Genomic DNA, 56,445 nt, shown 5'->3' on the forward strand with positions numbered 1-56,445 from the left:
ACGATCATGTCGTACGAGGCGGGCGTGAAGACGCAGCCGACCTCGAAGCTGCGCCTCAACGCCACCGCCTTCGCCTACCGGGTCAACGACATCCAGCTGAACGGCAACGACGCGAACGGCAACGGCACGTTGTTCAACGCCGATCACGCCAATGCCTACGGCGTCGAGGCGGAGATGGATTGGCGGCCGATCCGCAACATCACCTTCTCGCTGGGCGGTAGCGCGATCCATACCGAGATCAAGGACAAGAACGTCTTTGCGCAAGTGTGTCAGTTCGGCCCCAACGTGACGTGCACGGTGCTGAACCAGACGGTGGGCGCGACGATCTTCGGCCAGCCCGCGACGTTGGCGCAAATCGACGGCAATCCGCTGCCCAATGCGCCGCGCTGGCAGGTCGATGCAGCGGTTCGCTACGACATTCCGCTGTCGGATCGCGGCAACTTCTTCGTGGCCAGCGACGTCAACATGCAGGGCTACACGAACTTCGTCCTGTACAAGACCCGCGAGTTCTTCGCGAGCGACAATCTGGAACTGGGGCTCAAGGCTGGCTTCACTACTGCCGATGGCCGCTATGAGATCGCGGCGTTCGCGCGCAACATCACCAACGAGAAGAACCTGAAGGGCGTAATCGAAAACTACAACGCTGCAGTGTTCAACGAGCCGCGGATCGTCGGCGTCTCGCTGAGCGGCAAGTTCGACTGAGGTGATATTTGGGGAGGCTTCGGCCTCCCCTTCGCCCCCCGTCATTCCCGCGCAGGCGGGAATCCAGAACCTCGGACGCCGCGGCCCTTGCAAAGATCCGCTCGTCTGGATTCCCGCCTGCGCGGGAATGACGAAGCGTTCGCTTACCCGATCTCCTCGATCCACCCCGGCAACTCCGCCAGCCGCGCCAGTTGGCGGAAGCGCGGATGATCGGTGGGCGCGGTCGCCACTTCATGCGCCCACGCCAGCGGCTGCGGAATGTACGCGCCCCATGCCCCGGCCTCCAGCGCGGGGAGCACATCCGAGCGCATCGAATCGCCTGCCATCACCGCGCGTTCGGGCGCGCAGCCGTAGCGGTGGAAGACGCGCACGAACGTCTCCGCGCGCTTGTCGCTGACGATCTCCACGCCGGTGAAGAGCTGCCCCAGCCCGGATGCGGCCAGCTTCACCTCCTGATGGAGCAGATCGCCCTTGGTCACCAGCACCAGCCGCCCCAACGCGGCCAGCTGTTCGAGCGTCTCGCCGATGCCGTCAAGCAACTCGACCGGATGTGCGAGCAACTCGCGCCCGATCGCGAGGATGCGGCGGACACTCGCGGCGGGCAGATCGTCGCCCGCCAGTTCGAGCGCGGTCTCGACCATCGAGAGCGTGAAGCTCTTCGCGCCATAACCGTAATGGCGCAGGTTGCGGATCTCGATCGCCTGCATCCGTTCGCGCGCCGCGGCATCGTCCGCATAAGGCGCGACCAGATCGGCGAACGCCTGCTCGGCGGCGGCGAAGAAGCGCATGTTGTGCCACAAGGTGTCGTCGGCATCGAGGCAGATGAGATCGATCGGCATGGCGGCGCTTCTACCGGTCTCAGAGTTCGCGCACCAGCCGCACCCCGAGCGTCGGGCGCGCGCGGTGATGGCGATGTTTTTCGAGGCCCGCCGCGGCCTGCACGTTGACCCTGGCGGCCAGCCGCTGATGCAGTTGCGGCGCAACGCGCACCAGCCGCTCGCGCCCGCCCGCGACATTCAGCTCGACCCCCGCGATCGTGCCGGCAGTGACGTCGTAAAAGGTCGCATGGTTGAGCAGCAACGCGTTGCGGCCGTTGCGGCGCCTGAGCGCGATATCGTCGACGCCGACCATGTTCATCATGCTCCAGCGCGCCGTGAAGCGATGCCCGGCCATGTAGAGCAACGAGTTGCTGTAGCGCCCTGTCTCGCGGTCGTAGATGCCGAGATATTGCACGCCGTGCGCGCTGCGCCCGTCGGCCGACGCGCCGAATGCCGCCTGCAGCCCGAGCTTGAACGCCTCCAGCTTCGCGCCGTTGAACGGCAGCTCGAACTCGACCGCCATGCCGTCGGCAAACGCATATTCGACCTCCGGCGCCCATTCGGCGACACGCGGACGGAACGGCGAGGTAGTCATCGCCAGCGCATTGACCTCCATCTCGCCCTTGTGCGCGCCGAGCGGGCGCATCATGTCGAAGATCATCGGCTCGGGAATTACCGGATATGCGGTCTGCGCCGCCGCGCTCGTCGCGGTGAGGAGCGTGGTCGCGAACAGGGTCGTAGCGGTGGCGATACGCATCGGGGGCTCCGTCGGAAATGAGAGCCGGGGTCCTATCCGGGTGGCGCGGCGCGGGCGTGGATGGCCGGTGACGTTGTGTTGCCATCCCAATGACTTGGGCTCGTGAATGTTGCGAATGTTGAGACGCTGGCGGGGTCAACGGGCGGGTAGCGGTGGGGCGGTGAGAGGCGTGGAGATGGGGGGGTGCGAGCGGGCATCGGCGGAAGATATCATGCCGCTGCTTTCGTAGGACAGATGGGAGGCTGGCTGCCCCGTTGATGTCATACAATACGGTGGCAGCGGGTCGGTCCTATCGTTGTCTCGAAGCCGCCGCGTTGGCGTCACATCGCGCTGCGATGCCGGCGTGTTGGCGGCGACGGGGACAGGTGGGTGCGCAGGGCTTTGTGGATGACCGTCGGCGTCGGCGCGCTCCTGCTGAGCGGCTTCGTCTACCAACATATCGCCGAGCGGATCGACGCAATGCGTCATCCCGCGCCCGGCCAGATGATCGCGGTCGGCGATCATCGCCTGCACCTGTGGTGCGTCGGGCGCGGAACACCGACCGTTCTGCTGCTGTCGGGCGACGGCACGCCCTCGGTGACGATGTACGCCGCGCAGCGCCGGATCGCCGCCGACACGCGCGTGTGCAGCTATGACCGGGCCGGTCTGGGCTGGAGCGACCCGGCGACGCGCGCGATGGGGCTGCGCGAGCAGGTCGACGATCTGGAACGGTTGCTGGCGCGTGGCGGCGTCGCGGGGCCGCTGGTGCTGGTACCGGAGTCGGGCGGCAACGTCATCGCGCTCGCATTCTTCCGCCGCGCGCCGCACCGCGTGGCCGCGATGGCGATGGTCGACGGGTCGGAGCCGACGTTGTGGTTCCGCGGCATCACCGACGACTTCCCGATGCTGCGCCTGACCGATCCGCTGTGGCAGGCGGGATGGCGGCTGGGGATCGTCCGGCTGATCCTGCCCTTTGCGATACCGTCCTGGGTCGAGGACCTGCCGCCCGATCTGCGCGGGCAGTTCGACGCGGTCTGGTCACGCGCGATGCCGGCGCAGGCGCGTGATCCGATCGACCGCTGGGAGAAAACGCCGGTTGCGGAACGGCCGCAGCCTGTGCCCGGTTTGCTGGGCGACCGGCCGCTGATCGTGATCCGGCACGGCCTCGCCGGCGGGATGGGCGTGCCCGAGAAGTACGAAGCCGGGTGGCCGGCGGCGCAGGCGCGGCTCGCAGCGCTGTCGCGTGTCAGCGAGACCGGTGGTGGCGACGCGGAACCATCATCCGATCGCCGAGGAGAACCCGGCGTTGGTGAGCAAGCAGGTGCGCAGGGTGATCGCGCGGGTGCGGGCGGAAAAATGAGAACGGCCACCGCCGGATGGGCGGTGGCCGATTGATCTCTCATTGGCCCGCCACGGGCGAAGCCCGTGTCGTCGGACGGCGCTGTAGCGCCGCAGGCCGGCCCGGCTTTTGCTCGCGGGCAGCATAGCTGCCCGCGTCGCCGCCGGGCTTACGCTGCCTTCGAGCGGCTCGCGCGCTTGCGCTCGTTCGGGTCGAGGTGGCGCTTGCGCAGGCGGATCGACTTCGGGGTCACTTCGACCATCTCGTCGTCGTCGATGTACGCAATCGCCTGCTCCAGCGTCATCTTCTTCGGCGGGGTCAGGCGGATCGCATCGTCCTTGCCGCCGGACGCGCGGAAGTTGGTGAGCTGCTTCGCCTTCATCGGATTGACCTCAAGGTCATCCGTCTTGGCGTTCTCGCCGACGATCATGCCCTCGTACAGCGCCTCGCCGTGGCCGACGAACAGGATGCCGCGATCCTCGAGCGGGCCGAGGGCATAGCCCTGTGCTTCGCCCGCACCATTCGAGATCAGCACGCCGTTCTTGCGGCCTTCGATCGTGCCCTTGTGCGGACCGTACTTTTCGAACAGCCGGTTCATGATCCCGGTGCCGCGCGTGTCCGACAGGAACTCGCCGTGATAGCCGATCATGCCGCGCGACGGCGCCGAGAAGGTGATACGCGTCTTGCCGCCCGTCGACGGGCGCATGTCGGTCATCTCCGCCTTGCGCAGGTTCATCTTCTCGACGACCGTACCCGAATGCTCTTCATCGACGTCGATGATGACGGTTTCGTACGGCTCGGTCTTCTTGCCGTTCTCGTCCTCGCCGAACAGCACGCGCGGGCGGCTGATCCCCAGCTCGAAACCCTCGCGGCGCATCGTCTCGATCAGCACGCCGAGCTGAAGCTCGCCGCGCCCGGCAACCTCGAAGCTGTCACGGTCGGCGGCTTCGGTCACCTTGATCGCAACGTTGGTTTCCGCTTCGCGCATCAGGCGGTCGCGGATCATGCGGCTGGTGACCTTGCTGCCTTCACGCCCCGCCATCGGCGAATCGTTGACCGCAAAACGCATCGACAGCGTCGGCGGATCGATCGGCTGCGCCTGGATCGGCACGCTGACGGTGGTGTCGCAGATCGTGTTCGCGACGGTCGCGACCGCGAGCCCGGCGAGCGAGATGATGTCGCCCGCGCGCGCCTCTTCGACCGGCACACGCTCCAGCCCGCGAAAGCTCATCAGCTTCGACGCGCGGCCGGTCTCGATCACATTGCCCATGTTGTCGAGCGCGTGGATCGGCTGGTTCAGCTTCACCACGCCCGACTGGACGCGGCCCGTGAGGATACGGCCGAGGAAGTTGTCACGGTCGAGCAGCGTCACGAGGAAGCTGAACGGCGCGTCCTGATCCAGCGACGGCGGCGGAACGTGATCGACGATCGTCTGGAACATCGGGGTCAGCGTGCCCTCGCGACGGTCCATGTCGGTCGACGCATAGCCGTTACGGCCGGAGGCGTACAGAACGGGGAAGTCGAGCTGGTCGTCGTTCGCCTCGAGCGCGACGAAGAGGTCGAACACCTCGTCGAGCACTTCCTGAATACGCGCGTCCGAACGGTCGACCTTGTTGACGACCACGATCGGGCGCAGGCCCAGCGCCAGCGCCTTGCCGGTCACGAACTTCGTCTGCGGCATCGCGCCCTCGGCAGCGTCGACCAGCAGGATCACGCCGTCGACCATCGAGAGGATGCGCTCGACCTCGCCGCCGAAGTCGGCGTGGCCGGGCGTGTCGACGATGTTGATGCGCACGCCTTCCCACTCGATCGAGGTCGGCTTGGCGAGAATGGTGATCCCGCGCTCCTTTTCGAGATCGTTCGAGTCCATCGCGCGCTCTTCCACGCGCTGGTTGTCGCGGAACGTACCGGACTGACGGAACAACTGGTCGACGAGAGTGGTCTTGCCATGATCGACGTGCGCGATGATGGCGATATTGCGCAGGTTCATACGGGTTCCTGAGGGTGGCCCGCTTGTCCGCAGGCAGTTTCGCCGCGGCGCATAGCGGAAAGTTCCGTCGGATGCCAGTGCCTCGACAGCGACGCTGTGGCGTATTACATGAACAACACAGTTGAAAGCCGGCCGCGGACGAAGGACAATGCGCGCGCCGAGAGAGAAGGATGACGTGACGATGGCGACCGCTCCGAACGACGCGACCGAGCCGACGTTGGTGCTCACCCCGCCCGATCCGGTGCCCGAGGTGCGTGCCGAGAAGGCCGCCGGATTGGTACCGGTCGACGATACCAAGCGCAGCGAGCTGGAGCGGCGCGTCGATGCGTTCGTCGAGCAACTGATTGCCGAGGACGTCAACAGCCCCGAGTTCGGCAAGCGCGTCGATGCGATCACTGCGATGGGGCAGAAGGAGATACGCGACGCCGCCGGCCAGTCGAACCGCTTCCTCGATCGCCCGGTGCGCGCGATGGATCAGGAGGCCGGGGTCGGCAAGGATCTGGCCGAGTTGCGCCGCGTCGTCGAGGATCTCGATCCCGGCAAGCGCGGCAAGCTGACCGCGCCGCAGAAGCTGTTCGGGGTGATCCCGTTCGGCAACAAGGTGCGCAACTATTTCGACGGCTACAAATCCGCGCAGACGCATATCGCCTCGATCCTGAAGAGTCTGGGCAGCGGCAAGGACGAGCTGCTGATGGACAATGCCGCGATCGATACCGAGCGGGCCAATCTGTGGACCGCGATGGGGCGGCTGGAGCAGATGATCCACCTCTCGCGCACGATGGACGGGCGGCTGGAGGACAAGGCCAACGAGCTGGATCATAGCGACCCCGCCAAGGCCAAGGCGATCCGCGAGACCGCTTTGTTCTACGCGCGGCAGCGGACGCAGGACCTGCTGACGCAGATGGCGGTGACGGTGCAGGGCTATCTGGCGCTCGATCTGGTCAAGAAGAACAATGTCGAGCTGATCAAGGGCGTCGATCGCGCCAGCACGACGACGGTCGCCGCGCTGCGTACCGCGGTGACGGTGGCGCAGGCGCTGACCAACCAGAAACTGGTGCTGGAGCAGATCACGCAGCTCAACGCCACCACCGCGGGTCTGATCGATTCGACCGGTAACCTGCTGCGCCAGAACACCGCGCGCATCCATGAGCAGGCAGCGGCGTCGACGATCCCGCTGGAGACGCTGCAACGCGCGTTCCAGAACATCTATGACACGATGGACGCGATCGACACGTTCAAGCTGAAGGCGCTCGACACGATGAAGGTGACGGTCGACACGCTCGGCAACGAGGTCGAGAAGTCGCGCGGCTATATCGCGCGGGCCGAGGGCGCAACGCAGAACCGCGTCGCGGGTGGAGCGGAACAGTTCAAGCTGGAGTCGCTGTGACGGACGTCGATGACGCGATCGCAGTTGCGCAGGTCGCGCGTGAACGGCGGCGCGGCGGAACGGTGATCCCGCTCCAGCGCCGGCCGCGACGCGGGCGCGGCGGGCGGCGCAAGCGCGCGGCGGCGGTGGTGATCGGCGCGGCCGTGATCCTGATCGTCGCGACGTTGATGGGGCTTGGCGCGTTCGGGATGGTCGCGGTCGCGGCGCTGATCGCGGCAATGACGCTGCTGGTGCTGTTCGCCCCCGCGACCCCGGTGCCAACGCCCGAGCGGATCGTGAAGTCGGAAGTGAAGGCGGTGCCTGCGCAGGCGGCGCGCTGGCTGGACGCACGGCGCCCGGCGCTACCTGCGCCGGCAGCGGGGGTGCTGAACCAGCTCGACGCGCGGCTCGACACGTTGGGCGTGCAGGTGGCGGCGTTGGACGACGACAGTCCGCTGGCGGCGGAGTTGCGACGGCTGGTCGGCGAGCAATTGCCGGGCTTTGTCGCGGATTACACGCGTGTGCCCTCCGCGATGCGCAGCACGCCGCGCAACGGGATGACCCCCGACCAGCAACTGATCGAAGGGCTGGGCGTGATCGAGCGCGAGCTGGGCGACATCAGCGAGCGGCTCGCACAGGGCGATCTCGACGCGCTGGAAACGAAGCGGCGCTATTTGCAGGTCAAGTACGAGGAGGATGCGGCGTCGGAAGGGTGATCGTCCTTCGTCGTCACGGGCGCGACACGGCACCCCGCGCCTTCTGCTCGGTCCGACAAGAAGCGCGCCCCTGGACCACGTCCGGAGCGACGCCGTGAAGGATTGGCAGGCCCCTTGATCCGCGATCGCAGGGCTGTATGGATGGCGCTCCGGCGGGAACACCGTACCGGGCGCTTAGCTCAGCTGGTAGAGCGGCTCGTTTACACCGAGTAGGTCGGCGGTTCGAACCCGTCAGCGCCCACCATTCTCCTTACACGAATGGCAGCCGCGCCTCGGCCAGCGTCGCGACATAGCGGTGCATCGCGTCGCTCGCCTCCGGGGTCAGTGCGATGAAGGCGCGTCGTCCGTCTTCGGGATCGGGCGCACGCGCGAGCAGTCGCACGGCGGTAAGCTTGCCGATCCAGCGCAGCGCCGTGGTCGGGGCGACCGCAGCGGCAATGCACAGGCTCGACACCGACACGCGCGTCCCCTCAAGCTGCGCGGCGAAAAGATCGAGCAGCATGTCCCACGCCGGATCCTCGAACAGCCCCTCTCCGAAGAAGCGATCGCGCAAGCGGCGTGCACGCAGCACGTCGCGCACGGCGGTCGAGCTGATGTTGTCCGTCGACGCGGCCGGGGCGAAGGCGAGATGCCGGTCCTCGGCGCGTCCGCCCCCGTCACGATCCGTGATGCGCGTCAGCATTTCGGCGATCCGCGCCACCTCGGCGCTAAGCCGCGCCAGGTGGTCGCGCTCCTCGTCGGCGGCACGCACCGATCCGGGCGCGCGCGCGGCGGCGACCGCCAGCGTGCCGAGCCACTCGTGCTGATCGGGCGCGCAGAGTAACTGCACCGACTCGGCAGCGTCGCCGAGCGCCGCCATCACCAGATCGATCTGCGCGATGCTCATCGCGACGATGCAGCGCCACGCCTGCGCCTGCGCGAGCATACCGACGACCGCGACGACGTCATGCGCCAGTTCGTCTGAAGCACCCTCCAGATCGAGCACCGCGACCGGAACGGGGTCGGGCATCGCGACAAATGCCGCCGGAGCTTCCTGCAACGCGACATGTGCGCGCAGGTCACCGCCGATCAGCGCGATCGCCTCCTGCGCCGCGGCACCGCCGGACGCGTCCATCGACGCCAGCACGAACGAGGTCGTGCGGGCGCCAGCAAAACCGAACGGGGTCGCCATGACTCAGTCCAGCGCCTTGACGATATCCTCGACCATCTTCTTCGCGTCGGCCAGCAGCATCATGGTGTTGTCCCTGTAGAAAACGTCGTTGTCGACGCCAGCATAGCCGACCCCGCCCATCGAACGTTTCACGAACAGCACCGTTTTGGCCTTTTCGACGTCGAGCACCGGCATGCCGTAGATCGGCGAGGTCTTGTCGGTCTTCGCCGCCGGGTTGGTGACGTCGTTCGCACCGATCACGAACGCGACGTCGGTCTGTGCAAATTCGGAGTTGATGTCCTCCAGCTCGAACACCTCGTCGTAGGGGACGTTCGCTTCGGCCAGCAACACGTTCATATGCCCCGGCATACGCCCCGCGACCGGGTGGATGGCGTATTTGACGCGCACGCCCTCGGCCTTCAGCTTGTCGGCCATTTCGCGGAGCACATGCTGCGCCTGTGCGACGGCCATGCCATAGCCGGGAACGATGATGACCTGCTCGGCCTGCCCCATCAGGAAGGCGGCATCCTCGGCCGAGCCGCGCTTCCAGGGTCGATCCGTTTTGGTCGAATCTGCGCCGCCGCCGCCGGCGTCGGCGCCGAACCCGCCCGCGATCACGCTGACGAAGCTGCGGTTCATCGCGCGGCACATGATGTAGCTGAGGATCGCGCCCGACGAACCGACCAAAGCCCCGGTGATGATCATCGCGCTGTTGTGGAGGGTGAACCCCATCGCCGCGGCCGCCCAGCCCGAATAGCTGTTGAGCATCGACACCACGACCGGCATGTCCGCGCCGCCGATCGGGACGATCAGCAGGAAGCCGATGACGAAGCTGAGCCCGGTGATAGTCCAGAACACCCACGGGCTCTGGTCGAGCGTGAACCAGGCCACCAGCGCGATGATCGCGGCGAGCACGCCGAGGTTAATGACGTGGCGCGCGGGCAACAGGATCGGTTTGCCGCCCATGTTGCCGTTGAGTTTGAGAAAGGCGATCACCGAGCCCGAGAAGGTGATCGCGCCGATCGCTACCCCAAGCCCCATCTCGACACGGCTGACGGGGTTGATGAGCGCGACCGCGCCGTCGGGCGTGAGCACCGGCAACGCGATCCCGAACGCGACCGGGTTAAGGTACGCGGCGGCGGCGACCAGCACTGCGGCGAGCCCGACGAGGCTGTGGAAGGCGGCGACGAGCTGCGGCATCGCGGTCATCGCGATCCGCCGCGCGGTGGTCAGCCCGATCGCCGCGCCGAGGGCGATGGCGGCGACGATCTCGAACACCGCGAGGGTATCGATCGCCGGGAGCAGCGCTGCGTAATCTGCCCCCTCGACCAGCACGGTGATCGTCGGGACGTGCGTGACGAGCGTCGTCAGCACCGCGATGCCCATGCCGATCATGCCGAATCGATTGCCGCGCTGGCTGGTGGTCGGGCTCGACAGGCCACGCAACGCGAGGATGAAGCACACGCCCGCGACGAGGTACGCGAAGGCGACCCATGGATTGACGGCGTGTTGCACTAGGCTCTGCTCCCCCGGCCTTGTCGCCCCTGCGCAGGCGGGGGCCTATGTCTACTTGGGGGGCGATGCTCCCCCGGTACGTCGCCCCTGCAAAGGCAGGGGCCTATGTCTGTTTCTTCTCGCGAGCCGTTTGACACAGGGATCGCGCATCTGTGTCAGACCTTGGTCTTCCACTCCACAGCCATGGGCTCCTGCCTTCGCAGGGGCGACGGCCGCTAGTCGACGGTCAGTGTTTTACCACCGGCCGTTCCTTCTTCTTGTACATCGCCAGCATCCGCTGCGTGACCGCGAAGCCGCCGAAGATGTTGATGCTCGCCAGCACCACGGCGAGCAGCCCCAGCCATTTACCGCCAATGCTCCCGGCCGCCGCGCTGGCAATCAACGCGCCGACGATAATGACACTGGAGATTGCGTTGGTGACCGCCATCAACGGCGTGTGCAGCGCCGGCGTTACCGACCAGACGACATAATAGCCGACGAAACACGCCAGCACGAAGATCGACAGAATCGCGATAAAGTCCATGGATCGCTCCTTGCGGTCAGCGCTTCGTCAGCACGAGCTGCGCGAGCAGCCGCTGGATCGCGGCGGGATCGGCGCTGCGGCTTACCTTCAGCGTCAATGGCTGCGGAGTTCCCGACACCCAGATCGACAGGTCGGAGTCGAGATCGAACGTGCCCGCGCTCTCGACCGCGAAGCGCGTGATCGAGCGATAGGGCACGCTCTGGAACGCAACCTTCGATCCCGTCAGCCCCTGCACGTCGACCAGCACGAAGCGGTAGTTGGTCAGAAAGGCGGTGTCGCGCAGCGAGCGGAAGGCGGCGAGCACCTCCTCGCCCTCGATCAGCGCGTGGCCGAACCGCTCACGGATCTCGGCCGGCTCGACCTCGTGGCTTGAAAACAATCCCATCGCGCTCCCCTGCCTGCCAAGTCTAGTTACGCGCCGCGGCCGCAGTACGGTCGCGCAGCGCCACCATCTCGGCGAAGATCCGGTCACCCTCGGTGAAATGCTCGTTCCGGTCACGCTTCGCCTCGGCGGCCAGGAGCCGCGCCGCCTCGCGTTCGGCGCGCCGCCGCTGCGCGACCGTCCGCCCGCCTGGCGTGGGACGCGGCGAGGCGGTGGGCTGGCAGTCGTAGACGGTCTTGCGATCGTGCTTTTCGCGATCCGACACCGCGCGAGCATAGACGTCGGCCAGCTTCGTCCCCTTCAGCGACTGCGCGAAGGCAGCGTCGCGCGCGGCGTTCTGCATGCGATAGGCGTTGATGATATCCGGCTCGCAATGCGGCACGACGAACATCTGATACCGGTCAACGAGGTCGTAGAACGCCTGGCGATCGGCCTTGTCCGGCGCGGCAGTGGCCGCCGTCGCCAGCAGCAGTCCGACCAGCGCTGCCCAGCCGCGTCTCACGACAGCAGCCGCGCGTTCACGACCTTGCCGTCCCTGGTCAGCCGGACCGCGTCGCCGATCTCGGCATCGAGCACGGGGCGCGCCTGCTCCTTGTCCCAGAAGGTCGAGAGGAAATTGTAGAGGTTGCGCGAGAACAGCGCCGAAGCGTCGGCGGGCAGACGGCCCGCGACGTTGCGATGCCCGACGATCCTGACGCCGTGCCGCTCCACCACCTCGCCGGCGACCGCGCCCTCGACATTGCCACCCTGCTCGACGGCGAGGTCGACGACGACCGAGCCGGGACGCATCGACGCCAGTTGCGCATCGCTGACGAGCCGCGGCGCGGCGCGCCCGGGGATCAGCGCAGTGGTGATGACGATATCCTGCCTGGCGATGTGCGCCGACACCAGCTCGGCTTGTGCGGCCTGATATTCGGGCGACATCTCGCCGGCGTAGCCGCCGGACCCCTCGCCCTCGATCCCGGCGACGTTCTCGACGAAGATCGGCTTGGCGCCGAGCGACTGGATCTGCTCTTTCGTGGCGGAGCGGACGTCGGTGGCGGAGACCTGCGCACCGAGCCGCCGCGCGGTGGCGATCGCCTGCAACCCCGCGACGCCAACGCCCATCACGAACACGCGCGCGGCACTGACCGTGCCCGCCGCGGTCATCATCATCGGAAAGGCGCGGCCATATTCCGCGGCAGCGTCGAGCACCGCCTTGTAGCCCGCAAGGTTCGACTGCGACGACAGGATGTCCATCGACTGCGCGCGGGTGATGCGCGGCATGAACTCCATCGCCAACGCCTCCAGCCCGGCGGCGGCGTAGGCATCAACTCGCGCACGCTCCCCGAACGGATTGAGCCCCGCGACGACCCACGCGCCCGGCGCGACTCCGGTCAGTGCCGCCGGATCCGGCCCCTGCACACCCAGCACGATAGCGGCGCCGGACAGCGTCGCGGCGCGGTCGCTGATCGTGGCGCCGGCGGCGGCGTAATCGGCATCGGCAAACGACGCGGTCGCCCCTGCCCCCGCCTCGACCGCGAGCGTCGCTCCCAAAGCGATGAATTTTTTCACCGTTTCCGGCGTGGCGGCGACCCGGCGCTCGCCGGCTGCCTGCTCCCGAACGACCGCGATCTTCACCGCGCGGCTACGAGATGAGCCAGATGACGAGGAAGGCGAGCAGGAAACAGGCGACCGCGCCATATTTGAGCAGACCGATCATGCTCGTATACGTTGCCTCATGTGCCTTCAGATCGGCAGGTTCGGCCATGATGATCCTCTTCCTCTTGAACGGTTCGTGAGACAGTAGTTAAGCAATCAGCAACAGGCAATATGGTGGTAGCCCCATGACGGTCCGATTTAAGTCCCCCTTTACTCAAGGGCGCTAGGGCAGCATCGGACGAAACATGGGGCCCGGCCACAATATGACGCGCAACGGACAACGTCTGCTGATGCTGATCGACGCCGAAGCCGCGCAGCGGCGCGTCGTGACGACGATCGCCGCACGCGGCGGCTGGCGGACGATCATGGCCGAGGATGCGGCGAGCGCCTTGGCGACGCTGGCGACCGAGGACGGGATGCAGCTGGACGCGATCCTGCTCCACCACGCCGAGGCGGACGTCGAGCCCGCGCCCGTGATCGCCGAACTGCGCGCGTATCGCCCGCAACTGCCGATCCTGCTGCTGACCGCGCATGCCTCGGTCGCCAGCGCGGTTGAGGCGATGCGGGCAGGCGCCACCGATTATCTCAGCAAGCCGCTTGCCCCCGAGCGGTTGCTCCATGCGCTGGAAGCGGCGGTGGGTGCGACCGCCGGTGGCGAGCTGCGCCCGCTGACCGAGAAGATCCCGGCGATGCTCGGCTTCGACGAGATCGTCGGCACCGCGCCCGAATTCCGCGCCGCGCTGTCGATCGCCGCCAAGGCCGCGCGCGCGCGCGTCGCGGTGTTGATCGAGGGCGAAAGCGGCGTCGGCAAGGAAGTGGTCGCCGAGGCGATCCACGCCGCCTCGCCGCGCAACGCGCTGGAACGCGTCACGGTGAATTGCAGCGCGATCTCCGCCAATGCGATCGCCAGCGAATTGTTCGGGCACGAACCCGGTGCGTTTGCGGGGGCGTTCGAGCGGCGGCAGGGCCGCTTCGTCGCGGCGCACGGCGGCACGTTGTTCCTCGACGAGGTCGATTGCCTCCCGCTCGAGGCGCAGGCGCTGCTGATGCGCGTGCTCCAGAGCGGCGAGGTGCTGCCGCTGGGCGCACGGCATGCGCAGGCGGTCGACGTGCGCGTGATCGCCGCCACCAACAAGCGGCTGGCCGACGAGGTGGCGGCGGGGCGGTTCCGCGAGGACCTGTTCTTCCGGCTCAACGCGGTCACGGTGCCGATCCCGCCGCTGCGCGAGCGCGCCAGCGACATTCCCGCGCTCGCCCGCCATCTGCTCGAGCGGATCGCACGGCAGCCGGGGCTGCGACACCTGAACATCACCGACGACGCCCTTACCTTGCTGATGCTTTACGACTGGCCGGGCAACGTCCGGCAGTTGCAGAACGCGCTCTTCCGCGCCGCGGTGCTGTGCGAGGGCGACACGCTGACCCGCGCCGACTTCCCGCAGATCGCGGCGCTGGGCAGCCGCCCGGCCCCGCGTGTCCGCGGCGAGATGCCGGGCGTCGCACTGTTCGGTGCCGACGGCCACATGCGCCCGCTCGAGGAGATCGAATCGGACATCATCCGGCTGGCAATTGCGCATTATCGCGGCCGCATGACCGAGGTCGCGCGGCGGCTGGGGATCGGCCGATCGACGCTGTACCGCAAGCTCAACGAGCTGGGGATCGACACCGCCGCCTGACCGCGGCACGGTCGCGCGCATGACCTTGCCGTATGCCGATCGCGCCTATCTCGTCACGGGTGCCGCCTCCGGGATCGGCCTGGCCTGCGCGCAGCATCTCGCGGCCGGCGGTGCCGCGCGGCTCGTGCTCGCCGACCGCAATGCCGCGGCGCTGGCGCGCGTCGACCTCGGCTGCACGCTCGACCTGCTGCCCGGCGATGTCGCCGACGAAGCCATGTGGGACGAGGCGGCCGCGGTGCTGACCGGGATCGACGGCGCGGTGATCAATGCCGGCATCGCCGGGGCCGGTGCGATCCCCGCGCTGTCGTTCGCCGAGTGGCGGCGCATCCTTTCGGTCAACCTCGACGGCGCGTTCCTGACGCTGCGCGCCGCGATGCGCGCGATAGACGGGCGTGCGGGCGCGATCGTCGCGGTCGCCTCGGCGGCGGGAATCAAGGCCGAGCCGGGCGTCGCCGCTTATGGCGCATCGAAGGCAGGGCTGATCCAGCTCGTCAAGGTTGCGGCAAAGGAAGGCGCAGCCCAGCGACTGCGTGTCAACGCGATCGCGCCGGCCGGGGTGGAGACGCCGGTGTGGGAAGCTGTGCCGATGTTCGCTGACCGCGCCGCCGTCGTTGGGCGCGACGCGGCGTTCGCGGAACTGGCGTCGCTGGCGACGCCGCTGGGGCGCTACGCCAAGCCGGAGGAGGTCGCGGCGCAGATCGGATTTTTGCTGTCGGACGCCGCGGCGTTGATGACCGGCACGGTGCTGGTGAGTGACGGCGGGTACATGCTCTGATGTCGCCGCCCAGGATCAAGCCCAGGGACACGACCAGGAGATCACCACAATACCCCGGTCTTGTCCGCCACCATCGGCTCGGGCGCTTCGTCGCCGATCGCCTGCAGCAGATCGATCTCGATCGTGCGGCACATCGCGTTGAGCGGCAGATCGTGGACGGTATTCGCGAACGGATCGACCAGATCGTCGCCGATCGCCAGCACCGCGAGGAACATCAGCCCCGCCACCGTCGAGCCGAGTGGCGTCGCGAAACCCAGCGTCTCGACCAGCCCGATCGGGAGCAGGATGCAGAACAGGTGGGTGAAGATCGTCGGGAAGAAGCGATACTGGTTGGGCAGCGGCGTGTTCTTCAGCCGCTCCATCCCGCCCTGCGCGTTGGCGATGTCGATCAGCACGCCTTCCATCGACGTCTGCTGGATGGTGTCGATCCAGCCCTTCTCGCGCGCCTCGTTGATGCGGCGGCCGGTGCCGTCGACGATGCCGTTGGCGGTGTTGGTACGTGACAGTGCGAAGTCCGCCTCGCCGCGCGACAGGAAGCGCAGCACCTCGTCGTCGACCTTCTGCTTGCGCAACTGGCAACGCAGCGCGTTCACATAGGCGATCTGACGCAGCACAATCGTGCGCTTCATGTCCCGCGCTTCGGGATCGGGCAGGAAGTTGCGTGCCGCACGTGCCAGGTTGCGGCTGGCGTTGATCATCAGGCCCCACAGCGAGCGCCCTTCCCACCAGCGTTGATAGGCGGAATTGCTACGAAAGCCGAGGAACAGCGCCAGCGCTGAGCCGAACAGCGTCAGCGGCAATTCGGGTGCGTGGAACGGCAGGACGTAATAAGTGATCGTGACGATCACGTCCCAGACGAAGAGGATCACGAGCGGCTTCCAGACCTCGCGAACGATCTGGGTGAGACGGGGTACGGCGGTAACGATCATGCCCGGCTAACGCACATCATAGCGATCCGTGCCAGTGTCATTTCATTGCCGTCACGAGGTTGCCGAGAGCGCCTGATCGCGCAATCCCCGCCAGACGCGCAAAGCCTGCACCGATTCGGCGACGTCATGCACCCGCAGCAACTGCACTCCCGCCTGCGCACCCGCGAGCGCCAGCGCGACCGACCCGCCGAGCCGCGCCGCGACCGGCGCTTCGTTGTCGAGCGCGCCGATCAACCGCTTGCGGCTGGCGCCGAGCATGATCGGACAGCCGAGCCCGTGAAACAGCGCGAGGCCGTTCACCAGCGCGAGATTGTCGGCGAGCGACTTGCCGAAGCCAATCCCGGGATCAACCATGATCCGCGCGCGGTCCACCCCGGCCGCGACTACCGCATCGACGCGCGCCTCCAGCCAGTCGAAGACCTCGGTCACAACGTTGCGATAGGTCGGGCGACCGTGGCCGCCGGCTTTGGGGTCGGGCGAGTGCATCAGGATCACCGGCCCCCCGCCGCGCGCGACGATCTCCAGCGCGCGTTCGTCCCACAGCAGTGCCGATACGTCGTTGACGATCGCCGCACCGGCCGCCAGCGCCGCCTCGATCACCGCCGCCTTGCGGGTGTCGACCGACACCAGCGCCCCGGCGCGCGCAAGCCGCTCGACCACGGGCGCGACGCGGCGCGCCTCGTCCTCTTCCCACACCAGCGTGGCGCCGGGGCGGGTCGATTCGCCGCCGACGTCGATCACCGCCGCGCCCGCCGCCGCCATCGCCATCCCGGCCGACGCCGCGCCGGCCGGATCGTCGACATGCGCGCCGCCGTCGGAGAAGCTGTCGGGGGTGACGTTGAGGATCGCGGCGACCTGCGGCTGGTCGAAGCGCAAGATGCGCTCGCCGAACACCCACGGCGCGCGCGGCGCGGTGATGCGCGCGTGGAGCGTTGCGGCGCGCTCACCGAGGTGCGCGATGTCCGCGACGGGGACGATGCGGCGAGCGTTCGGCTCGATGACTTCGTAGGCCGCGAACCACTGCAGCCCACCCGCCAGCCGCGCGACATGGCCGTCGGGGTAAGCGAATGGCGCGTCGGTGAAATGGGTCGGGCGGAGGTGCATCGTGCTTACTCCCCCCTCCCTTTCAAGGGAGGGGTCGGGGGTGGGTGCGTGCTCGCGGTACGGTGATCGATCGCGCGCGGGAGCCGTATCACCAAGCCTCGACCCACCCCAACCCCTCCCTTGAAAGGGAGGGGCTTAAGTCCTGGATTATCGCCCCTGCGCAGGCAGGGGCCCATGGCTGATACGTCGTCGAGCGGCGGTCGCACATGAGTGTCGGCCGTGTGTCCACCCAACACGATCGATTATACAGACATAGGCTCCTTCCTTCGCAGGGGCGACCGTGGTTACGGCTGCGTCGCGAGCAGATACGTCTGCCGCAGTGCGTCGATCGGCTTGAGCGCGCCTTCGGCCTCGTAATGCCAGAAGGTCCAGCCGTTGCAGGCCGGCGCGCCCTGCACCGTCGAGCCGACCTTGTGGATCGAGCCGTTCGCGCCGCACGGGCTCGACAGCGAGCCGTCGGCGCGCACCATCGCCTGCCAGCGACGCCTGGTGTCGACCAGCATCGTGCCCGGTGCGAGATAGCCGTTCTCGACCAGCACCCCGAACGCGACCTTCGGCTGCGACTTGGGGCTCTGCATCGTCGCGAGCGCCGATTCGTCGAGCGGCAGCGCGGCGGCGATCCGCTCCTCGGCAGCGGCGATGTAATCACCCTCGCGCTCGATCCCCATCCAGCGGCGGCCGAGCCGCTTGGCGACCGCGCCGGTCGTGCCGGTGCCGAAGAATGGATCGAGCACCACGTCACCCGGCTTCGTGCAGGCGAGCAGGATGCGGTACAGCAGCGCCTCGGGCTTCTGGGTCGGGTGGACTTTCACCCCGTCCTTCTTCAAGCGCTCGCCGCCGCCGCAGATCGGGAATTCCCAGTCCGAGCGCATTTGAAGCTCGTCGTTCAGCGTCTTCATGCTGCGGTAGTTGAAGGTGTATTTCGCCTTCTCGCCCTTCGACGCCCAGATCAGCGTCTCGTGGGCGTTCGTGAAGCGCGTGCCGCGGAAGTTCGGCATCGGATTGGCCTTCCGCCACACGATGTCGTTGAGGATCCAGTAGCCGAGATCCTGCACCGCGGCGCCGACGCGGAAGATGTTGTGATAGCTGCCGATCACCCAGATCGTGCCGTCATCCTTGAGGATGCGGTGCGCCTCCGCCAGCCATGCGCGGGTAAAGGCGTCATAGTGCGCGAAGGTGTCGAACTTGTCCCAGTCGTCCGTGACCGCATCGACATGGCTGCCGTCGGGGCGGAACAGCTCGCCGCCGAGCTGGAGATTGTACGGCGGATCGGCGAAGATCATGTCGACCGACTTGGCCGGAAGGGCCTTCATCTGCGCGATGCAATCGCCGCGAAGGATCGAGTCGAGCGGCAGCACCGCCGGCGTCTCCACCACGGTGGTGCGACGCGCGCGCACGACCTTTTCCATGACCCCCATCGAATTTTTGCTCCCCGTCTTCGCGCCCCAAAGGGCGGGAAAGCGCGAGTCCGTCAAGAGTCGTGCGGCGAAGCGAGTCCGTGTTCCACTCGCTGTCAATGCGGAACAAGACGAGTCCGTTTCTATATGTTGAGTCATCACCGACTCAGCAGACTCAATCGGTGGTGGTGTGGCCGAAACGACTCAAAACGGCAAAATGCACTGCGCGACCGGTGCGAAGCTGCGGCGGTGGAGCGGCGAAGGCCCGTGCTCGCGCAACGCGGCGAGGTGTTGTGCGCTGCCATAGCCCTTGTTGGCGTGCCAGCCGTAGTGCGGATGTGATTCGGCGGCGGCAATCATGATCTGGTCGCGGGTGTGCTTGGCGACGATCGAGGCGGCGGCGATCGAACGGCTGTGCGCATCACCCGAGACGATCGCGGTCGCGGCATAGCCCCAGCGCGGCAAGCGGTTGCCGTCGACCAGCACATGGCCGGGCGCGCAGCCCAGCACCTCCGCCAGCCGGTCGACCGCGAGCGTCATCGCCTTCATCGTCGCCCAATAGATGTTGAGTGTGTCGATCTCGCCGGGCTCGACGATCCCGACGCCCAGCGCGGCGCAATCGGTGAGCCGCGCATAGAGCCGGGCGCGCTCGGCAGCGGAGAGCTTCTTCGAATCGTCGATCCCGCGCGGCACGCCCTTGGCGGGCAATACCAGCGCGCAGGCGACCACCGGCCCGGCAAGCGGTCCGCGGCCCGCCTCGTCGACCCCCGCGACCGGGGGCAGACAGGCGCGCTCGTGCTTCAGGCCCGGCATTCGCGCTCCCACACGTCGAACGACGCTTCGCCGAGCGCATGGCCCATCGGCCCGTGCCCCGCCCCCAGCCCCGGCGCGGCGAACAGCGCAGCGCGGACGTAGCGGATCGCTCGTTCGATCGCGGGCTCGAGCGTCAGCCCTGCTGCCAGCCCGGTCGTGATCGCGCTGGCGAGCGTGCAGCCGGTGCCGTGGCTGTGGCGCGTGTCGATGCGCGGGTTGGCCCATTCGGCAATCACGCCCTCGGCGCCGATCAACCGGTCGATCACTGTCTCGCCCGTGGCATGACCGCCCTTGACCAGCACCGGCGCGCCGATCGTCGCGGCATAGTCGCGCGCGGCGCGCTCGACGTCGGAAGCATCGAGCTGCTCACGTTCGACCAGCGCCGCCAGTTCGGGAAGGTTGGGCGTGACGAGCGTGCTCATCCGCGCGAGCCGCGCGAAGCCGGCGATCGTGGCCGGATCGGCGAGTTGCGCACCGCTGGTCGCGACCATCACCGGGTCGAGGACGATCGGCGCGTCGTACAGTCCGCTCGCCAGTTCGTCGGCGACGGCGGAAGCGATCGCCGCGCCGCCGAGCATCCCGATCTTGACGGCATCGACGCCGATATCCTCGACCACGCACATCATCTGCCGCCGCACCATTTCGGGTGACAGCGCCACGACCGCCTCGACGCCCAGCGTGTTCTGCGCGGTGACTGCCGTGATCGCGGTCATCGCATGGCCACCGAGCATCGTCACGGTCTTCAGATCGGCCTGTATCCCCGCACCGCCGCCCGAATCGGAACCGGCGACGATCAGGACGCGCGCGATCGTCATGCGCGGAAATGCCGCTCGGTCGCGGCGGGATATTTCTTCAGCGTCTTGCCGACGCGCGCCGGGCGGTCGAGCAATTCGCCGCCGCAATTCGGACAGGTCTCATCCAGCGCGTCGGCGCATTCGGCGCAGAAGGTGCATTCCATCGAGCAGATGAACGCGCCGCCTTCGTCGGCCGGGAGGTTCACGCCGCAGCGTTCGCAATCGGGTCGCATGTCGAGCATGGCAGGCGTTTAGCGTGCCTGCTGGTGGCCGTCACCCCGTTGGCCCACGAACTCCCCCATCGTCGTTGCGAGCGTAGCGAAGCAATCCAGGACCACCCCCGGACGCTCTGGATTGCTTCGCTACGCTCGCAATGACGGCGGAGAAATCAGTCCACGAACGCTCGCTCGATCACGAACTGCCCCGGGTTCGCGTTCGAGCCCTCGGTGAGCCCGAGATGTTCGAGCATCGAGGCGATCTCGCGGATCATCGCGGTCGAGCCGCACAGCATCACCCGGTCGTTCTCGGGATCGAAGCGCGGCTCGCCGTCCAGCCCCTCGAACAGCCGACCGCTCTCGATCAGCGCCGGGATGCGGCCGGTGGTGTGGAAATCCTCGCGCGTGACCGCGGGCACGTAATGGAAGCGCGTCGCCGCCTCGTCCGCCACCAGCGGATCGTCGGCCAGCCGCGCGCTGAGTTCGTCGTAGAACGCCAGATCGTTGACGCGGCGCACGCCGTGAACGACCACGACCTGGTCGAAGCGCTCGTACACGTCCGGGTCGCGCGCGACGCTGAGGAACGGCGCGAGCCCGGTGCCCGTCGACAGCAGGAACAGCCGCTTGCCGCCAAGCAACGCGTCGAGCACCAGCGTGCCGGTCGGCTTCTTGCCGAGATAGACCTGATCGCCCGGCTCCACCGCCTGCAACCGCTCGGTCAGCGGGCCGCCGGGCACCTTGATCGACAGGAATTCCAGCTCTTCCGCCCACGCCGGGCTGGCAATCGAATAGGCGCGCATCACCGGCTTGGCGGGCTTGTCGTCGGTCCCGCCCTCACCCGGCAGACCGATCATCACGAACTCGCCGGAGCGGAAGCGGAACGACGCCGGGCGCTCGACCGCGAAGCTGAACAGATGCTCGTTCCAGTGGCGCACCCATTTGACCGCCACGCTGTTGAAGGCGGTCGATTCAGGGATAAGCACTGGCGCACGCAGGTCGGTCATCGGCGATCCGGTCTGATATGAGGATGTCTTGCGAATGGCGCGCATTATGGTGCGGCGCAGGAAGGGTCAACCATAGCTGGGCTTGGGTACGGGCAAGCGTCGGGTCAGTCTCGCTGGACAAGCGGCGCCTGAACGAAGCGCAGCGCTACCCATTCGGCCGCGCTCGCGAGATCTTCAGCGATCCGCAGTGCGTCACCGTCGCCGACCAGCGTGGCGGCGATCCGGCGCACCGCCGTGCCGTCACCGTCCAGCGCGGCGGCGAACATCGCCAGCATCGTCGCCTCGGCCTCCGTGACATGCTCCGCCCCCGGCATTCCGAACCGCAGCCACCGCAACGCCTGTGCGTCGAGCAGCGCCATCAGCTTCGTGAAGTCCGGCAGCGCCGCCATCACCCCGCGCCAGCCGAACCCCGGCGCGAGCGCCGCGCATGGGCAACGTCCGGCACGCGCCGCAACCGTCCATTGCCGCATCGCCCCGGTCAGGAAATGGAAATGCTCGTCGAGGTTGGGCGGCAGTCGGTCGAGGAAGCGGTACATGGAACATCTCGATTTGCGATTGCCTCGCAATAGCTGACCTGGAACACATCGTCAACGCACCCTTTCGCCGTGCCTCGACCGCGCCCATATTACCGCGCATGGCGATCCAGATCCGAACCAACCTTGCCGAGCCCGAGACCGACGCGGGGTTCGTCCCGCACCGCCCCGCCCGTCCGCAGAAGGTCGAAGGCGGCAAGACGTTCAAACTGGTCAGCGAGTACGCGCCGTCGGGTGACCAGCCGACCGCGATCCGCGAACTGGTCGACACCGCGCGCGCGGGCGAGAAGGATCAGGTGCTGCTCGGCGTCACCGGCTCGGGAAAGACCTTCACGATGGCCAAGGTGATCGAGGAAATGCAGCGCCCGGCGCTGATCCTGGCGCCAAACAAGATCCTTGCGGCGCAGCTCTACGGCGAGTTCAAGTCATTCTTCCCGGAGAATGCGGTCGAATATTTCGTCAGCTACTACGATTACTATCAGCCCGAGGCGTATGTCCCGCGCTCCGACACCTACATCGAGAAAGAGTCGAGCATCAACGAGTCGATCGACCGGATGCGCCACTCCGCGACGCGGTCGCTGCTCGAACGTGACGACGTGATCATCGTCGCCTCCGTATCGTGCCTGTACGGCATCGGCTCGGTCGAGACCTATTCGGCGATGATCTTCGACCTGAAAAAAGGCCAGAGCGTCGATCAGCGCGAGATCGTCCGCAAGCTGGTCGCGCTGCAGTACAAACGCAACGACGCCGCGTTTCAGCGCGGCAACTTCCGCGTTAAGGGCGATAATCTCGAAATCTTCCCGTCGCACTATGAGGACAGCGCGTGGCGCGTGTCGTTCTTCGGCGACGAGATCGAGGACATCGTCGAATTCGATCCGCTGACGGGCAAGAAGTCGGCGAGCCTCAACTCGATCCGCATCTACGCCAATTCGCACTATGTCACGCCCGGCCCGACGATGAAGCAGGCGACCGAGGCGATCAAACATGAGCTGTCGGAACGGCTCAAGGAACTGGAGATCGAGGGCAAGTTGCTGGAGCGCCAGCGGCTGGAACAGCGCACCAACTTCGATCTCGAGATGATCGCCGCGACCGGCAGCTGCAACGGCATCGAGAATTACAGCCGCTTCCTGACCGGCCGCCTGCCCGGCGAGCCGCCGCCGACGCTGTTCGAATACCTTCCCGAGAACGCGTTGCTGTTCGTCGACGAGAGTCACCAGACGATCGGCCAGATCAACGGCATGTCGCGCGGCGATCACCGTCGCAAGATCACGCTGGCCGAATATGGTTTTCGGCTGCCTTCAGCAATCGACAACCGCCCGCTGCGCTTCAACGAATGGGATGCGATGCGTCCGCAGACCGTCTGCGTCTCGGCGACGCCCGGCACGTGGGAGATGGAGCAGGCCGGCGGCGTCTTCGCCGAACAGGTGATCCGCCCGACCGGGCTGATCGATCCCCCGATCGAGATCAAGCCGGTCGAGGAGCAAGTGCAGGACCTGATCGTCGAATGCGGCAAGACCACCGCGCTCGGTTATCGCACGCTCGTCACCACGCTGACCAAGCGGATGGCAGAGGATCTGACCGAGTATATGCACGAGGCGGGGATCAAGGTCCGCTACATGCATTCCGACGTCGAGACGCTGGAGCGGATCGAACTGATCCGCGACCTGCGACTGGGCGTGTACGACGTGCTGATCGGCATCAACCTGCTGCGCGAGGGGCTCGATATTCCCGAATGCGGGCTGGTCGCGATTCTCGATGCCGACAAGGAAGGCTTCCTGCGCTCTGAGACCTCGCTGATCCAGACGATCGGGCGCGCGGCGCGCAACGTCGACGGGCGCGTCATCCTCTATGCCGACCGGATAACCGGCAGCATGGAGCGCGCGATGAACGAGACCGCGCGCCGCCGCGAGAAGCAGGAGGCGTACAATCTGGAGCACGGCATCACCCCGACGACGATCCGCCGCAGCATCGGCGACATCATTGCGCATGTCGCGTCGAAGGACCAGGTGACGGTCGAGATCGACGAGGACCGGCCACACATGGTCGGCCACAATCTGCGCGCGTACATCGAGGAGCTGGAGAAAAAGATGCGCAAGGCGGCGTCCGATCTCGAGTTCGAGGAAGCCGGGCGGCTGCGCGACGAAATCCGCGCGCTGGAGCAGGAGGAGCTGGGGCTGCCGGTCGAGCAGCAGAAGCTGCCGATGATGGGGCGCAGCAACGAAGGCAAGCCGGGCACGCGCAAGACGCGCTTCGGGAAGACGCAGCGGAAGTTCGGGAAACGATAGCGCCTCCTGCTACCATCACTCGCCGTTCGTGCTGTCACCCCGGCCGAGGCCGGGGTCCAGTTGCGGGATATTCGAGGAGGAAGCGCAACGGACGTCCCGCTGCAATGCGGCCGCCTCACGTAGCTGAATTTCGGCCTCTGCCGGGGTGATGGGTGAGGATAGGGGTGACGGTGAAACACCGACGCCCATCACTCCCGGTTCAGCCACCCGTCCCTATATCCCGCACCATGTACGCGCAGCCTTCCCGCGAACGGATCGGTCCGGCCATCGCCGCCGCCGCGGTAAGCGCGGCGCTCGGCTGGGTGTTGTTCGCCGGGCTCGCCGGCGCGCCGCTCGCGCAGCGTGTCGAGGACGGGCTAGCGGTGTTCCGCGTCGCGCCCCCGCCGCCACCGCCCGTTCGGGTCGTGTCCAAGCGGACGCATACCTCACGCCTCTCGGGCCGTGCAGCGCCACCTAACATCCGCTCGCATGCTACGCAGGTCGCCGCGCCGACGCCGATCGTCGTGGTGCCGCTACCCCCGCCGCCGATCACCGTCGCGCTGAAGCCGTTTGCGGGCGACGCGGCGACGCAGGGTGCGACCAGCAAGGTCGGCCCGGGCACCGGCGCGGGTGGGGTCGGCGACGGGACCGGTAGCGGCGGCTGGGGTGAAGGCGATGGTGGACCGGGCGACGAGACGCCGCCGGTCTGGAAGCGCGGCCGCCTGAACGACGCCGACTATCCGCGCGACATTGGCGACGCGGGATTTCAGGGCACCGTAGCCGTGAAGTTCCTCGTCTGGAGCGACGGCCGGGTGCGCGACTGTCAGGTGACGAAGAGCAGCGGCAATGCGACGCTCGACGCGACCACCTGCCGACTGATCCAGCGCCGCTTCCGCTACGACCCGTCGCGCAACGCAGAGGGCCGCGCGGTGCCGGCGTGGATCGTCGAGAACCACGAATGGATTATCGTGCCCGAGCCGACGGCGGGCCCGTGAGGGCGGTCGTCCCGGACTTCATTCGGAGCCGCGCTTCTTCTGTCACTACCGCCACGGGAGTGCCCCGGCTCAGGGCCGGGGCGACAAACGACTACCGACGATCTTCGGCAGGCTCCGCATCGGTCGTCTGTGGCGGCGTGCTGTCGCCCTTCTCAGGCGCATCCGGGTCGGTCAGCAGTTCCTCGACTGCTTCCTGCACATCGTTTTCCTTGCGCTCGCTCATCGCTAAGCTCCTTATGCGACGTTCAGATTCTCGCCCTGCACCTGATAGTAACTGGCGACGCGATCGGCATAAGCCTGATCGAAGATCGGCGCGTTGTTCGCCCAGCTCGGGCCGCCCTCAAGCAGGCGGCGGTCGATCGTTACGACGTACCGGTCGCGCACCGGATCGAACTGCAAGAGCGAGAATGGCAAAGGATAATAGCTTTTGCCCATGCCGAGGAAACCGCCGAGGCTGAGCACTGCATGCGTCGCGCGCCCGGTCGACTTGTGGACCATGAATGCCTGCACGGTCCCGAGGTGGTCGCCGTCGCGCGTGTCGACCTTCATCGTATCGCTGAGAGTGGACTGCACCAGGATCTGGGTCGGCGCGTCTTCGGCCATGAGGGAATTCTCCTATGTTAAGCGGTCTCGCGCGGTGAACCGTCATCCGGGCGCGGCGGTTCCGGGCGCGGCGGTTGAGCCGGCCGCGGTGATCCGTCATAGCGTCGCGGGTGACCCGCTTTCTCTCCTCGCTTCCGCTCGCACTGCTCGTGCTGGCAAGTGCCGCCTGCGTCCCGCGCGCCGTGCCACCCGCACCGGTCGCGCCACCACCGTCCGCGGCGCCCGCGCCGGCGCTGCTCCCTGCCCCGGCACCGGCCGCCGACTGGCAGGACTGGCCATGGACGCAGGGTGCGTGGCGCTACGTCCGCGACGCCGCCGGTACCCGTGCCAGCTATGGCGTGATCGGGCAGACGCCCGCGGTCGAGCTGCGCTGCGACCGCGCCGCGCGCGCACTGCTGCTCTCGCGGCCAGGCAGCGACGCGACGCCGTTCACGATCCGCACCAGCGCGAGGACACGGAGCGTTGCGACGCAGCTCGCCGCGGGAGCGGTGCCGCAGATTGTGGCGCGCTTCGCACCCGACGACCGGCTGCTCGATGCGATGGCGTTCACGCGCGGGCGGTTCACCGTCGAACAACCGGGCTCGACGCCGCTGGTGCTGCCGCCGTGGGCGGAGGTGGGTCGCGTGATCGAGGATTGCCGCGGCTGATCCGGTGTCCGGGCGCGAAGTCGTAGATGTTTGCCCAGAACGCGACGTATTACAAGGCTTGTATCGTAACGCCTTCCCCCTCACATTGTGGATGCGGCTGACGCGGTCGCAACTGTTATCAACCAGCGAAAGGAGGTGATCCGATGTCTCATGGTTCAGCAATGGGGTCGGTTCAGTTCGTTCGGGAGATGCGCTTCTAGGCATCGCCGGCCCGCCGCGGGAGGATCCATCCTCTCTTCAACGTAGCGGGACAGGTGGTGCCTGGAGGCCAACATGGTCTCCCGGGCTGGAGCTCTCCGGCCGCTGACCATGTCAAGGGGTTGTCGGGCGTCCGTTTACGGACGTTCGGCAACCTCTTCTCATATCTGGCGGAGGCTGGATCGCAGGCGCTAGGCCCACGCACCGTCGCCCCTGCGCAGACAGCGGGCCTATGTCTCCAGTGTGTGGCAGACCATCTGACACGGTTCAGTCGGTCGCAGATGCCGTCCTCACGCCAAACGATACAGGCTCTTGCCTTCGCAGGAGCGCCGACAACGATCATCATACCACAAAGGTTATTGATACTCACTCGCACTGGCGATAGAGGCTCCTCCATCAAAAGGGGTCCTCATGTCCGTCCGTCATACCAGCAGCTTCCTCACCCTCGCCGCCCTGCTCGCCGCCACATCGGCCATCGCGCAGCAGCGTAGCGAGGCGGCCACGCCCGACGACGTGATCGTCACCGGCCGGCAGGCACCCGACCTCGCCAGCGCCGGGACGAAGTCGGCACTGCCGCTCGCCGAAACCGCACAGTCGATCACCGTCGTCACCGGCGACCAGATCGAGGCGCTCGGGCTCCAGAATCTGAATCAAGCGCTGCGCTTCGTCGCGGGCGTGACTCCCGAGACGCGCGGATCGAGTGCCGAGGTCTACGACCAGTTCAAGCTGCGCGGCTTCGACGCGCCGGTGTTCCTTGACGGGCTGAAGCAGTTCGGCAGCACCACCGGCTATGCGATCCCGCAGGTCGACGTCTCGCGACTGGCGCGCTTTGAAATTCTCAAAGGTCCGGCGTCCACGCTCTACGGCCAGTCGAGCCCCGGCGGCCTGATCGCGCAGTCGAGCAAGCTGCCGGTCGACCTGCCCCGCTACGGCTCGGTTGCGGGCACGTACGGCGAGTATAACCTCTACCGCGTCGACGCCGATCTCGGCGGTGCGGCGGGCAGCGATGTGCTGTGGCGCGTCTATGGCAGCGCGAACGGCAGCGACACGCAGCAGCGCTTTGCCAAGCGCGAACGGCAGACCGTGTCGGGCGCGGTGACGATCGGCAACGGGTCGCGCACCACCTTCACCCTGCTCGGCACCTATTCGCACGATCCGCATAACGGCGCGTATGGCGTCTTCCCGGCGCTCGGCACGCTGGTCGACAATCCCAACGGCAAGCTATCGACGCGCTTCGACGGGGGCGAGGCGGGCAACCGCTACCAGCGCGAGCAAGCGGCGGGCACGTACATCTTCACGCACGATTTCGGCGGTGGGTGGCGCTTCCGCTCGTCGGGCCGTTACCAGAACGTCACCGCGCAGCTCGGGCTGGTCTATGTCAGCGGCGCGCCGGTGGCCGGCAGCACGCGCGTCTACAACCGCGCCAGCTATGCGACCGATGAGGAGCTGAACAACTGGACCTACGACAACCAGCTCGCCGGCGTCGTGCGCACCGGCCCGGTCACGCACCGGCTGTTGTTCGGCGTCGACCGGCAGGTCGCGCATTCGACCGAGACCTATCAGTTCGGCGGCGCTACCCCGCTCGACGTCTATGATCCGATCTATGGCACGATGATAGTGCCACGCACTCCGGCGCAGGTGCCGAACGGCTTCGGCGTAGACACCATCGACGCACGGCTGCGTCAGCAGGGCATCTACGCACAGGACCAGATCGAGCTGGGCGCGCTGCGCGTCACGGTCGGCGGCCGGCAGGACTGGGCATGGGGGCAGCAGGACGGCGGCACCCCGAAGAAGGACGACAAGTTCACGTGGCGCGCCGCGGCGCTCTACACCCTGCCCTTCGGCCTTGCGCCCTATGTCAGCTATTCGACCTCGTTCGAGCCGCAATCGGCGACGGTGCGGCGCGGTGACGGCTCGCTCGGGATCGCCGACCCGTCGTTCGGCAAGCAGATCGAGGCGGGCGCGAAGTTCAGCGTGCCCGGCACGCCGATCCTGCTGTCGGGCGCGTGGTTCCGCATCGACCAGACCAACGTCGTCACCTCGACCCCCGACTTCTCGATCTCGCGTCAGACCGGTGAGGTCCGCTCGACCGGTGTCGAGTTCGAGGGCAGCGCACCGCTCGGCCTCGGCTTCACCGCGCGTGCCGCGTACAGCCGGCAGCGCGTCCGCGTGACCAGCGACCCGCAGGACCCGTCGCGGGTCGGGCGCGGGCTGGAGACGGTCGGGCGCGGCGGTGCGTCGCTAATCCTCGACTGGGCCCCCGAGCGCGGCTCGTTCCACGGGCTCGCGCTGGGCGGCGCGGTGCGGCATGTCGACGAGGTCTATGCCGGCGTCTACACGCCGCCCGAGAACCCCGCCGCCGCCGCGCCGCTCAACAGCCCGTCCTACACCGTCTATGACGCGTGGGCACGGTTCGATCTCGAGCGGCTGAGCCCGTCGCTCAAGGGGCTGACCGCCTCGGTCAATGCCTCCAACCTGTTCGACAAGACTTACATCACCTCGTGCTTCGCCAATTATGCGTGGTGCTGGTACGGCAATCGCCGCGTCGTACAGGGGACGATCGCCTATCGCTTCTGATCGCGATCAACGCGATCGCGGTGAACCTCTGATCGTCCCCACCCGTTCGCGCCGGGATACCGGGAGATTTGTGACATGGACGATCAGGGCACCACGCGCCGTACGATATTGGGCGGCGCAGCCGCGGCCGGACTGACCTTCGGCGGCGCGGCCAGCGCAGCGGCACAGGCGGGGGCGGCTCCCGCCGCTCCGGTGCCGCTGCGCGATCCGCGCAGCAAATACACCAGCCAGCCCTTTCCCGAGCAGCATCAGCCCTGGCCAGCGCTGCAGGGCAAGATGACGCCGCGCCCCGACAGTGGCGAGACCAGCTACCGCGGCTCGGGCCGGCTGACCGGACGCAAGGCGCTGGTGACCGGCGGCGACAGCGGGATCGGCCGCGCTGCCGCGATCGCCTTCGCGCGCGAGGGCGCAGACGTCGCGATCAATTACTATCCGAGCGAGGAGCCCGACGCGCGCGAGGTCAAGGCGCTGATCGAACAGGCCGGGCGCAAGGCGGTACTGCTCCCCGCCGACATCCGCACCGAGAAGGCCTGCACGAAGCTGGTCGCCGATGCAGTACGCCAGCTCGGTGGGCTCGACCTGCTCGTCAACAACGCCGCCTATCAGCAGAGCAAGGCCGACATCTCCGAGATCAGCGACGAACAGATGGTCCGCACCTTCGAGACCAATATCTTCGCGATGTTCCGCATCTGCAAGGCGGCGATCCCGTCGATGCCGCCAGGCGCGGTCATCATCAACACCGGCTCGGTCAACAGCTATGATCCCGGTGAGGAATTGCTCGACTATGCCAGCACCAAGGGCGCGATCCTGATCTTCACCAAGGGGCTGGCCAAGCAGCTGGCCAAGAAGGGCATCCGCGTCAACATGGTTGCGCCCGGCCCGATCTGGACACCGTTGCAGGTCGCGGGCGGGCAGTTGCCGGGCAAGATGGGCGAATTCGGGCAGGACACGCCGCTGGGCCGCGCCGGCCAGCCTGCCGAACTGGCCCCGCTCTACGTCGCGCTCGCGGAGGACGGCACCAGCTTCTCGACCGGCACCGCCGTGGGCGCGCATGGCGGCAAGGGGAATCCCTGACGGCCGCCACTTTCGTCAATCCCGCGAAGGCAGGAATCCAGACCCGCAAGTCCGCCGATAGAGCCGCGACGTCAGAGGTTCTGGATCCCCGCCTTCGCGAAACCCCTGCAAAACTCCCCTTCTTGTACCCCGGCGAAGGCCGGGGCCCAGGTGGGGGAGGTTTGTAACCAGCTGAAACACCTTGCCAACTGGACCCCGGCCTTCGCCGGGGTACGGCGTGCAAGGGGCATGGTCCTGCGCTTTCGCAGAAGCCCCGCATGCGCGAGACCTCTGCGAAAGTAGCTGACAGGTGTGAATGGATGTGATTCGATGGCGCCGGTAAGGAGCGGTCGGGTTATGGATCAGCACGGGTTTGCGGAAGCGTTTTTGCCGGCGGGTTTTGGTCGCAACGCGCGGCTGGAGCGTATTGCGTCGCTGATCGACTGGGCGCCGCTGGAGGCGTTGGTGCGGCGGGTGCGGCCTGGCACGACCGGTCGGCCTCCGTACCGGGCGCTGGCCATGTTGCGCGCGCTTCTGCTCCAGCAATGGTACGGGTTCCGATCCCGGACTGGAGGAAGCGCTATCCGACCGCGTGTCGTTCCGGCGGTTCTGCGGACTGGCGCTGGAGGAGCCGACGCCGGATGAGACGACCTTGTGCCGGTTCCGGCTGGCGCTGGTGGCGGCAGGGCTGGGTGATGCCCTGTTCGCCGAGGTATCGCGCCAGCTCGATGCGGCGGGCTTCATGGTCAAGGCGGGCACGCTGGTCGACGCATCGCTGGTGGAGGCTGCCGTGCGCCGGCCGGCGGACGGCTCCAGCCCCAAAGGCCAGGAAAGCCGTTCGCCGCATGACCCCGACGCCAACTGGACGCGCGCGGGGCGCGGCAGGACGCTTTTCTTCGGCTACAAGGTGCATGTCGGCGTGGACCAGGGATCGGGCATCATCCGCAGCCGCGCGGTGACGCCGGCCAAGGTCTATGAAAGCGAGGTCGCCGACGACCTCTTGATGGGCGACGAGAGAAGCTTCTACGCTGACAAGGCCTATGAGAAGCAGGCTCGGCGCGAGGCACTCAAGGCACGAGGCATCAAGGACCGCATCCAGCACCGCCGCGTGCGCGGCCAACCCGTGCTGCCTCGCTGGCAGACCGTCCGCAACACGCTCATTGGTCGCGTGCGGACCGCCGTCGAGCGCACCTTCAGCGAGTTGAAGCGTGGACCTTACGGCTTTGTCCGCATGCGCTACCGCGGCCTGCCACGCTGTTGCCTGCACTTCGACCTGACCATCATCGCCTATAACCTGCGACGGGCCGCCGGCTGATCGTCCTCGCCCACCCATCAAGGTCCGGCGACACCGACCGCTGTCAACGCCGCAAAAGCTGCCCCACCACCTGCCGACAGCGGCAGGACTGGCTCATCTCTTCTATCACACCAGCCTCAACGCCTTTCGCAGAAGTCTCGCATGCGCGGGGATCATGCGCGGGGATGACGGCGCTGGTTGTACGGTCGGCTCGAGCGAATCAACCTCACTGACCCAGATCAGAACGCAGCTTTTCCACGGAACGCCGTTCCCCGACCGGCCATTGACGGCGCAACAGGAAAGGAGCCGCCATGGCCGATGACGCCCCGCTCGCCGCCGCCAAACACGGCAAGCCGACCGCGCTTGCCGCCCGCGCCGTCACGATCAACCAGCCCCTCGACGAGGTCTATTCGCGCTTCCGCGACTTCGCCGCGTGGCCCGCGTTTATGGAAAATGTCGTACGCATTGACGTGTACGACGAACGCCACTCGCACTGGGTCGTGAAAGCACCCGGCGGCAGCACCGTCGAATGGGACGCGCGGATCACCGAGGAAGTTCCCGGCAAGCTGCTCGCGTGGGAAAGCGAGCCCGGTGCCGAAATCCCCAATCGTGGCCAGGTCGAGTTCCGCGATGCTGGCGCGCGCGGCACGGTGGTCGTCGCGACGATCGACTATGACCCGCCCGCCGGGGTGATCGGCAAGGTGATCGCCAAGATGTTCCAGCGCGAACCCGCGATTCAGGCGCGCCGCGACCTGCGCCGTTTCAAGCAACTGCTGGAAACCGGCGAGATCGCTACCCCCGCGATGAACGCCAAGCAATTCGAGGAGATGGGGCTGTGAAAGCGATCGCCTGGCACGGCAAGCACGATGTCCGCGTCGATACCGTCGACGATCCCGGCATCGTCAACCCGCGCGACTGTATTATCAAGGTGACCTCGACCGCGATCTGCGGGTCGGACCTCCACCTCTATGACGGCTACATTCCGACGATGCAGTCGGGCGACATCCTCGGCCACGAATTCATGGGCGAGGTGGTCGAGGTCGGTGCGAAGTCGACGCTCAAGAAGGGCCAGCGCGTCGTCGTGCCGTTCACGATTTCGTGCGGTAGCTGCTACCATTGCACCAAGCAGCAATTCTCCGCCTGCGACAACGGCCTGCCCGCCGACAATCAGGACATTGCGCAGGAACTGTACGGCCAGCCGATGGCCGGGCTGTTCGGCTATAGCCACATGACGGGTGGCTATGCCGGCGGACAGGCCGAGTACGTCCGCGTGCCGTTCAGCGATGTCGGCCCGATCGTGATCCCCGATGGTGTTGAGGACGACAAAGTGCTGTTCCTCTCCGACATTCTGCCGACCGGCTGGATGGCGGCGGAGAATGCCGACATCGAACCCGGCGACACGGTTGCGGTGTGGGGCTGCGGCCCGGTCGGGCTGTTCGCGATCCAGTCGGCGTTCCTGATGGGGGCCGAGCGCGTGATCGCGATCGATCATTTCCCCAATCGGCTGAAGCTGGCCGCGCAGTTCGGCGCGGAAACGATCAACTTCGAGGAAAGCGCAGTCTACGAAGCGCTGATGGTGATGACCGGCGGGATCGGCCCGGATGCGGTGATCGACAGCGTCGGGCTGGAAGCGCACGGCTTCTTCGTCGACAACGTCCTCGACCAGATCAAGGTCTCGACCTTCACCGGTACCGACCGCGCACACGCCAATCGTCAGGCGATCATCGCGTGCCGCAAGGGCGGCCGCGTGTCGATGCCGGCGGTCTACGGCGGCTTCGTCGACAAATGGCCGCTCGGCGCGTTCATGGAAAAGGGTTTGCAGCTCAAGACCGGGCAGACCCACGTCCAGCGCTACCTTCCCGCGTTGCTGACCGCGATTCTTGAAGAGAAGATCGACACCACCTTCCTGATCTCGCACCGGATGCCGCTCGAGAAGGGGCCGGAAGGGTACAAGATGTTCCACGATCAGCAGAATGACGTGACGAAGATCGTGCTGAAGCCAGGGATGTAAACACCATCGTCATCCCCGCGCAGGCGGGGATCCAGACGCGCAGGTCTTCGTGAGAGCCGAAACGTCAGAGGTTCTGGATCCCCGCCTGCGCGGGAATGACGGAGCGCAATTGGAGAGACATGATGCCTAACAAATTCGCGATCATCACCGGCGCCTCGACCGGCATCGGCTTCGAACTCGCCACGCTGGCGGCGAAGGACGGTTATGACATCCTCGTCGTCGCCGACGAGCCGCTGATCGACGCCGCCGCCGCCGACTTCAAGCAGTTCGGGACCGAGGTGACGTCGGTCGAGGCGGACCTGTCGACGATCGATGGCGTCGACCGACTGCTCGCCGCCGCCGGGGGCCGTCCGATCGACCTGCTCTGCGCCAACGCCGGCAAGGGGCTGGGTCGCGGCTTCCTCGATCAGGACGTCGCGGACTGGCGGCGCGTGGTCGACACCAACATCACCGGCACGCTCTACCTGCTCCAGAAGGTGCTGCGCCAGATGACCGAGCGGCATCAGGGCAAGGTGCTGGTCACCGGCTCGATCGCCGGGTTCATCCCGGGCAGCTTCCAGGCGGTGTACAACGGCACCAAGGCGTTCGTGGATTCCTTCACCGATGCGCTGCGCGACGAGCTGAAGGATGATGAAGGGATCACGCTGACGACGCTGATGCCCGGTCCGGTCGACACCGAGTTCTTCGATCGCGCCGATATGATGGACACCGACGTCGGCACGTCTGACAGCAAGTCCGACCCAGCCAAGGTCGCGCAGGACGGCTGGGACGCGCTGATGGCGGGCAAGCATTCGATCGTCTCGGGCTGGAAGAACAAGTTGCAGGTTGCCGCCGCGCACATCCTCCCGCCCGAGGTCACCGCGCACCAGCACCGCAACATGGCCGAGCCGGGCACCGCGAAGAAGTAACCGATATGCCGGCGTCAGACCGGGCCGGCGTTCGCGGGCAAATTGGCTGCGTGCTCGATCGGTGGTGAGCGTCGCAGTGGTTTATTGCCCGGCTCCATAGCGCCGGGCAGTCGGTACGGCCGGTCGCAGCCGCTCTGCATCGTCAGCCACCGGTCGTCTCGCGTGAGTTGAAGCGAACGACGAGCGCCGTGGCAGGCCACTGCGAGGCTCGGTTGGCTCGCCCTGAGGACGCATAATTCGGGGTTTAGGACGATATCGCGTGACCGGCGGCCCAGCCGCTCGACCACGCCCATTGAAAATTATAGCCGCCCAGCCAGCCAGTCACGTCAACCGCTTCACCGATCGCATACAGACCGGGCACCTTGCGGGCCTCCATCGTCTTCGACGACAGCGAGTCGGTGGCGATGCCACCAACGGTTACCTCCGCCTTGGCGAAGCCTTCGGTACCATCCGGGTGGAAGCGCCAGTCGGACAGCCGCCGCTCGGCCTCCGTCAGCGCGCGGTCGGTGGTCGCGCCGAGTTCGTCAATTGCAAGCCGCTCGGCGAGCACGTCGGCGAGCCGCGATGGCAAGTCGAGCACCTGGACCAGCGTCGCGCGCGGGCGCGCACGCTTGGCCGCGGTCAACCAGCCGGGGGCGGCGTTCGGACGGAAGTCGATCGCGACCGCTTCGCCGTGCCGCCAGTAACTCGACGCTTGCAGGATCGCGGGACCCGAGAGGCCGCGGTGGGTGAACAGCGCAGCCTCGGCGAACGCCGCCTTGCCCGCACGCGCGACGACCGGCGTGGCGACGCCCGAAAGGGCGCGGAACAGCGCCTCGTCGCCGGGCAAGGTCAGCGGGACCAGCGCGGGGCGCGGCTCGACCACCTTCAGGCCGAAGCGGCGCGCGATGTCATAGGCGATGCCGGTCGCCCCGATCTTGGGGATTGACGGCCCGCCGGTCGCGATCACCAACGCCGGCGCGGTGTAGCTGCGGTCGCCGTGGGTGATCGTGTAGCGGCCGTCGGCATGGCCGATCTCGCCGAGCGGCTGGCCCAATCGGATCGTGACGCCGCCCAGCTCGCACTCACCAAGCAGCATGTCGACGATCGCGCGCGCCGAGCCATCGCAGAACAATTGCCCGAGCGTCTTTTCGTGCCACGCGATGCCGTGCCGGTCGACCATGTCGAGGAAGTCGCGCGCGGTGTAGCGGCCGAGCGCGGACTTGGCGTAATGCGGGTTGGCGGAGAGATAGCGGTCGGGCGCGGTGTGCAGGTTGGTGAAATTGCAGCGGCCACCGCCGGAGATCAGGATCTTCTTGCCCGGTGCCTCGGCATGGTCGAGCACGACGATGCGCCGCCCGCGCTGCCCGGCGACCGCCGCCGCCATCAGCCCTGCCCCGCCCGCGCCCAGCACGATCGCGTCGAATGTTTCCATGGCGCGGCCGTGTCATAGGCACGGAGCGAAGTCGATGCCGACCGCGGCCCGACCCGTCATTGCGACCCCGGCGCAGGCCGGGGTCGCAATGAAGGCGAGGTCAGATCGCCGCCAGCGCCTGCTCCATGTCGGCGACCAGATCATCGGCATCCTCGACGCCGATCGAGATACGGACGAGATTGTCGGTGATGCCCAGCGCCTGCTTCCGCTCATCCGCGACCGACAGATGCGTCATGCCTGCGGGGTGGCTGGCGAGCGTTTCGGTGCCGCCGAGGCTGACCGCGAGCTTGGCGATCTTCAGCGCGTCGAGGAAGCGGAACGCCTCGGGCTCGCCGCCCTTGAGGTAGAGCGAGAAGGTCGAGCCGCCGCCGGTACAGTGGCGGCGGTAGATGTCGGCCTGCCGTCCCTCCGCCTCGGCGAGGAAGCCGAGATAGCCGACGTGCTCGACCTTTTCGTGATCGCGCAGGAAGGCGCAGACCTTCGCGGCATTCTCGCCGGCGCGGCTCATCCGTAGCTCCAGCGTTTCGAGGCTGCGCATCAGCATCCACGCCGTGTTGGGGTCACAGATCGTGCCGATCGTGTTGCGCATCGCGCGGATCATGTTGATGAGCGGCTTGGCGCCCAGCACCGCGCCCGCGACCAGGTCGGAATGACCGCCGGCGTATTTGGTGAGGCTGTAGACCACCGCGTCGGCGCCGTGCTGGAGCGGTTGCGACCAGAGCGGGCCGAGGAAGGTGTTGTCGATCGCGATCGGCGGCAATTCCTCCGCGCCCGCGAAGATCGCGTCGCGGCTGGCGCGCACCGCCTCGACATCGACCAGCGCGTTAGTCGGATTGGCGGGGCTTTCCAGATAGATCAGCGCAACGCGGCCGGCGTCGTTCGCCTGCTTCATGACCGCGTCGATCTCCTCGCGGGTCGCGCCGGCCGGGAAGTCGAGCCAGTTCACGCCGAAGCGGCCGAGCACGCGCGCGATCAGCGTCTCTGTCGCGGCATAGAGCGGGCCGGAGTGGACGATCGTGTCACCGGGGCGGACAAGTGACAGGAATAGCGTCGCAATCGCCGACATGCCGCTGGAGAAGGTCAGCGCATCCTCCGCCCCCTCCCAGATGCCGAGCCGGTCCTCCAGAATCTCCTGATTGGGACCGTTGAAGCGCGAATATACCAGCCCCTCGGCACCGCCGGGGCGCTTTCCGGTGACGCCTTCGAAGTGACGTTTGCCCGCCGCGGCATTCGGGAACACAAACGTCGAGGTAAGGAACACCGGCGGCTTGAGCGCGCCCTCGGAGAGCGCGGGGTCATAGCCGTGGCCCATCATCAGTGTCGCCGGCTTGAGCTTGCGGCCGCCGATCGAGTCGATCTGCGCCTTGGGTGAGCGGCGCGTCTCGACGCCGGTCAGATCGTCTTCGGTCGGCTTGGTCATGACAGTTTCACCTATTGGGAACGATAGGGAACGAACTGGCCCATCGCGCAGCTGCCGCTGGGGATGTTGGCCTGCAGGTTCATGGTCTGGGCGATGTCGCCGCGGCACAGACGCGTCTGATATTGACGGGTGATGATCACGTCGCCGCGCGACACCGCCTCGCACCCGCCGCCGGTGTCGGTGACATAGACCAGCTTGCCGCTGACGCGGTAGAGCAGCTTGCCATTGTAGGCGGTGAGCTGCGGGCGGGTGAAGCGCGTATCGATGCAATCCTGCGGCTTGCCGGCGGTCTTGCCTGCGAGCAGCTTTTCGTAGGCGACCCGGTTCTTGTCGGGTCTGTCCGTCTTCTGCACCGGGGCCGCGACCACCGCGGCCGCGCCGAGCGCCGCCGCAGCGGCGAAGGTCATGAGGAAACGCATCGCTTTCTCTCCTTCTATCCGCACGTTACCGGCATGGTTACGTGCGTTACCATATCGTCAGCCCTGATCCTTGCGCAAGCGGCGTTCGGCGAAGGTGGCGACATCGGGCGCGCGCAGGAACGGGTTGGTCGCACGTTCGAGCGCGATCGTGGTGGGGATCGTCGCCGCTCCCGCCGCGCGGCGCCGGTCGACCTCGACCATTCGTTGCGCGAGCGCCTGATTGTCGGGCTCGACCGTCAGCGCGAACCGGCCATTCGACTGTGTATATTCGTGCCCGCAATAAACACGCGTCGCGTCGTCGAGCGCGGCGTAGCGCTGCATGTTCGCAAACATCTCGGCCGGTGTGCCCTCGAACAGCCGGCCGCAGCCCATCGCGAACAACGTGTCGCCGGTGAAGATCACGCCGTCGTCGGCGAAGTGGAAGGCGATATGCCCGGCGGTGTGGCCGGGGACGTGCCACACCGCGGCGCGATGCGTGCCGAGCGACACGACGTCGCCCTTCCCGACACCGTCGTCCAGCGCGTCGATCTTCGCGCGCTCGGACTCGGGTCCGATGACCCGCGCACCGGTCGCCTGCTTGATCGCCGCCGCGCCGCCGACGTGATCGCCGTGCCAGTGCGTCAGCCAGACTTCCCCGATCGTCCAGCCGCGCGCCGCTGCCGCGTCGAGGACCGGCTGTGCCTCGCCCGGATCGAGTGCGACGGTCTGCGTGCCGTCACCAAGCAGCCACGCGTAATTGTCGCTCAGGACGGGGACGCGGACGATCTCCAGCATCTCACCACGTCCCGGTATTGGGCATCGACGTCCACGGCTCGGCGGGTTCGAGCGTGCCGTCCTGCAACAGCTCGATCGAAATGCCGTCGGGCGTCTTCACGAACGCCATGTGCCCGTCGCGCGGCGGGCGGTGGATGACGTAGCCGTGATCGAGCAGCCGCTGGCAGGTCTCGTAGATATTGTCGACGCGGTAGGCGAGGTGACCGAAGTTGCGCCCGCCGGCATATTCCTCCGGGTCCCAATTGTGGGTCAGCTCGACCTCCGCATTCGCGCGCTCGCCTGGCGCGTTCATGTCCTCGGGGGTGGCGAGAAAGATCAGCGTGAAGCGGCCCTTCTCGTTCTCGATGCGGCGGACTTGCCTGAGCCCGAGCAGCTCGAAAAAGGCGATCGTCGCGTCGGGATCGCTGACCCGGATCATCGTGTGCAGATATTTCAACGTCTTCGCTCCCGCCCGTCAGGGCACCACATCCTCGACGGCGCGGACCAGCAACGCGATGTCGTCCTCGCGCGAGAGCCGGTGGTCGCCGTCCTTGACCAACCACGTCTGAACGTGCGGGGAGCGGATCAGTTCGGCGAGCCGGCAGGTGCGATGCCACGGCACATCCGGATCCTGCTGCCCCTGGAGGAAGCGCACCGGGCCGTCGTAGGCGATCGTGCCGCCCATCAGGCGGTTCGCCTCGCCGGATTGCCAGAAGCGGCGCGTGTAGACGGTCGGCGCCGGGCCGTACGGGTTCGGGCGTTCGAGGCGGCCGTGCTGGAGCAGGTACATCTTCTCGTCCTGCGAAAAGCCCCAGTCGGTGAAATCGGGCGCGGGTGCGATGCCGACCAGCGCCGCGACACGCTCCGGCCGGGCGAGCGCGGCGAGCAAGGCGATCCATCCGCCCATCGACGAACCGACCAGCACCACCGGGCCATCGACATGGTCGATCATCGCCAGCGCATCGTCGCGCCAGTCGGCGAGCGACTGGTCCTCGAACTTGCCCTCGCTGGCGCCACAGCCGCCGTAGTCGAAGCGGAGATAGGCGCGGCCCTGTGCCTTTGCCCATTCCTCGAGCGCGACCGCCTTGCTGCCGGTCATGTCGGAGGCATAGCCGGGCAGGAAGACGATCGTCGGCGTCGTGCCTTGCGTGTGGTGGTAGGCGAGCCGCGGGCGCGGCGGTTGCGATGTGACGATGCTCATGCGCCGGCTTTAGCGGGAAGACGCAGGCGAGCGGAAGGGTGGCGTGCCGGTTGTGGCGTAACGCCGGCTGACGCTAAATTTCAGGGGGCTAATCGCCATTCCGCGGTCCACTTGCCTCCGTCCGTCATCCCGGACTTGATCCGGGATCCCGCTTCTTTCCTCGCTGGCCAAGAAGAAGCGGGGCCCCGGATCAAGTTCGGGGCGACGATCTGAACTGCGGAAAGGCCGAGGTTATCAGGCGCGACGCGCATTATCAGCGTCTCCCAACTGGGCCCCGGCCTTCGCCGGGGTGACGCTTCGGCTTCGATAGATGAGGCTCTTTAGAGCGCGATGAGATCAGGTGGAACTGTCCATCCGTCATTGCGAGCGCAGCGAAGCAATCCAGAGCCGGACCAGGACGCCCTGGATTGCTTCGCTGCGCTCGCAATGACGGGTCAATTAGATGTCATCATGCTCTGATGAGCAATTTGTTCAGCTTGCGGGGCCGTGGAGGCCGCAGCAGGTCTGGCATGACGAGCGGAACAGTTCGCCCTCCGGTCAGCCCGCGAGCATCTGAACCATCTCCGCCGCGAGCAGCGAGAGCGTGTCGTCGCGCGCGCCCATCACGACGATGCGGTCGCCGGGCTGCGCCTGTGCGACGCAATGCGCCGCCGCCGCCGCGCGATCGGGGATGTGGAGTGCTTTGCCGCCCGCGATCGTCACGTCGTGGACGATGTCGGCGCTGGTCACCTCGCGCGCGACGGTCCCGCCCTGATAGACCGGGTCGGGAAGCACGAGCAGGTCGTCGGCGCGCAGGTGGGTGGCGAACATCGCGGCGAGGTCGGCGCGCATCACCTTGAGCGGGCCGTAGCCGTGCGGCTGGAAAAGCGCGATCACGCCGCCGGGGAAGGCGTGGAGCGTGTCGAGCGTCGCGGCGATCTTGTCGGGGTTGTGGCCGAAGTCGTCGATCACCGCGACGCCGTTCGCCTCTCCCACCAGATCGAAGCGGCGGCGCAGGCCGGTGAAGCGCTCGACGCCTGCGACGGCGTCCTCGAGCGAGAGGCCGGCGGCGAGCGTCGCGCCGATCGCGGCGAGCGCGTTCGCGACGTTGTGGCGGCCGGGCACCTTGAGCGCGACCGATATACGCCGACCATCGTGCACCAGCGTGAAGCGGATCGCGAACGGCGCGGCGACCATGTCGGTCGCGAACAGGTCGGCGCTTTCTTCGACCAGCGAGAAGCGGGTCACGCGCGCGGGCGGGAGCGCCATCGCGAGCCGCGCGGCGTCCATATTGTCGGCGTTGACCACCGCGACGCGCGCATGGCCGATGAAGTCGCCGAACAGCCGGTTCAGCTCGTCCAGCGACTTGTGGTCGAGGCTGACGTTGTTGAGCACCGCGACCTGCGGGCGGTAGAGCGCAATCGAGCCGTCGCTCTCGTCGACCTCGCTGACATACGGATCGCCCTGCCCGACCAAAGCGCTGGCGAACGGGCGGTCGGGGCTGGCGAAGTCCTTCATCACCGCGCCGTTCATCACGGTCGGGTCGCGTCCGGCGACGTGGAGGATCGTCGCGATCATGCCGGTAACGGTCGACTTGCCGCTGGTCCCCGCGACGCCGATCGGTTGCGCGGCGGCGTTGAACAGGGCGGCGTTGAGCTCGGCGCGCGACAGGCGGCGGCAGCCGAGCCGGGTTGCGGCAACGATGTCAGCCACCGTGTCCTCGACGGCGGCGGAGGCGACGACGATCTGCTCGGGCGACGATACGCCGCTGCCGTCCTGCGGGAACAATTCGACGCCGAGCGCGCGCAGGCCGTCGAACTTGGCGGGGACGCGGCCCTGGTCGAGGCCGCGGTCGCTGCCCGCGACGATCGCGCCGCGGCCCTTGAGGATCATCGCCAGCGGCATCATTCCCGATCCGCCGATCCCGACCAGAAAGAAGCGCTGGCCCGATACGTTGCCGTCATGCATGGCGGCGGGCTATCGGCGCTTTGCGCGGGCGTGACAAGCAGGAGGTGGCGATGCGGATCGGAGTGCTGGCGGCGAGCAGCGTCGCCAACCCGGACGTGATCGCGCCGGTCTCCGCCTTCGCGGCGGTCGCCTATCCCGAGATCGATCTCATCTTTCACCCGCAATGCTATGCGCAGGACGGGCATTTCGCCGGGTCGGACGCGGTGCGCGCGGCGGCGTTTCTCGAATATGCCAACGATCCGGCATTCGATGCGATCTGGTTCCTGCGCGGCGGTTATGGGTCAAACCGGTTGCTGGCGACGATCCTGCCGCAGCTTGGGCCGGCGGCGCGGACCAAGACGTATCTCGGTTATTCCGATGTCGGGTTTCTGCTCGGCGCGCTCTACGCGCGGCGGATCGGGCGCGCGGTGCATGGGCCGATGGCGAGCGACATCCGGCGACGGAACGGCGATGCGACCGTGGCGCGCGCGCTGGGGTGGCTGGCGCGTGGGGATCGTGCCGGGCTGGAGCCGGGGCTCGACGGGCGGCCGGCGGCGGCGTTCAACCTGTCGATCCTCGCGGCGTTGATCGGGACGCCGTATCTGCCCGACCTCGCCGACCATGTGCTGATCGTCGAGGAAGTCTCCGAGGCCATGTATGCGATCGACCGGATGCTGTTCACGCTCGGCAATGCCACGCAGTTGCGCAGCATCGCGGGGGTGCGGCTGGGTGCGGTGACGGCGGTGAAGGAGAATGAGCCGGACTGGGGCGAGCCGATCGAGGAAATGATGGTGCGCTGGTGCCGCGATCTGGGGGTGCCGTATCTGGGGCGCGCGCAGATCGGGCATACGCAGGCGAACCATGTGGTGCCGTTCGGGGTGGGTTGATCGCCTGACCTTTTGCCGTCGCCCCGGACCAATCGGCAAGCTCAGGAGAGCCTTGATCCGGGGTCCCGCTTTTACAGCAAGTGCCGCGAAGAAGCGGGGTCCCGGGTCAAGCCCGGGACGACGAAAGCAGGCGGGATCACGTGACCCCTGCCTTCGTCTCCTGCGGATGATGCGGGGTGAGGATCAGCGTGCGACCCTCGACACGCCAGCTTTTCAGCCGCGACAGGAAGTTCATCCCCAGCACGTCGACGTCGCCGAACGCGGGCGACACAACCACCGCCAGATCGCGGGCGACGACATTGCCGAAGCGCAGTTCGGGCACCTCACCGGTGTCGGCACGGATCGTGCCGTTGGCGGTCTTGAGCAGCACCGGGAAGACCGCGGGCTTCACCTCGACGCCGGCGGCGGCGGCGGTGGCGGGTGACAGCGCGGTGATCGTCGCGCCGCTGTCGACCAGCAGCCGGTGCTCCGTCCCGCCGATCTTCGCGCGGACGTAGAAATGACCGTCGCGGCTCATGCGGATGCGGGTTTCCTCACCAGCGACCTGCTGGTCGTCGAGGTCGAGTGCCGCCGCCGCACGGCCGAGCCACGGGTCGAACCGGCCCCGCTCGGTGATCGCCGCGTACAGCAGCAGCCCGGCACCGATCCATAGCGCGAGGCTGACCAGCGTGCGCAGGATCGGGATGCGCCGCGCGACCAGCGCCGCGAGGAAGAGCGCGCCGAGCAGCAGGTAGAAGTGCGGATTGGCGGTGATCCCCTCGGGCATGGCGACGATATAGGAAGCGCAACCTTGCTGGAGAATGGCTGGCGCGGGCGCGGCGGTGGCGCTATGTCGGGCGCGTGAAGACGATACTCACTACTACCACCCGGCCACGTCCGGGGGCCGGCGCCCGCGTCATCTTCTGACGCCTGGGCCCGCCCACCCGGACTGGGTGGAGACGATGCGGCGGCTTTCCACCCTGACGATCACCAACGCCGCTCTTTTCGTCGGGGCACGGCACCGCTAGGCCGGCACCTCGACTTTGTGCAGGAAGACCCTTCGATGGAAATGCTCTCGATCACGCTGCCCGACGGTTCGGTCCGCGAGGTCGCATCCGGCACCACCCCTGCCGACATCGCCGCCGCGATCGGGCCGGGGCTCGCCAAGGCGGCGATCGCCGCGCGCGTCGACGGTGAACTGCGCGATCTGTCGCGGCCGCTGACGCAGGATGCGCGGCTGGCGCTGGTGACGCCGAAGGACGAGGCGGACGCGCTGGAGCTGGCCCGGCATGACTTCGCGCATGTGATGGCCGAGGCGGTGCAACATTTGTTTCCGGGCACGCAGATCACCTTCGGTCCGGCGACCGACGACGGCTTCTATTACGACTTCGCGCCGAAGGATCGCCCGTTCACCGATGAGGACCTGCCCGCGATCGAGGCCGAGATGCGGCGCATCATCGCGAAGAACGAGCCGTTCACGCGCGAGGTCTGGTCGCGCGAGCAGTTGATCGAGACGTGGCAGCGGCAGGGCGAGACGTTCAAGGCCGAATGGGCCGCCGAACTGCCGGATGGCGAGGAGCTGACGATCTATCGCCAGGGTGCGTGGCTCGACATGTGCCGCGGGCCGCACATGCCGTCGACCGGGCGGCTCGATCCGAACGCGTTCAAGCTGACGCGCGTGTCGGGTGCATACTGGCGCGGCGACCAGAAGAACGCGATGCTCAGCCGCGTCTATGGCACCGGCTGGCTCAACAAGAAGCAGCTCGACGCGCATCTGACGATGCTGGAGGAAGCCGCCAAGCGCGATCACCGCAAGATCGGCGCGGAGATGGACCTGTTCCACCTTCAGTCGGAGGCACAAGGCTCGGTGTTCTGGCATCCCAAGGGCTATATCCTGTGGCGGCAGATGGAGGCGTATATGCGCCGCCGGCTCGACGCCGCCGATTATGCCGAGGTGAAGACGCCGCAGCTGATGGACGCGCGCCAGTGGGAACAGTCGGGCCACTGGGGCAAGTATCGCGAGAACATGTTCGTCGTCCCCGACGAAATCCCCAATACCGAGGATGAGGGCGCGGTCATCTCCGGCGATGCCGACATGATGGCGCTGAAGCCGATGAATTGCCCGGCGCACGTGCTGATCTTCAAGCAGGGGATCAAATCGTACCGCGACCTGCCGATCCGCATGGCCGAATTCGGCTGCTGTCACCGCAACGAGCCGCATGGCGCGCTGCACGGGATCATGCGCGTTCGCCAGTTCACCCAGGACGACGCGCATATCTTCGTCCGCGAGGACCAGTTGGTCGAGGAAGTGCGCAAGTTCTGCGAGCTGCTCCACTCGGTCTATCAGGATCTGGGCTTCACCGATTATGCGGTGAAGCTGGCGCTGCGTCCCGATAAGCGCTTCGGCTCCGACGAGATGTGGGACACGTCCGAACAGGAGCTGCGCGAGGCGGTGCAGGCGTCGAACCTGCCGCAGGAGATCAAGGACAAGTTCGAGGAGCTGCCCGGCGAAGGCGCGTTCTACGCGCCGAAGCTGGAATTCCATTTGACCGACGCGATCGGGCGGACGTGGCAGGTCGGCACGATCCAGTCTGATCGCGTGCTGCCAGAGCGGCTCGACGCGAGCTATGTCGGCGAGGACGGCAACCGGCATCGCCCGGTGATGCTGCACCGGGCGATCCTGGGCACGTTCGAACGCTTCATCGGCATCCTGATCGAGCATCACGCCGGGCGCTTTCCGCTGTGGCTCAGCCCGGTGCAGGCGGTGGTGGCGACGATCGTCTCCGACGCCGACGATTACGCGCATGCGGTGGCGGCGAAGCTGCGCGCGGCGGGCATCCGCGTCGAGACCGACCTGCGCAACGAGAAGATCAACTACAAGGTGCGCGAACATTCGGTCGCCAAGGTCCCGAACCTGCTGGTGGTCGGCAAGCGCGAGGCCGAGGAGGCCAAGGTCGCGCTGCGTCGGCTCGGCAGCCAGGCGCAGACCTTCCTGACGCTCGACGAGGTGGTGCAGATGCTCCGCGACGAGGCCCGCGCGCCGGACCTGCGCTGAGGCTCGACGCTGTCGCTCCGCTCTTCTATGATGCGCGTACATCATGGGAGAGCGGAGACGATGCGTATCTTGCTGACAGCCGTTGCGCTGACGCTTTCCCTGCCGGCGGCGGCGCAAACGGGGATAAGCGGGCGGATCGTGCCGGTCGATCGCGACAACAATGCGCGGATCGATCGGGAGCATTCGGCCGGACGGCTGTCGCGGGGCGATGCGCGGCGAGCGAAAGGCGAGAATGGCGTCACCGGTTCACTGGCCGACCGCTATGCCAGCGACGGGCACCTCTCCGACGACGAGCAGGCCGAGATCACGAACCGCAACAATGCGATGCGTAGCATTCTCGATGCCCCCGCGCGCGCCGCACCGAAGCGCTGAGGAACGATCACCCGGCGACCGTCATCCCGGACCTGACCGGACTCCGGCTTCGGGGCCGCCCGGGCTGAAGCATGCCTTCGGATTACGTCCGGGGCGATGCGACGAGCAGCCGCCGTCCCTGCCCCCGCATGGCATCTTCCAAAACGCCGCCCGATGCCCTATATTGAGCGGGTAATAGATTCAGGAGCAATACCCATACGTCCTCCCATGATGCGCCGGCCAAACCAGGCGCCGCCGATGAACGGCCCGCGGTTCAATGAGTGGATCCAGAGCCCCAAGGTCCGCGTGATCGATCACGAGGGAGAGAACCTTGGCGTGATGTACACGCGCGAGGCGATGGATCAGGCGCGTGAGCTCGGGCTCGATCTCGTCGAAGTTTCGCCCAACGCCGATCCGCCCGTCGCCAAGTTCCTCGATGTCGGCAAGTTCAAGTACGAGGCGCAGAAGAAGGCGAACCTCGCCCGCAAGTCGCAGAAGACGCAGGAGATCAAGGAGATCAAGATGCGTCCGAACATCGACGACCACGATTACGACACCAAGATGAAGAAGGTTGCCGAGTTCATCGAGGAAGGTGACAAGGTGAAGGTCACCATGCGCTTCCGTGGTCGTGAGCTGAGCCACGGCCAGCTGGGCATGAACGTGCTGCAGCGAGTCGCCGAGCAGGTGCAGGAAATCGCCAAGGTGGAGGCCTATCCGCGGATGGAAGGTCGCCAGATGCTGATGGTGCTCGCACCCAAGTAACCGCACCGGATTGCCGGGTCTGCCGTAACGTCCGCCGCGCCTGATCCGCGCGGCGGCATTGTATTTGTCAGACAGCGTTTTCGAATTTCTGAACCCGCCGCTCGAAAATGGCTGGACGGGCGCGGCATCTGCGTTACGCTCACCCGATACCGAACCTTCAAAGAGTTCGGATGTACATTGGGAGAGAGATAGCGCCATGCGTCTTACCGCCACCCTTCTGTCCACCGCCGCCGCGGTGCTGGCAATGCCAGCGCTGGCGCAGGACCAGACGAGCCCCGTCACCACCAACGCCGCGGTCGCCGGACAGAGCGACACCGCCTCCGCGCAATCCGGTGACACCGGCATGCTCAACGCCGGGGATATCGTCGTAACCGCGACCCGCCGTGCCGAGCGGCTGGCCGATGTGCCGATCTCGATCAACGCGGTCAGTCAGGCCGCGCTCCAGAACTCCGGCGCCACCGACATCCGCCAGCTCGCGCAGCTTGCGCCGTCGCTCAACGTCTCCTCGACCGGGTCGGAAGCGAACGCCTCGGCGCGCGTCCGCGGCATCGGCACGGTCGGCGATAATCCCGGGCTCGAAAGCTCGGTGACGGTGTTCATCGACGGCGTGTACCGCAGCCGCACCGGCTCCGGTCTCAACGATCTCGGCGAGGTCGACCGGGTCGAGGTGCTGCGCGGGCCGCAGGGCACGCTGTCCGGGCGCAATTCCTCGGCGGGCGCGATCAACATCTATACCAAGGCGCCGTCGTTCGACTTCGGCGGCTATGCCGAGGGCACGTACGGCAATTACGATTTCTACCGCGTCGCGGGCGCGATCACCGGGCCGATCGTCAAGGATCTGCTGGCGTTCCGCATCGACGGCGTCGCCTCGAAGCGCGACGGCTTCTACCGTGACGTCGTCAACGACACCGATTACAACGATCGCAACCGCTGGTTCGTGCGCGGGCAATTGCTGCTCGAGCCGTCGCCCGATTTCTCGGTGCGGCTGATCGGCGACTATACGTGGCGCAACGAGAAATGCTGCGGCGCGGTCTATACCGATACGCGCGAGAAGACCGACCCGACGCCAGGCGCACCCGGCGATTACGCGATCAACCCGGCGGGCAACCGGATCGTCAGCGTCATGCAGCAGGTCGCGGCACTGCGCGGCTATCCGGCGGGCAGCGTGTTCCCGGCGGGCAGCGACCCCTACAGCCGGCGCATCGCGTTCACGCCCGGCCGTGCCTATTCGAACGTCACCAAGGATTACGGTGGCTCGGGGCAGATCGATTGGAATCTGGGCAGCGCGGCGCTGACCTCGATCACCGCCTATCGCGAGTATAAATCGGACGGCGCGAACGACATCGACGCCAACGTCCTCGACATCGGTTATCGTCCGGACGACGGCAACAACTATCGCCGGTTCCACACCTTCACGCAGGAGCTGCGACTGAATGGCGAGGCGTTCGGGGACCGGCTCAACTGGCTGATCGGCGGTTTCTTCAGCAACGAGGATCTGCAGGTCGTCGACAATCTGAAGTTCGGTCGCGACTACGGCGCGTTCGCGGCCTGCCGGATCGTGGCGACGATCAACCCGGCCGCCGCGCTGCGCAATCCCGCCAATCCGGGCTGCCTGAGCGCGGCGGGTTCGGCGATCCTGCAGGGACAGGTGCCGGGCACGACAGCGGCGTTCGGAGCGGCCACGCCGATCGTGCTGGGCAGCATCCGCCTGCTTTCGACGCTCAACGATCTCGGCACGACGCGCGACGTCTATAATCAGAACAGCAAGAGCTTCGCCGTCTTCACGCACAACATTTTCCGGCTGACCGACAAGCTGTCGCTGACCGCCGGCCTGCGCTGGACCCGCGAGCAGAAGGATTTCGACGCCACCTTCGGCAACAACAACATCGTCTGTCCGCAGGTACAGGCGTTGCTGGGTGCCGGGCCGGGCGGCAATCTGTTCAACAATGCCCAGCTCGCCGCACTGACCCGCGGGATCGCGACGCTGGCCTGTACGGGCAATTCGTCGAGCGCGCTCAACGGGCGGACGATCAATGACAAGCTGCGCGAAAATCAGGTGACCGGCACCGCGGTGCTGAGCTGGAAGCCGACCGACCGGCTGATGACTTATGCCAGCTATTCGCGTGGGTATAAGGCGGGCGGGTATAATCTCGACCGCTCCGACCTTGGCGACGCGTATAATCCGGCGACGATCGCCAATATCGATGGCAGCCGGCTGCGCTTCGATCCCGAGACGGTCAATGCCTATGAGGTCGGGCTGAAATATTCGAGCCGGCAGTTCACCTTCAATCTCGCCGGCTTCCGGTCCGAGTTCAAGAATTTCCAGCTCAATACCTTCAACGGCACCAATTATGTCGTCGAGAATATCGGTTCATGCTCGGACGGGCTGAACGGCGCGGATCGCGATAATTCGCTCGCGACGGGCGCGTGCTCCGGTGATGTGCGCTACGGCGTGGTGAGTCAGGGGTTCGAGGCGGAGGCGGGATTCTACCCGGCCGAGCATCTCGCGATCAACATGGGCTATACGTTCGCCGATACGAAGTATCGCCGCAATCTGGTCGGGTCGGATGCGGGCGCGGCGCTCGATCCGGCGCTGTTCCTGCTGTCGGGATCGCAGATGTCGAATGCGCCGCGCAACGTCATCACCACCTCGGTGAGCTGGAACCCGCCGATCGGCAGCTCGGGCATGTCGGCGCTGTTCTACGTCGATCAGCGGACGGTGTCGGACTATAACACCGGCTCCGACCTGTTTGTCGAGAAGACGCAGGACGGCTTCACGTTGATGAACGCGCGCGTCGGTTTGCGCGGCAATCAGGATCGCTGGGCGATCGAGGTCTGGGCGCAGAACCTGCTCGATACCGAGTATCAGCAGGTGGCGTTCAACGCGCCGTTTCAGGGGGCCGGCAGCCTTCAGCAGGTGCAGGCGTTCGGCGGGGTGGGCAACCAGCTGTTCGCGTCGTTCCTCGCCGAGCCGCGGACCTATGGGCTGACGTTGCGGACGCGGTTCTGAGGTAAACAGCCGACTTTTCGTCATTGCGAGCGTAGCGAAGCAATCCAGGGTTGGGCCAAGGACGCTCTGGATTGCTTCGCTACGCTCGCAATGGCGATTTCCGTCAGTACGCGCGACCGACCAGCACGCGCTCCACCGCCGCATCGCCGGTGAAGATGCAGGCGCCGTTCGCCGCGGCCTGCCCCATCGGCGCATTGCGCAGCGTCAGCTTGAGCGCCTTCAGCCGCTCGACCACAGCGTCGAGTCCCGCGCCGGTCGGACGCGACCATTGCACCTCCAGCCAGCCAGGGTTCTTCATGCCGTCCGCGAAATGCCCTTCGACCTGTGACCAGTCACCGGCCGGCGCGATATTCGCGTCCAGCCGCGCTTTGGCCTGATCGAACAGCGTCTGCTGGATGTCCGCGAGCAGCGCCGCGACTCCGCTTGCAAAGCCGTCACGCGCGACCGCAGCGCTGTCGAGCTTGCCATCCTCGCGGTACAGGCGATCGCGGCGGATCACCGAGATGTTGCCCGCCGCCATGTCGCGCCCACCGACCTCGATCACGAGCGGCGCGCCCTTCTTGACCCAGCTCCAGCGCTTGGTGGTCGCCTTGACCGGCTTGAGATCGAGCAATGCGCGGACCGGCTCGCCGAACGCGCTCTCCGCGGACAGCGCCTGCTGCAATTCGCGGCAGTAGCTGACCAGCGCCTCGTCCTCCGGCGTGTCGCGAAGCATCGGGACGATCACGACCTGCCACGGGGCGACGCGCGGCGGCACGCGCAGGCCGTCGTCGTCGCCATGCACCATGATCAGCGCACCGATCATCCGCGTCGACACGCCCCAGCTCGTCGTCTGCGCGTAATCGAGCTGCCCCTCCGCATTCTGGAAGCGGATGTTCTGCGCCTTTGCGAAATTGGTGCCGAGGAAGTGCGAGGTGCCCGCCTGCAGCGCCTTGCCGTCCTGCATCATCGCCTCGATCGACCAGGTGCCGACCGCGCCAGGGAAGCGCTCGTTCTCGGGCTTCTCGCCCGCGATCACCGGCACCGCGACGCAATTTTCGGCGAAGTCGCGATAGACTTCGAGCATCTTCAGCGTTTCCTCGCGTGCCTCGTCGGCGGTGGCGTGCGCGGTATGCCCTTCCTGCCACAGGAATTCGGCGGTGCGCAGGAACATGCGCGTGCGCATCTCCCACCGGACGACGTTCGCCCATTGGTTGATGAGCACCGGCAGGTCGCGCCACGATTGCACCCAGCGCGCGAAGGCGTGGCCGATCACCGTCTCGCTGGTCGGGCGAACGACGAGCGGTTCCTCCAGCTTCGCGGCGGGATCGGGGACCAGGCCGCCCTTCCCGTCCGCGATCAGCCGGTGGTGGGTGACGACCGCCATTTCCTTGGCGAAGCCTTCGACATGGCTGGCTTCCTGCTCGAAATAGCTGAGCGGGATGAACACCGGGAAATAGCAATTCTCGTGGCCCGTCGCCTTGATGCGATCGTCGAGCAGGCGCTGGAACCGCTCCCAGATGCCATAGCCCCACGGCCGGATGACCATGCAGCCGCGCACGCCTGATTCCTCGGCCATGTCGGCCTCGGTGATGACGGATTGATACCAGGCGGCGAAGTCGGCCTCACGGGTGACGGGGAGCGCATGTTTCATGCGCGCGGCGATAGCGGCAAAAGCGCCTGCTCGCCAAGCGGCAACGCGCGGGGTTCCTTTGCGTCGGCGCGGCCGTTAGGGACGGTGCGATGTCGGGTGATCGCGTCCTGAAGGGCATCGCCCTGCGCCTGTTGGCGATTTTCTTCCTCTCCACGATGTCGGCGCTCGTGAAGCTCGCAGAGACGCGGGGGGCGTCGTTGCCCGAGACAATGTTCTGGCGACAGGCGTGCGCGCTGCCGGTGGTGCTGACGTTCGTTGCGGCGACGCGCGGGCTCGGATCGCTGCGCACGACGCGGATCAAGGGGCATCTGGCACGCTCGCTGGTCGGGGTGGTGGGGATGGTGTTCACCTTCGGCGCGGTGCTGCTGCTGCCGCTCGCGGAGGCGACGACCTTCCAGTTCACGGTGCCGATCTTCGCGACGATCCTCGGGGCGCTGGTGCTGGGCGAGCGGACGGGGCTAAAGCGCTGGGGTGCGGTGCTCGTCGGGTTCGCGGGGGTGCTGATCGTCGCGCAACCGGGCGGCGGCGAGCATGTGCCGCTGTTCGGCGCGATCGTCGGGTTGCTGGCGGCGTTGTTCGTCGCCCTAGTCGCGATCCTGCTGCGGCAGTTGCGCGACGAGCCGTCGGGGACGACGGTGTTCTGGTTCTCGGTGCTGACGCTGCCGCTGATCGCGGTCCCTTATGCCTTTCACCTCAAGGCGCACGATCCGCTGACGTGGCTGAACCTCGCCGCCATCGGCATGGTCGGCGGCTGCGGGCAATTGGCGCTGACCGGTGCGGCGAAGCTGGCGCCGGTGACGACGGTGGTGCCGATGGATTATTCGGGGCTGATCTGGGCGACGCTCTACGGCTGGCTGCTGTTCGGGGTGCTGCCGAGCGCGATGACCTGGGTGGGCGCGCCGGTAATCATCGCGAGCGGGTTGTTCATCGTCTGGCGCGAGCAGCGGCTGGGGAAGCAGCAGACGGTGACGGCTGCGCCGGAGGATTGAGGGTGGTCACGTCATTGCGAGCGTAGCGAAGCAATCCAGAGCCCAGCGCGTGACGCCCTGGATTGCTTCGCTGCGCTCGCAATGACGGTATCGACCTACTCCGCCGCTTCGGCCTGCACGACCGGCGGCTTCCACGTCAGCACCGGCTTGCGCGCCGCGAGCGTCTCGTCGAGGCGCGCGCGGGGGGCGAAATGCGGGGCGGTCTTGAGCGACGGATCGCCCGCCTTCGCACGCTCCGCTACCGAGCGCAGCGCACCGATGAACTGGTCGAGTGCGGCGCGGCTCTCGGTCTCGGTCGGCTCGATCAGCATCGCGCCGTGGACGACCAGCGGGAAGTACATGGTCATCGGGTGGAAGCCCTCGTCGATCAGCGCCTTGGCGGCGTCGATCGTCGAGAAACCGGCCGCGAAGCCCTTATCCGAGAAGATCGCCTCGTGCATGCACGGCCCCGCCCCCGCGAACGGCGCATCAAGGACGTCCTCGAGCGAGCGCAGCACGTAATTGGCGTTGAGCACCGCATCCTCGGCAACCTGCTTCAACCCGTCCGCACCGTGGCTGAGGATGTACGCCAGCGCGCGGGTGAACATCCCCATCTGGCCGTGGAAGGCGACCATGCGGCCGAACGTGTCGGGATGATCGTCGCCCGCCGTCTCTTCCTCGATCAGCTGGATGTGCCCGTCGGCCATCCGCGCGGTGAACGGCAGCGGACCGAACGGCGCGAGCGCTTCCGACAGCACCACCGGCCCAGAGCCCGGCCCGCCGCCGCCGTGCGGGGTCGAGAAGGTCTTGTGGAGGTTGATGTGCATCGCGTCGACGCCGAGATCGCCCGGCCGCACGCGCCCGACGATCGCGTTGAAGTTCGCACCGTCGCAATAGACGTACCCGCCCGCCGCATGGACCGCGTCGCTGATCTCCTTGAGATCACGCTCGAACAAGCCGCAGGTGTTCGGATTGGTGATCATCACCGCTGCGACGTCCGGTCCAAGCCGCGCCTTGAGCGCGGCGGTGTCGACGCGGCCGTCGGCGGTGGCGGGGATGTCCTCGACCGAGAAGCCCGCGAACGCCGCGGTCGCCGGGTTGGTGCCGTGTGCGCTTTCTGGCACCAGCACGACCTTGCGATGGCCCTCGCCGCGCTTCTCCAGCGCCGCCTTGATGCACAGGATGCCGCACAGCTCGCCATGCGCGCCCGCCTTGGGGCTCATCGCGACGCCGTACATGCCGGTCAGCTTGATGAGCCACACGGCCAGTTCGTTGATGACGCCCAGCGCGCCCTGCACGGTATCGACCGGCTGGAGCGGGTGGATGTCCGCGAAGCCGGGCATCCGCGCGACCTTCTCGTTCAGGCGCGGGTTGTGCTTCATCGTGCACGAACCGAGCGGGAACAGCCCGAGGTCGATCGCATAATTCTGGCGGCTGAGGCGGGTGTAGTGGCGCACCGTCTCCTGCTCCGACAGGCCGGGCAGCCCGATCGCGCTCTTGCGGGTCAGATCGCCGAGGCGCGAGCCAGCGACATCGCCGTCCGCGAAGTCGACGCCGGTCGTCCCGGTCGAGCCGATCTCGAAGATCAAAGGCTCTTCGAGCATCAGCGCCTTGTTGCCGGTGAAGGTCGGCGCGGCGTTGCCACCCGCGACCGGCGTGGTCGGCTTCCAGCCGCTTGCATTGATGCTCATGCCAGTGCCTCCTGAAGCGCAGTCGCCAGCGCCTCGATATCCTCTCCGGTTGCCGTTTCGGTGACGGCGACGATCAGCCCGTTTTCGAGCGCACCCTCGCCCGGATACAGCCGCCCGAGCGAAACGCCCGCGAGCACGCCCTTGTCGGCGAGATCGCGAACGATCGGCCGCGCCTCCTTGCCGATGTCGAGCGTGAACTCGTTGAAGAAGGTGTCGTTGACGACCTTGACGCCCGGCACCTTCGCCAGCCGGTCGGCCGCACGGCACGCACCCGCGTGGTTGAGCGCTGCCAAGCGCCGCAGCCCCGCCTCGCCCAGCAACGTCATGTGGATCGAGAAGGCCAGCGCGCACAGCCCGGAATTGGTGCAGATGTTGCTGGTCGCCTTCTCACGGCGGATATGCTGCTCGCGCGTCGACAGCGTCAGCACGAAGCCGCGTCGGCCCTCGGCATCGACGGTCTGCCCGCACAGCCGGCCCGGCATCTGGCGGACGTACTTTTCCTTGCAGCCAAACAGCCCGACATACGGTCCGCCGAACTGGAGTCCGACGCCGAGCGACTGGCCCTCGCCCACGACGATATCCGCGTCCATCTCACCGGGCGAGCGCAGCGCGCCGAGCGCGACCGGCTCGGTGACGACCGCGATCAGCAACGCCTTCTTCGCGTGGCAGGCGTCGGCGAGCGGGGTCAGATCGGCGATGCGGCCGAGGATGTCGGGGTATTGGACGACGACGCACGAGGTATCGTCGTCGATCCTGGCGATCAGCGCGTCGAGATCGGTGTCGGCGGTCAGCGTCGGCAGCGCGGTGTCGAGCACGTCGCCGGTATATTTCGCCATTGTCTTCGCGACCGAGACGTAATGCGGGTGCAGCCCGCCCGACAGGATCGCCTTGCAGCGCCGGGTGATGCGCCGCGCCATTCCGATCGCTTCCCAGCACGCGGTCGAGCCGTCGTACATGCTGGCGTTCGCGACGTCGGTGCCGAGCAAGGCGGCGACCTGCGTCTGGAACTCGAACAGCATCTGGAGCGTGCCCTGCGCGATCTCCGGCTGATAGGGCGTATAGGCGGTCAGGAACTCGCCGCGCTGGATCAGGTGATCGACGCTGGCGGGAACGTGGTGACGATACGCCCCGGCTCCCAGGAAGAACGGCACCTCGCCCGCGACGGTGTTCCGGCGCGCGAGTGCGGCCATGTGGCGCTCGACCGCCAGCTCGCTGGCATGGTCGGGCAGATCGTGGATCGGGCCATCGAGCCGCGCGGCTTCTGGCACGTCGGCGAACAGATCGTCGATCGACGATGCGCCGATCACGGCCAGCATGTCCTGGCGGTCGGTGGGGGTCAGGGGCAGGTAGCGCATCAAGTGCTCCTCCCCTCCCTTTCAAGGGAGGGGAGGAGCACTTGATGCGCTACCTGCCCCTGACCCCCACACCAGTGCGCTCCCGAACGCAGCACCCACAAACATCCGTTCACGAACAAGCGGTTATCGAAGCCCGTCCGGCCCGGGTCAGCTGTCTTGCCCGGAACCAGCGATGCAATCCGCGACCATTGCGCCTCACTCAACTCGTACCGCTTAATCCCCATCACTCGCTCCGAGCCTCGACACGGATGCCTATGAATCAGCCTTCACGGCGTTTGGGAATCCTGAATGTCGATCCGGCCTAGGGCGATCCGGTCTCACGCAACAGTGACAAGGCCCGTGTTCCGTTTCGGTGATCGTGCCGCTACGGTACCGGAATGAACAAACTTTCGCCCGCCGAACGGGCATCTCTGGAGAGGATCGACGCCGGCGCAATGCTGGCACGGGTCGAGCGCTGGGCCGCGATCAACAGCGGGACGCGCAACGTCGCCGGCTGCCTAGCGATGGCGAGAGAACTCGCCGATGCGTTCGCCGCGCTGCCGGGTACGGTGGAGCTGGTGGAGCCGACCGCGACCGACAGTGTCGCCGCGGACGGACGCGTCGAGCCACTGGCACATGGGCCGCATCTGCGGGTGTCAGTGCGTCCCGCGGCGTCGGTTCGGCTGCTGCTGACCGGGCATATGGACACCGTCTATCCCGCAGGTCACGCTTTCCAGTCCTTGCAGTGGCGCGAGCCCGGCGTGCTCAACGGCCCGGGTGTCGCGGACATGAAAGGGGGGCTGTCGCTGATGCTCGAAGCCCTGCTGGCGATCGAAGCGGGTGGTTCGCAGCTCGGCTATGACGTCATCATCAACTCCGACGAGGAAACCGGGTCGTTGTCGTCCGCCGCACTATTGGCGGAAGCGGCGCGGGGCAAGGTCGCGGCCCTGACCTATGAGCCGGCCCTGCCGGACGGC

The 56,445-nt window shown here is 67.0% G+C and carries 54 protein-coding genes, 1 tRNA gene and 1 pseudogene (2 of these 56 running past the window's edge); 24 read left to right on the plus strand and 32 right to left on the minus strand.

The window, feature by feature from the left end:
* Positions 1-702: the 3' portion of a TonB-dependent receptor gene (locus BACI71_RS13295; RefSeq protein ID WP_159759360.1), read on the plus strand. The gene continues 1,629 nt to the left of window position 1, outside the view; only the last 702 of its 2,331 coding nucleotides appear in the window; the start codon falls outside the window, past its left edge; its stop codon occupies positions 700-702.
* 143 nt (positions 703-845) lie between these two features.
* Here BACI71_RS13295 and BACI71_RS13300 read toward each other — a convergent pair whose 3' ends face one another.
* Together BACI71_RS13300 and BACI71_RS13305 are read right to left on the minus strand one after the other, a co-directional pair.
* The gene (locus BACI71_RS13300; protein WP_159759362.1) at positions 846-1,541 is read right to left on the minus strand and encodes an HAD family hydrolase; all 696 of its coding nucleotides are present in this window, start codon (positions 1,539-1,541) and stop codon (positions 846-848) included.
* Positions 1,542-1,560: 19 nt separating this feature from the next.
* Positions 1,561-2,277: a hypothetical protein gene (locus BACI71_RS13305; protein WP_159759364.1), complete on the minus strand. Its 717-nt coding sequence runs from the start codon at positions 2,275-2,277 to the stop codon at positions 1,561-1,563.
* A gap of 387 nt (positions 2,278-2,664) precedes the next feature.
* On the opposite strand from BACI71_RS13305, the gene BACI71_RS13310 reads away from it, so the two are divergent.
* Positions 2,665-3,651: an alpha/beta fold hydrolase gene (locus tag BACI71_RS13310; protein WP_159759366.1), complete on the plus strand. Its 987-nt coding sequence runs from the start codon at positions 2,665-2,667 to the stop codon at positions 3,649-3,651.
* 113 nt (positions 3,652-3,764) lie between these two features.
* On the opposite strand, the gene typA is transcribed toward BACI71_RS13310, so the two are convergent.
* Positions 3,765-5,585: a translational GTPase TypA gene (typA, locus tag BACI71_RS13315; RefSeq protein ID WP_159759368.1), complete on the minus strand. Its 1,821-nt coding sequence runs from the start codon at positions 5,583-5,585 to the stop codon at positions 3,765-3,767.
* A 181-nt stretch (positions 5,586-5,766) separates the two neighbouring features.
* On the opposite strand from typA, the gene BACI71_RS13320 reads away from it, so the two are divergent.
* From BACI71_RS13320 to BACI71_RS13330, 3 genes are all read left to right on the plus strand, one after another.
* Complete coding sequence (locus BACI71_RS13320) at positions 5,767-6,972, plus strand: toxic anion resistance protein (RefSeq protein WP_159759370.1); 1,206 nt, start codon at positions 5,767-5,769, stop codon at positions 6,970-6,972.
* Positions 6,969-7,667, plus strand: coding sequence for a hypothetical protein (locus BACI71_RS13325; protein WP_159759372.1), 699 nt, complete (start codon positions 6,969-6,971; stop codon positions 7,665-7,667). Before BACI71_RS13320 ends, BACI71_RS13325 begins: the two co-directional genes overlap by 4 nt.
* 168 nt (positions 7,668-7,835) lie before the next feature.
* A tRNA-Val gene (locus tag BACI71_RS13330) sits at positions 7,836-7,911 on the plus strand.
* Positions 7,912-7,917: 6 nt separating this feature from the next.
* On the opposite strand, the gene BACI71_RS13335 is transcribed toward BACI71_RS13330, so the two are convergent.
* The 7 genes from BACI71_RS13335 to BACI71_RS13365 form a co-directional block, all read right to left on the minus strand.
* Positions 7,918-8,838 (minus strand): winged helix DNA-binding protein, encoded by a 921-nt coding sequence (locus tag BACI71_RS13335; RefSeq protein WP_159759374.1) that lies wholly within the window; start codon positions 8,836-8,838, stop codon positions 7,918-7,920.
* A gap of 3 nt (positions 8,839-8,841) precedes the next feature.
* Positions 8,842-10,332: an NAD(P)(+) transhydrogenase (Re/Si-specific) subunit beta gene (locus BACI71_RS13340; RefSeq protein ID WP_159759376.1), complete on the minus strand. Its 1,491-nt coding sequence runs from the start codon at positions 10,330-10,332 to the stop codon at positions 8,842-8,844.
* A 226-nt stretch (positions 10,333-10,558) separates the two neighbouring features.
* The gene (locus BACI71_RS13345; protein WP_159759378.1) at positions 10,559-10,855 is read right to left on the minus strand and encodes an NAD(P) transhydrogenase subunit alpha; all 297 of its coding nucleotides are present in this window, start codon (positions 10,853-10,855) and stop codon (positions 10,559-10,561) included.
* 16 nt (positions 10,856-10,871) lie between these two features.
* Positions 10,872-11,240, minus strand: coding sequence for a PH domain-containing protein (locus BACI71_RS13350; RefSeq protein WP_159759380.1), 369 nt, complete (start codon positions 11,238-11,240; stop codon positions 10,872-10,874).
* Between the two features lie 22 nt (positions 11,241-11,262).
* On the minus strand, positions 11,263-11,739 hold the full coding sequence (locus tag BACI71_RS13355) for a hypothetical protein (protein WP_159759382.1): 477 nt from the start codon (positions 11,737-11,739) through the stop codon (positions 11,263-11,265).
* Positions 11,736-12,857: an NAD(P) transhydrogenase subunit alpha gene (locus BACI71_RS13360; RefSeq protein ID WP_159759384.1), complete on the minus strand. Its 1,122-nt coding sequence runs from the start codon at positions 12,855-12,857 to the stop codon at positions 11,736-11,738. The genes BACI71_RS13355 and BACI71_RS13360 overlap by 4 nt, the downstream gene beginning before the upstream one ends.
* A 7-nt stretch (positions 12,858-12,864) precedes the next feature.
* On the minus strand, positions 12,865-12,987 hold the full coding sequence (locus BACI71_RS13365; protein WP_159759386.1) for an aa3-type cytochrome c oxidase subunit IV: 123 nt from the start codon (positions 12,985-12,987) through the stop codon (positions 12,865-12,867).
* 154 nt (positions 12,988-13,141) lie between these two features.
* Between BACI71_RS13365 and BACI71_RS13370 the strand changes: the two genes are divergently transcribed.
* Both BACI71_RS13370 and BACI71_RS13375 read left to right on the plus strand, forming a co-directional pair.
* On the plus strand, positions 13,142-14,551 hold the full coding sequence (locus tag BACI71_RS13370) for a sigma-54-dependent transcriptional regulator (protein ID WP_159759388.1): 1,410 nt from the start codon (positions 13,142-13,144) through the stop codon (positions 14,549-14,551).
* Positions 14,552-14,570: 19 nt separating this feature from the next.
* Positions 14,571-15,326 carry an SDR family NAD(P)-dependent oxidoreductase gene (locus BACI71_RS13375; RefSeq protein WP_159759390.1) on the plus strand — a complete coding sequence of 252 codons (756 nt, stop codon included), beginning with the start codon at positions 14,571-14,573 and terminating at the stop codon, positions 15,324-15,326.
* Positions 15,327-15,367: 41 nt separating this feature from the next.
* Here BACI71_RS13375 and BACI71_RS13380 read toward each other — a convergent pair whose 3' ends face one another.
* The 8 genes from BACI71_RS13380 to BACI71_RS13415 form a co-directional block, all read right to left on the minus strand.
* Positions 15,368-16,255 (minus strand): bestrophin family protein, encoded by an 888-nt coding sequence (locus BACI71_RS13380; protein ID WP_159759392.1) that lies wholly within the window; start codon positions 16,253-16,255, stop codon positions 15,368-15,370.
* 51 nt (positions 16,256-16,306) lie between these two features.
* Complete coding sequence (gene folP / locus BACI71_RS13385; RefSeq protein WP_159759394.1) at positions 16,307-17,359, minus strand: dihydropteroate synthase; 1,053 nt, start codon at positions 17,357-17,359, stop codon at positions 16,307-16,309.
* A gap of 284 nt (positions 17,360-17,643) precedes the next feature.
* Positions 17,644-18,777: a site-specific DNA-methyltransferase gene (locus BACI71_RS13390; RefSeq protein WP_159759396.1), complete on the minus strand. Its 1,134-nt coding sequence runs from the start codon at positions 18,775-18,777 to the stop codon at positions 17,644-17,646.
* A gap of 183 nt (positions 18,778-18,960) precedes the next feature.
* On the minus strand, positions 18,961-19,569 hold the full coding sequence (locus BACI71_RS13395) for a ribonuclease HII (protein ID WP_028965549.1): 609 nt from the start codon (positions 19,567-19,569) through the stop codon (positions 18,961-18,963).
* Positions 19,557-20,384 (minus strand): bifunctional hydroxymethylpyrimidine kinase/phosphomethylpyrimidine kinase, encoded by an 828-nt coding sequence (gene thiD, locus BACI71_RS13400; RefSeq protein ID WP_159759398.1) that lies wholly within the window; start codon positions 20,382-20,384, stop codon positions 19,557-19,559. The genes BACI71_RS13395 and thiD overlap by 13 nt, the downstream gene beginning before the upstream one ends.
* Positions 20,381-20,605, minus strand: a complete 225-nt coding sequence (locus BACI71_RS13405) for a DUF1272 domain-containing protein (protein WP_159759400.1) — start codon at positions 20,603-20,605, stop codon at positions 20,381-20,383. Before BACI71_RS13405 ends, thiD begins: the two co-directional genes overlap by 4 nt.
* Positions 20,606-20,751: 146 nt before the next feature.
* Positions 20,752-21,582 carry a ferredoxin--NADP reductase gene (locus BACI71_RS13410; RefSeq protein ID WP_159759402.1) on the minus strand — a complete coding sequence of 277 codons (831 nt, stop codon included), beginning with the start codon at positions 21,580-21,582 and terminating at the stop codon, positions 20,752-20,754.
* Positions 21,583-21,686: 104 nt separating this feature from the next.
* Complete coding sequence (locus BACI71_RS13415) at positions 21,687-22,118, minus strand: hypothetical protein (protein ID WP_159759404.1); 432 nt, start codon at positions 22,116-22,118, stop codon at positions 21,687-21,689.
* A 98-nt stretch (positions 22,119-22,216) separates the two neighbouring features.
* On the opposite strand from BACI71_RS13415, the gene uvrB reads away from it, so the two are divergent.
* Together uvrB and BACI71_RS18080 are read left to right on the plus strand one after the other, a co-directional pair.
* Entirely contained in the window at positions 22,217-24,400 is a 2,184-nt protein-coding gene (uvrB, locus tag BACI71_RS13420; RefSeq protein WP_159759406.1) for an excinuclease ABC subunit UvrB, read from the plus strand.
* A gap of 227 nt (positions 24,401-24,627) precedes the next feature.
* Complete coding sequence (locus BACI71_RS18080) at positions 24,628-25,374, plus strand: energy transducer TonB (protein ID WP_159759408.1); 747 nt, start codon at positions 24,628-24,630, stop codon at positions 25,372-25,374.
* Positions 25,375-25,465: 91 nt separating this feature from the next.
* On the opposite strand, the gene BACI71_RS18085 is transcribed toward BACI71_RS18080, so the two are convergent.
* Positions 25,466-25,597, minus strand: a complete 132-nt coding sequence (locus BACI71_RS18085; RefSeq protein ID WP_268894066.1) for a hypothetical protein — start codon at positions 25,595-25,597, stop codon at positions 25,466-25,468.
* An 11-nt stretch (positions 25,598-25,608) separates the two neighbouring features.
* On the minus strand, positions 25,609-25,977 hold the full coding sequence (locus BACI71_RS13430) for a PRC-barrel domain-containing protein (RefSeq protein ID WP_159759410.1): 369 nt from the start codon (positions 25,975-25,977) through the stop codon (positions 25,609-25,611).
* A 110-nt stretch (positions 25,978-26,087) separates the two neighbouring features.
* Between BACI71_RS13430 and BACI71_RS13435 the strand changes: the two genes are divergently transcribed.
* From BACI71_RS13435 to BACI71_RS18270, 8 genes are all read left to right on the plus strand, one after another.
* A complete protein-coding gene (locus tag BACI71_RS13435; RefSeq protein ID WP_159759412.1) occupies positions 26,088-26,624 on the plus strand; it encodes a hypothetical protein in 537 nt (178 codons plus the stop codon).
* 609 nt (positions 26,625-27,233) lie between these two features.
* A complete protein-coding gene (locus tag BACI71_RS13440; protein ID WP_159759414.1) occupies positions 27,234-29,399 on the plus strand; it encodes a TonB-dependent siderophore receptor in 2,166 nt (721 codons plus the stop codon).
* Positions 29,400-29,474: 75 nt separating this feature from the next.
* Positions 29,475-30,473, plus strand: coding sequence for an SDR family oxidoreductase (locus tag BACI71_RS13445; RefSeq protein WP_159759416.1), 999 nt, complete (start codon positions 29,475-29,477; stop codon positions 30,471-30,473).
* Positions 30,474-30,933: 460 nt separating this feature from the next.
* Positions 30,934-31,767, plus strand: coding sequence for an IS5 family transposase (locus tag BACI71_RS13450; RefSeq protein WP_268894078.1), 834 nt, complete (start codon positions 30,934-30,936; stop codon positions 31,765-31,767).
* A 290-nt stretch (positions 31,768-32,057) separates the two neighbouring features.
* Entirely contained in the window at positions 32,058-32,585 is a 528-nt protein-coding gene (locus BACI71_RS13455; RefSeq protein ID WP_159759418.1) for an SRPBCC family protein, read from the plus strand.
* Positions 32,582-33,757: a zinc-dependent alcohol dehydrogenase gene (locus tag BACI71_RS13460; RefSeq protein ID WP_159759420.1), complete on the plus strand. Its 1,176-nt coding sequence runs from the start codon at positions 32,582-32,584 to the stop codon at positions 33,755-33,757. Before BACI71_RS13455 ends, BACI71_RS13460 begins: the two co-directional genes overlap by 4 nt.
* Positions 33,758-33,879: 122 nt before the next feature.
* Positions 33,880-34,665 (plus strand): SDR family NAD(P)-dependent oxidoreductase, encoded by a 786-nt coding sequence (locus BACI71_RS13465; protein ID WP_159759422.1) that lies wholly within the window; start codon positions 33,880-33,882, stop codon positions 34,663-34,665.
* A gap of 83 nt (positions 34,666-34,748) precedes the next feature.
* Positions 34,749-34,901: a helix-turn-helix domain-containing protein gene (locus BACI71_RS18270; RefSeq protein ID WP_159761215.1), complete on the plus strand. Its 153-nt coding sequence runs from the start codon at positions 34,749-34,751 to the stop codon at positions 34,899-34,901.
* A gap of 8 nt (positions 34,902-34,909) precedes the next feature.
* On the opposite strand, the gene BACI71_RS13475 is transcribed toward BACI71_RS18270, so the two are convergent.
* The 7 genes from BACI71_RS13475 to BACI71_RS13505 form a co-directional block, all read right to left on the minus strand.
* Complete coding sequence (locus BACI71_RS13475) at positions 34,910-36,079, minus strand: NAD(P)/FAD-dependent oxidoreductase (protein ID WP_159759424.1); 1,170 nt, start codon at positions 36,077-36,079, stop codon at positions 34,910-34,912.
* A 100-nt stretch (positions 36,080-36,179) separates the two neighbouring features.
* The gene (locus BACI71_RS13480) at positions 36,180-37,499 is read right to left on the minus strand and encodes a cystathionine gamma-synthase family protein (RefSeq protein ID WP_159759426.1); all 1,320 of its coding nucleotides are present in this window, start codon (positions 37,497-37,499) and stop codon (positions 36,180-36,182) included.
* Between the two features lie 11 nt (positions 37,500-37,510).
* Positions 37,511-37,918, minus strand: a complete 408-nt coding sequence (locus tag BACI71_RS13485; protein ID WP_159759428.1) for a hypothetical protein — start codon at positions 37,916-37,918, stop codon at positions 37,511-37,513.
* A gap of 57 nt (positions 37,919-37,975) precedes the next feature.
* Positions 37,976-38,692 carry a hydroxyacylglutathione hydrolase gene (gloB, locus tag BACI71_RS13490; RefSeq protein WP_159759430.1) on the minus strand — a complete coding sequence of 239 codons (717 nt, stop codon included), beginning with the start codon at positions 38,690-38,692 and terminating at the stop codon, positions 37,976-37,978.
* A 1-nt stretch (position 38,693) separates the two neighbouring features.
* A complete protein-coding gene (locus BACI71_RS13495; RefSeq protein ID WP_159759432.1) occupies positions 38,694-39,128 on the minus strand; it encodes a VOC family protein in 435 nt (144 codons plus the stop codon).
* An 18-nt stretch (positions 39,129-39,146) separates the two neighbouring features.
* On the minus strand, positions 39,147-39,872 hold the full coding sequence (locus BACI71_RS13500) for an alpha/beta hydrolase (RefSeq protein WP_159759434.1): 726 nt from the start codon (positions 39,870-39,872) through the stop codon (positions 39,147-39,149).
* Positions 39,873-40,409: 537 nt separating this feature from the next.
* Complete coding sequence (locus tag BACI71_RS13505) at positions 40,410-41,819, minus strand: UDP-N-acetylmuramate--L-alanine ligase (protein ID WP_159759436.1); 1,410 nt, start codon at positions 41,817-41,819, stop codon at positions 40,410-40,412.
* Between the two features lie 50 nt (positions 41,820-41,869).
* On the opposite strand from BACI71_RS13505, the gene BACI71_RS13510 reads away from it, so the two are divergent.
* Complete coding sequence (locus BACI71_RS13510) at positions 41,870-42,685, plus strand: LD-carboxypeptidase (RefSeq protein ID WP_201297375.1); 816 nt, start codon at positions 41,870-41,872, stop codon at positions 42,683-42,685.
* A 136-nt stretch (positions 42,686-42,821) separates the two neighbouring features.
* Here BACI71_RS13510 and BACI71_RS13515 read toward each other — a convergent pair whose 3' ends face one another.
* The gene (locus BACI71_RS13515) at positions 42,822-43,451 is read right to left on the minus strand and encodes a retropepsin-like aspartic protease family protein (RefSeq protein ID WP_159759438.1); all 630 of its coding nucleotides are present in this window, start codon (positions 43,449-43,451) and stop codon (positions 42,822-42,824) included.
* A gap of 282 nt (positions 43,452-43,733) precedes the next feature.
* Here BACI71_RS13515 and thrS point away from each other — a divergent pair, with 282 nt between their 5' ends.
* The 4 genes from thrS (at position 43,734) to BACI71_RS13535 (ending at position 49,842) form a co-directional block, all read left to right on the plus strand.
* Complete coding sequence (gene thrS / locus BACI71_RS13520) at positions 43,734-45,719, plus strand: threonine--tRNA ligase (RefSeq protein WP_159761218.1); 1,986 nt, start codon at positions 43,734-43,736, stop codon at positions 45,717-45,719.
* A gap of 60 nt (positions 45,720-45,779) precedes the next feature.
* On the plus strand, positions 45,780-46,091 hold the full coding sequence (locus tag BACI71_RS13525; protein WP_159759440.1) for a hypothetical protein: 312 nt from the start codon (positions 45,780-45,782) through the stop codon (positions 46,089-46,091).
* Positions 46,092-46,298: 207 nt separating this feature from the next.
* Positions 46,299-46,832 carry a translation initiation factor IF-3 gene (gene infC / locus BACI71_RS13530; RefSeq protein ID WP_159759442.1) on the plus strand — a complete coding sequence of 178 codons (534 nt, stop codon included), beginning with the start codon at positions 46,299-46,301 and terminating at the stop codon, positions 46,830-46,832.
* A gap of 196 nt (positions 46,833-47,028) precedes the next feature.
* Positions 47,029-49,842 (plus strand): TonB-dependent receptor, encoded by a 2,814-nt coding sequence (locus BACI71_RS13535; protein WP_159759444.1) that lies wholly within the window; start codon positions 47,029-47,031, stop codon positions 49,840-49,842.
* A 103-nt stretch (positions 49,843-49,945) separates the two neighbouring features.
* On the opposite strand, the gene proS is transcribed toward BACI71_RS13535, so the two are convergent.
* Complete coding sequence (gene proS, locus BACI71_RS13540) at positions 49,946-51,475, minus strand: proline--tRNA ligase (RefSeq protein ID WP_159759446.1); 1,530 nt, start codon at positions 51,473-51,475, stop codon at positions 49,946-49,948.
* Between the two features lie 89 nt (positions 51,476-51,564).
* Between proS and BACI71_RS13545 the strand changes: the two genes are divergently transcribed.
* Positions 51,565-52,464: a DMT family transporter gene (locus tag BACI71_RS13545; RefSeq protein ID WP_159759448.1), complete on the plus strand. Its 900-nt coding sequence runs from the start codon at positions 51,565-51,567 to the stop codon at positions 52,462-52,464.
* Between the two features lie 95 nt (positions 52,465-52,559).
* Here BACI71_RS13545 and gcvPB read toward each other — a convergent pair whose 3' ends face one another.
* The 3 genes and pseudogenes from gcvPB to BACI71_RS13560 all read right to left on the minus strand — a co-directional run.
* Positions 52,560-54,134: an aminomethyl-transferring glycine dehydrogenase subunit GcvPB gene (gcvPB, locus tag BACI71_RS13550; RefSeq protein ID WP_159759450.1), complete on the minus strand. Its 1,575-nt coding sequence runs from the start codon at positions 54,132-54,134 to the stop codon at positions 52,560-52,562.
* Complete coding sequence (gcvPA, locus tag BACI71_RS13555; protein ID WP_159759452.1) at positions 54,131-55,489, minus strand: aminomethyl-transferring glycine dehydrogenase subunit GcvPA; 1,359 nt, start codon at positions 55,487-55,489, stop codon at positions 54,131-54,133. Before gcvPA ends, gcvPB begins: the two co-directional genes overlap by 4 nt.
* A gap of 71 nt (positions 55,490-55,560) precedes the next feature.
* Positions 55,561-55,707, minus strand: a pseudogene (locus BACI71_RS13560) (transposase); the annotation flags it as partial.
* A gap of 159 nt (positions 55,708-55,866) precedes the next feature.
* Between BACI71_RS13560 and BACI71_RS13565 the strand changes: the two are divergent.
* Positions 55,867-56,445, plus strand: the 5' end (the start) of a protein-coding gene (locus BACI71_RS13565; RefSeq protein ID WP_159759456.1) for a hydrolase. The gene runs 624 nt beyond the window's last position; the window shows 579 of its 1,203 coding nt (coding positions 1-579); the start codon lies at positions 55,867-55,869; the stop codon falls past the right edge of the window.

Source organism: Sphingomonas sp. 8AM (assembly GCF_902506455.1).
Classification (GTDB): domain Bacteria; phylum Pseudomonadota; class Alphaproteobacteria; order Sphingomonadales; family Sphingomonadaceae; genus Sphingomonas.

Excerpts from the sequence above, each read along its gene's own strand:
- BACI71_RS13375 (WP_159759390.1), top strand. The coding sequence starts at position 14,571 with ATGACCTTGCCGTATGCCGATCGCGCCTATCTCGTCACGGGTGCCGCC.
- gloB (WP_159759430.1), bottom strand. The coding sequence starts at position 38,692 with ATGCTGGAGATCGTCCGCGTCCCCGTCCTGAGCGACAATTACGCGTGG.
- BACI71_RS13410 (WP_159759402.1), bottom strand. The coding sequence starts at position 21,582 with ATGACCGACCTGCGTGCGCCAGTGCTTATCCCTGAATCGACCGCCTTC.
- BACI71_RS13320 (WP_159759370.1), top strand. The coding sequence starts at position 5,767 with ATGGCGACCGCTCCGAACGACGCGACCGAGCCGACGTTGGTGCTCACC.
- proS (WP_159759446.1), bottom strand. The coding sequence starts at position 51,475 with ATGAAACATGCGCTCCCCGTCACCCGTGAGGCCGACTTCGCCGCCTGG.
- BACI71_RS13430 (WP_159759410.1), bottom strand. The coding sequence starts at position 25,977 with ATGGCCGAAGACGCGCCGACCCAGATCCTGGTGCAGTCCACTCTCAGC.
- infC (WP_159759442.1), top strand. The coding sequence starts at position 46,299 with ATGATGCGCCGGCCAAACCAGGCGCCGCCGATGAACGGCCCGCGGTTC.
- BACI71_RS13440 (WP_159759414.1), top strand. The coding sequence starts at position 27,234 with ATGTCCGTCCGTCATACCAGCAGCTTCCTCACCCTCGCCGCCCTGCTC.
- BACI71_RS13535 (WP_159759444.1), top strand. The coding sequence starts at position 47,029 with ATGCGTCTTACCGCCACCCTTCTGTCCACCGCCGCCGCGGTGCTGGCA.
- BACI71_RS13475 (WP_159759424.1), bottom strand. The coding sequence starts at position 36,079 with ATGGAAACATTCGACGCGATCGTGCTGGGCGCGGGCGGGGCAGGGCTG.
- thrS (WP_159761218.1), top strand. The coding sequence starts at position 43,734 with ATGCTCTCGATCACGCTGCCCGACGGTTCGGTCCGCGAGGTCGCATCC.
- BACI71_RS18085 (WP_268894066.1), bottom strand. The coding sequence starts at position 25,597 with ATGAGCGAGCGCAAGGAAAACGATGTGCAGGAAGCAGTCGAGGAACTG.
- BACI71_RS13370 (WP_159759388.1), top strand. The coding sequence starts at position 13,142 with ATGACGCGCAACGGACAACGTCTGCTGATGCTGATCGACGCCGAAGCC.
- BACI71_RS13415 (WP_159759404.1), bottom strand. The coding sequence starts at position 22,118 with ATGTACCGCTTCCTCGACCGACTGCCGCCCAACCTCGACGAGCATTTC.
- BACI71_RS13350 (WP_159759380.1), bottom strand. The coding sequence starts at position 11,240 with ATGGGATTGTTTTCAAGCCACGAGGTCGAGCCGGCCGAGATCCGTGAG.
- uvrB (WP_159759406.1), top strand. The coding sequence starts at position 22,217 with ATGGCGATCCAGATCCGAACCAACCTTGCCGAGCCCGAGACCGACGCG.
- BACI71_RS13305 (WP_159759364.1), bottom strand. The coding sequence starts at position 2,277 with ATGCGTATCGCCACCGCTACGACCCTGTTCGCGACCACGCTCCTCACC.
- BACI71_RS13480 (WP_159759426.1), bottom strand. The coding sequence starts at position 37,499 with ATGACCAAGCCGACCGAAGACGATCTGACCGGCGTCGAGACGCGCCGC.
- typA (WP_159759368.1), bottom strand. The coding sequence starts at position 5,585 with ATGAACCTGCGCAATATCGCCATCATCGCGCACGTCGATCATGGCAAG.
- BACI71_RS13300 (WP_159759362.1), bottom strand. The coding sequence starts at position 1,541 with ATGCCGATCGATCTCATCTGCCTCGATGCCGACGACACCTTGTGGCAC.
- BACI71_RS13465 (WP_159759422.1), top strand. The coding sequence starts at position 33,880 with ATGCCTAACAAATTCGCGATCATCACCGGCGCCTCGACCGGCATCGGC.
- BACI71_RS13485 (WP_159759428.1), bottom strand. The coding sequence starts at position 37,918 with ATGCGTTTCCTCATGACCTTCGCCGCTGCGGCGGCGCTCGGCGCGGCC.
- BACI71_RS13515 (WP_159759438.1), bottom strand. The coding sequence starts at position 43,451 with ATGCCCGAGGGGATCACCGCCAATCCGCACTTCTACCTGCTGCTCGGC.
- BACI71_RS13310 (WP_159759366.1), top strand. The coding sequence starts at position 2,665 with ATGACCGTCGGCGTCGGCGCGCTCCTGCTGAGCGGCTTCGTCTACCAA.
- BACI71_RS13405 (WP_159759400.1), bottom strand. The coding sequence starts at position 20,605 with ATGCTCGACATGCGACCCGATTGCGAACGCTGCGGCGTGAACCTCCCG.
- BACI71_RS13505 (WP_159759436.1), bottom strand. The coding sequence starts at position 41,819 with ATGCATGACGGCAACGTATCGGGCCAGCGCTTCTTTCTGGTCGGGATC.
- gcvPA (WP_159759452.1), bottom strand. The coding sequence starts at position 55,489 with ATGCGCTACCTGCCCCTGACCCCCACCGACCGCCAGGACATGCTGGCC.
- BACI71_RS13500 (WP_159759434.1), bottom strand. The coding sequence starts at position 39,872 with ATGAGCATCGTCACATCGCAACCGCCGCGCCCGCGGCTCGCCTACCAC.
- BACI71_RS13335 (WP_159759374.1), bottom strand. The coding sequence starts at position 8,838 with ATGGCGACCCCGTTCGGTTTTGCTGGCGCCCGCACGACCTCGTTCGTG.
- BACI71_RS13380 (WP_159759392.1), bottom strand. The coding sequence starts at position 16,255 with ATGATCGTTACCGCCGTACCCCGTCTCACCCAGATCGTTCGCGAGGTC.
- folP (WP_159759394.1), bottom strand. The coding sequence starts at position 17,359 with ATGCACCTCCGCCCGACCCATTTCACCGACGCGCCATTCGCTTACCCC.
- thiD (WP_159759398.1), bottom strand. The coding sequence starts at position 20,384 with ATGACGATCGCGCGCGTCCTGATCGTCGCCGGTTCCGATTCGGGCGGC.
- gcvPB (WP_159759450.1), bottom strand. The coding sequence starts at position 54,134 with ATGAGCATCAATGCAAGCGGCTGGAAGCCGACCACGCCGGTCGCGGGT.
- BACI71_RS13545 (WP_159759448.1), top strand. The coding sequence starts at position 51,565 with ATGTCGGGTGATCGCGTCCTGAAGGGCATCGCCCTGCGCCTGTTGGCG.
- BACI71_RS13390 (WP_159759396.1), bottom strand. The coding sequence starts at position 18,777 with ATGGGGGTCATGGAAAAGGTCGTGCGCGCGCGTCGCACCACCGTGGTG.
- BACI71_RS13455 (WP_159759418.1), top strand. The coding sequence starts at position 32,058 with ATGGCCGATGACGCCCCGCTCGCCGCCGCCAAACACGGCAAGCCGACC.
- BACI71_RS13345 (WP_159759378.1), bottom strand. The coding sequence starts at position 10,855 with ATGGACTTTATCGCGATTCTGTCGATCTTCGTGCTGGCGTGTTTCGTC.
- BACI71_RS13365 (WP_159759386.1), bottom strand. The coding sequence starts at position 12,987 with ATGGCCGAACCTGCCGATCTGAAGGCACATGAGGCAACGTATACGAGC.
- BACI71_RS13510 (WP_201297375.1), top strand. The coding sequence starts at position 41,870 with ATGCGGATCGGAGTGCTGGCGGCGAGCAGCGTCGCCAACCCGGACGTG.
- BACI71_RS18080 (WP_159759408.1), top strand. The coding sequence starts at position 24,628 with ATGTACGCGCAGCCTTCCCGCGAACGGATCGGTCCGGCCATCGCCGCC.
- BACI71_RS13445 (WP_159759416.1), top strand. The coding sequence starts at position 29,475 with ATGGACGATCAGGGCACCACGCGCCGTACGATATTGGGCGGCGCAGCC.
- BACI71_RS13525 (WP_159759440.1), top strand. The coding sequence starts at position 45,780 with ATGCGTATCTTGCTGACAGCCGTTGCGCTGACGCTTTCCCTGCCGGCG.
- BACI71_RS13395 (WP_028965549.1), bottom strand. The coding sequence starts at position 19,569 with ATGCCGGGCCTGAAGCACGAGCGCGCCTGTCTGCCCCCGGTCGCGGGG.